The organism is Paenibacillus sp. EB106-06-01-XG199 (assembly GCF_058791575.1).
In genome coordinates this window covers 1,031,379-1,089,049 of sequence record NZ_JBYTDQ010000001.1, presented here as the reverse complement: position 1 = coordinate 1,089,049, position 57,671 = coordinate 1,031,379, and the positions used below count along the sequence as shown (strand labels likewise).

Here is a 57,671-nt window from a genome sequence, read left to right as displayed (position 1 = left end):
TATTTGGCGAATGTGCGCAAAGGAATAAAGGGTGATGCCGCTTTTAACTCATGGCGTACGAAAGCCACCAGTGCAAAAAGGCCAATCAGTCCGATAATGACAGGACCCAACGAGACATGGCCAGAAGATTTTGCTGACAGTAATCCCACCAGCAAGGCGACCAGACCTACGATAAAGAGCAGAATCCCTGTCGCGTCAATCAAATCACACCATTTACGGAACGACATCTGGGATGAAACGGATGTTGGCGGTTCGTCCTTAGGAATCATCCTCCAAGCTAACACAAAGCTCGTAACCACGAACGGAATATTAACGAGAAAAATCGCAGACCAATCCCACCATTGAATCAAAACTCCACCGATAAAGGGACCGATAGCTGCCGCACCGGATAGGAAAATGGACATCACGGACAGCGCAGTCGCCTGTTTCTCCGTAATATGAATTCGCACAATGGCCATTCCAACTGCAACCATCATGCTTGTTCCGATGGATTGCACAATGCGGAACACAATGAGCCACCCAAAGGTGGGGGATAGCGGAGCTAATAATGATGCAACGAAGGCTACAACAAGACCGGTTAGAAAGATCTTTCTACGCCCGAATAGATCACTGGCCTTCCCCATGACAGGTTGAGCGATAGCACTCGCAATATAGAATGAGAAAATGATCCAGGATACCTCTGTAAAATCAAGCTGATACACCTTTTGCAGCCTTGCTATAGCCACGGAAATCATCGAAGAATTTAATGGGTTCAAAAGGATCCCCAGACCCACGGAGATCATCAGCCACCTGCTGCGAGCATTCATTTTTGGTCCTCCCCAAGTGTATTGATATCATCGTACTTGAGATCGTTTATTTATTCCAACGCCTTTTATGTTATGATTTCATAGACTAGAAGGAATGAGAGGGGTATGAAATGGAACTTCTTCAACTGCAGTATTTTCTCGTAGTAGCCCGGCTGGAGCATGTGACCGAAGCAGCACGGACCCTGCACGTTACCCAATCCTCATTAAGCAAAACGATTCAACGTCTGGAAGAAGATCTGGGAGTCCCGTTATTCGACCGGATAGGAAGGAAGCTACGCTTGAATGAGTTCGGAAACCAATTCCTCCGCAGGGCAGAAAGGGCTTTGTTTGAACTGGAACAGGGAAAGCAGGAGCTGCATGATCTTTCCTCCCCGGAACAAGGCACTCTTGAACTTGCGGTGACTGCCGCGAGCACATTGCCAAATATCCTTCGGGAGTTTCGAAAAAAGCGGCCAAATGTCCAATTTCATGTACAAATGCTGACCACGCATGAAATGGTTAAGCTTCTTCACAGCGGAGAAGTCGATTTCTGCTTGTCCTCACCTGCCATAGAGGAGGAGGAGATTGAATGCCAAATAGTCTTCATTGACCCCATTCTTGTAGCGGTTCCCAAAGGGCATCGGCTGGCAGACCGAAGCAGCATTTCCTTGACAGAACTGAGAGATGAAGAGTTTGTCGGTGTAAAGAGAGGTTATGGTACCCGCGATTTAGTGGACAATGTATGCAAATCTGTTGGCTTTGAACCTAGATATGTGTATGAGGGGGATGAACCAGCAAGGCTAAGTGCCCTTGTGGAGGCAGAAATCGGCATCGCTTTTATACCAAGCACGGCAAGGAATTCTAGGGAACAGATTCACTATCTCCAAGTGAAAAATCATGACTTGGCGCGTGAGATCGCATTATTATGGCACAAAAGCCGTTACATTTCACCGGCTGCTCTGGAATTCCGTGAGGTCGTTGTAAACTATTTTAAGCCATTCACCTGAAAATACAGGCGATGGTATTTTTGTAAAATGTATTTCTCGCTGAAACGGCTACCGTCCTTAGATGACGGTAGCCGTTTCACTTGTTTGACACAGAAGTGTTTCTCTTCTCTATCGACGCCGCTCAGATGATATGTTATCATGATAAACTGATAACGTGTTAATGAGCTAAAGCGAAGCATACAGTGTGTCATTTACTAGGGGGATTAGAGAGATGAAGAGAAAAGGATTATTAATTTTATTCGTAGCTATGGCAATTGCAGTGATCGCAGGCTGCTCCGGTTCAAAAGGTGATGACGGCAAACTGGTGATCGGTATAGATGATAAGTTTGCTCCGATGGGCTTCAGAGATGACAACAATGAAATTGTCGGTTTTGATATTGACTATGCAAAAGCAGCAGCCGAGAAAATGGGCAAAGAGATCACCTTCCAGCCAATTGACTGGTCGGCCAAGGAATCGGAGCTGAACAGCGGACGCATTGATATGATATGGAACGGGTACACCATAACAGACGAGCGCAAAGAGAAGGTATTGTTTACCAAGCCTTATCTGGAGAACAGCCAGGTTGTAGTCGTGCTGGCGGATTCAGCGCTGTCGAAGCTGAATGATCTGGCTGGAAAAGAAGTCGGACTGCAGAGTCTTTCGTCGGCTGCCGATGCCCTGAATGCCAGTCCAATCAAAGCAGAGATTGACAAGGTATCCGAATTCCCGGACAATGTGCTTGCCCTGACGGACCTGAAGTCGAAACGCCTGGATGGAGTGGTTATCGACGAAGTGGTGGCTAGATATTATATGTCTAAGGAGACCGGTACTTACAAGCTTCTGGATGAATCACTGGCTCCTGAGCAATACGGCATCGGGATTAAGAAAGGCAATGAAGCACTGCTTACTGAGCTGCAAAAGGCTCTGGATGAACTAAGCAGTGATGGAACGGCTGCTGAAATTTCAACGAAATGGTTTGGCGAAAACAAAGTACTGAACTAGATTGTTTCCTTTAGGAGTCGGTTGAAGATATGAATATAGATTACATTATTAAAATTGCCGGGCCGATGCTTGAAGGTGCACGGACGACTGCCTTACTGTTTCTGATTGTCATCGTGCTGTCCATTCCGCTAGGGATGCTGGTCACACTGATGGCCAAGAGCTCAATCAAACCGCTAGCCTGGCTTGCGCACACTTATATTTACGTCATGCGCGGAACTCCGCTACTGCTGCAGCTGCTATTCTTCTGCTTCGGCTTGCCGCAGATTCCGGTCATTGGGGAATATCTGGTCATGGACCGCTTCGTTGCGGCCAGTCTTGGCTTCATCCTTAATTATGGTGCTTATTTTGCCGAGATCTTCCGTGGCGGGATGCTCTCGATTGATAAAGGACAACATGAGGCGGCCAAGGTTCTCGGGCTCGGCAAATGGCAGACCCTTCGCAAGGTAATTCTTGCCCAGATGTTCCGGGTTGCATTGCCTGCGGTAGCTAATGAGTCCATTACTCTGGTCAAGGACACTGCGTTGCTCTATGCCGTAGCTGTACCGGAGCTGCTGAATTACGCGAAGACGGCGGTGAACCGCGATTTTACGGTGACCCCATTTGTAGTTGCTGGCGTTATTTATTTGCTGATGACATTAATACTAACGCTGTTCTTCAAGGCACTGGAGAAACGTTTCAAATTTGAGTAGAAGGGCTGTCCAATTATGAGTAGTATGATTGAAGTTAAGCAATTGCAGAAATCTTTCGGCAGCCTCGATGTGCTGAAGAAGATTACCTTTGATGTGAAACCGGGAGAAGTCGTGGCAGTGATCGGTCCTTCCGGTTCCGGAAAAAGTACGATGCTGCGCAGTCTTGTTCATCTGGAGGAGGTTACCGGCGGAAGTATCCTTATCCATGGCAAACCGTTGGTAGAGAACGGAAAATACTCCAGCAATGCAGATATAAGGGAGATTACCGCGACCATGGGCATGGTGTTTCAGCACTTTAATCTGTTCCCTCACCTTAGCGTACGGGGGAATCTGGAGCTTGCTCCACGAACGCTGAAGCGGGAGGGCACTCAGGATATTGCCGCGAAAAGTAAGGAATTGCTCTCCAAAGTAGGCCTTGCCGATAAAGCGGAGGTGTACCCTTCCATGTTGTCAGGTGGACAGAAGCAGCGGGTAGCTATCGCCAGAGCGCTGATGCTGAACCCGGACATCCTGTTGTTTGACGAGCCGACCTCGGCACTTGATCCCGAGCTGACCGGTGAGGTGCTGCGTGTCATCCGCCAGCTTGCGGACGAGAACATGACGATGATTATCGTCACGCATGAGATGAACTTTGCCCGCGATGTGGCGGACCGTGTATTCTTCATGGATAACGGGGAAATTGCCGAATCTGGAACACCGGAGCAGATCTTTGGCAGCCCGCAGCGGGAGCGGACCCGGACGTTTTTGAATCAGGATTAGCAAGAGCATCAAATATGAAAACAAACTAACACGTATGAATAAACGTAATATTCAGCATCCTATTACTGTAGTATACATGATGCAATTCCAGAGGAGGCTACCCGAGATGAGCCAGCAGAAGCAAAGAAAAGAAGCTGGGTGGAAATCCCGAAAGCAGGACCAGCACCCCCATGGTAAAATCAAGTCGCTGAAAGAGCTTTCCAGCGAGTATGATGCGGAACATACTACATCGTAACCTAGCACAAGGCGGTAGGCTGCCGAGTTCCTTCGGCAGCCTATTCGGACCGCCTGCTGATCTGGAGCATTTGCCAGAATACATAGTTCCAGACTGGGCTATTTTCTTCCTTTGCCTGGGATTGGAATATGCCTAATGGACTCAATAGGGTGATACAGCAGCATCCATGGACCAGAATAACGCATTACGTCCTTGATTTTTTGACGGTAATCTTGTTTGTAACAATGGATAGGACATTTTGCGCAAGCCGTCTTCTCCTCACCGAATCGACAGAGCGAAAGTCTGTTCCTCGCATATACATTTAACTCCTGACATTCCTCACAGAAGGCCGTTTGATGATGTTTTTTCCTGCAATAGATACGAATCATTTTTGATACCAATTCTTGTTCTCTTCGAATTCTAGGCCCCTCATTCAATTGCTTTTTCACTTCTCTTGTCATGTGCGAAAGATTCCTTTCATTGTTATAATTATGACCACTCCTTCAGCAGAACTGATTCGGGATATCAGTGAATTAGATGGTGATATCCCCCAAAGAGCCGAACTCCTTTAATGGAATTCAGGCTTTTTGTTGTTTTACGGCCATGTATCCCGCCTGCGGATTCTTGCGGAATTTCAAGGGAGAGAGACCTATGATGCTTTTAAACGTCCGGCCAAAATGAGTTGAATTCCCGAAGCCGACGCTTTCGGCAATAGCTGAAACTTGCCAATTGGATTCTTTCAATAAATGGCAGGCTTGTTTGATTCGAACATGGTTCACATACTCGATGAGGGTAAACCCTGTTGATTCCTTGAAGGTCCGGCTAAGATGGGAGGGACTGACATGGAAACGGACCGCGAGCTCCTCCAAGGTCAGGCGCTGATCATAGTGGTGATTGATGAAATGGGTGATATGGGAGATACGCTGATAAACCTGGTTGGTGGAGCAATTCATATACGGACGTCCGCTGTTTAATAAGCGGTGTATGTATATTAAAAGCTCGGACAAAAGGATTTTGAGATAGAAACCAGACTCCGGAAATTCATTCGCGGACTCGGCGGCCATCTTTGCAAATATCGCTTCGACATAACCTTGCTCCTGACCCTTTAACCGGAGGGAGCCAGAACCGGATTGGAAAGCGGACAACGGATGAAATGACAAGTCCCCGCTCAACAACCCGCCTAGAAACTCTTCTTTAAAAAGCAGTGTTACTCTCTCGAATTTTGCACCATTGGGATTGATCAGCCGGTGTTCGTCATTTTTTCGGATGAGCAGCATGGAGCCGCCCACAAGCTGAAACGGCTGGCTTCCGATATGATAATGAAGTTCGCCCGAGACAATATACAGAATTTCATAAGCATCATGATAGTGGAATGAAGGAATGCTGGAATAGGATTTACTTTCTCGGCTGATATAAAAGGGATCAGAATGAAAAAAGTTCATATCAAACACCTCTCCGGCACTCCGGTAATTTAATGATATTCTCATTGTAGCCGAAGCGGTTTGAATTGTTAAACAAAATGTTAACAGCAAGATATGTTGAAAACGGCGGTTTTTCAATAAGATTCTCTGAGAATCCTGAGGCGGGCATGGGATATATTCAAGAAAGCGGGATTCCTAATGAATCCTCAAGCGAATCCGTTCATTTGAACGGGAAAGGGGCTGCAAAACCATGCAAAGCCAGAAAAAGAGAGGAAGTAATCCGAAACAACTATTCTTTATGTTCTTGGTACTTCTGTTGATCCCCTGGTCATTCCCGGCAGACTCACTGGCCGGCCCCGTGACGGGCAAGCCCAAGCAAGCCTCTGTTGTACAGAAGGAAACTGCTGCTGCAGAAGGCGTAATCGCCGAATGGGTGTTCAAAAACAAAGGAGAAGCAGGAAGCCACCCAGCCACCGGAGGAGAGTACATGTCTTCCTCGAGCCTTCAACAGGCTGGAGGGTATTTCGAAAACTTCGACAGCAAAGCTAAAGATATCAGCTATCAGGGCTGGGACAAAGGTGCGGGCAAAAAGTATTGGCTGGCAACCCTTGCTACATCTGCCTACAAGAATATCAAATTATCCTCAGAACAAAGCTCCTCCGGTTGGTCCTAACGATTTCAAAGTACAGGTAAGTTTGGACCGGACAGTATGGACCGACGTGCCGGGAGGTACTGTTCAGATGAAGACCGTTTCAAGCTACAGTTGTCCGGGTCAATCCTGTAAGCTCAGCAAGCTGTCTCTGCCGAACGCAGACGACAAGGAACTGCTGTATATCCGCTGGCTGGTCAATTCTAATCTGGCCACGAACTCCAAAGATAATCCGGAAGGCATTGGTGAAGGCGGGTCCAGCAAAATCCGGAATATTCGTGTGACGGGTGATCTAATCCCTGGAAAAACACCCATAACGCCGACAATTGATAAGTCTCATTCTCCTGGAGATGGAGCTGAAAAAGTATCCGTGACGGCTCCGATTGAGGTTAAATTCAACAAATCAATACAGCTGATGAATCAAGAGGCCATCACGATTCGAGATGACCAGAATCAGCCTGTTCCAACCCTTACCGCTGAGGTCATAAACCAAACGACCTTGCGCATCGGGCATGGCGGACTAGGTCAAGGGAAAATGTACAGAGTTTCCATTCCAAAAACCGCGGTCCAAGGAATAGACGGCTCTCCCATGATCCGTAAGGTCGAATGGAGCTTTACGACTCAACCATCCGCGTCTCAGCCAACTCTTATCAATATGACTTTCAACGGCGATACCAAAACGAGCATGTCATTCGCATGGTACACGGATTCCTCAGCGGAGACAAAAGTTCAAACTGCTGAAATCGCAGTGGGAACCGGAAACGAATTTCCGAATGATGGCGTTCTCGAATTTACCGGATCTTCTGAGGAAATTTCAACTTATATGACCAAGAGCGACAGAACGACCGGAAAGAAGAAAAAGTTCTTCAGCCATAAAGCAACCGCAAACGGATTAAAGCCGGGAACCAAATATGTTTTCAGAGTGGGTGACGGCTCGGTTTGGAGCTCCATCGGATCATTTGAGACCGATACGGCGACCTCACAGCCTTATCGTTTTATTGTCGGCTCCGATTCGCAGGCTTCAAGCAAATCGGGTTTTGAACCCTGGGCAGATACCTTCAACAAAGCAAATGAACATATCGGTAACCCCAAATTTCTGATTAATGCCGGCGATTTGGTCGACAACGGTGACCTGGAGGAGCAGTGGCAGTGGATGCTCGGGCTCGCACAGCAGTCACTGATGAAAGTACCCTTCGTTCCTGTGCTTGGCGGACATGAGGTGTCCGATTGGGACGGGGATGAAACAACGCCGAATAACAACTTTTACAACCACTTCAATCTGCCCCGGAAAGTGGTGGAAGCAACGCATGACGGCTCGGTGTATTCTTTTGAATATGGGGACGCTCTTTATATGGTATACAACTCTCAGTTTGACGGAAAGCTGAATGAAGATGGCTCTGTGAACTGGGATGATGAGAAGCATGAGCAGTTCTGGAACCAGATTGATTGGATGCGGAATACAGTTGCTAAGTCTGATAAGAAGTGGAAATTCGTTGCATTTCACAAGGCGCCTTACGCATCCGGTGATAATTCTGCACAATGGGAAGGGGATCGCGTTAAATTTTACAGAAAGAATCTGATTCCAGTCTTTGACGAGCTTGGCATTGATATGGTGTTTGAGGCTCACGATCATATGTATATGCGTTCTTTCCAGATGTATGGGGATAAGGTTATTGATCCGAAAAAGCTGGAGAAGGATGAGGCAGGCAACGTTGTTAATCCGCAGGGAACGGTGTATTTGATGCCCAATGCTTTTGGAAACAAGTTTTATTACAAAAATGAACCGTATGACGACTTTTTTGCAGCAGTAAATAAGCAACCCGAGAAAAAAATGTTTACGGATGTGTCGGTTTCAGCTCAAATTCTAAAGTTTGATGCCTATACGGCTGCTGTAGAAGATGAAGGAAAGAGTGGCTATGGAAAAAACGGGTTAAAGGTATACGATCATTACGGCATCAAACGAACGGACACCAAACCGGCTCCCGCGGAGGAACTCAAGGTGAAACTTCAAGGGACCAAGGCTACATTAACCTGGAAAACGCCTTTGACCAGCAAAGAACAGATAAGGGGATTCCGTATTTATGAAAAGGATGATAAAATCAGCAAGTATTGGAGCCTTTATGTGCCGGTAAAGCCGGGAACGACGCAATACAGCACCGTTATCGAGCATTTAAATCCAGAGATACAATATAACCTGGTGATCAAGTCCGTCGGCAGAAGGGACAATTCCAGTCCAGTCATGGTAAGCACAACAGCTAATTAATTTGATTCATTCTCCATGCAACGACTCATGTGCAAGCATCCTTGCATGTTACGTCGTTGCATTTATTTTGTTTGTTCATACTCCGTTCACATTGCCGTTACAAGGAGTACATGTTTGTCATGTAAGCTTTGCAATAACGGCCCGCTTAAGGCAGTCCAATACACAGATAAGGACAGGAGAAGATGAGTGTGAAACGAGAAGAAGAGGGTACAAAAAAAAGGATGCGCAAACCACTTCGCATAATCCTTAAATCTATAGGAGCTTTAGCAGGATTAATGGTACTGTTTCTAGCCGTTGTTTTTATCGTTAATCTGGTTTGTAACAAAACTGAACAAGGGAAAATAGAACCTTATGGCCAGTTAGTATCTGTAGACGGAAAACATATGAATGTGCTGATCCAAGGGGAAGGCGAAGAGACAGTCGTGCTCCTGCCGGGTTTTGGAACAGCAGCTCCAGCACTTGATTTTAAGCTGCTTGTAGATGAACTATCTCCGTTCTACAAAGTTGTCGTGGTTGAGCCGTTCGGCTATGGATTAAGTGATGAAACCGATAAGGAGCGGACCGCAGACAATATGGCAACTGAAGTCCATGAAGCTTTGCAGCAGCTCAATATTGACCGGTTTACGCTAATGGGCCATTCCATTGCAGGTATTTACGGATTGAATTATGTTAACAAATATCCAAACGAAGTAAATGCATTTATCGGAATCGATAACAGTGTGCCAACCCAAGGCGGAATGGATGCTGGATTCCCATTAAAAACGTTTAAATTCCTCAATAAATCCGGTCTCTTAAGATTGATCAAAAAAGTAGGGGAGGACCCCTATGCTTCGTTACCCTTTGATGCTCACACCGTAGAGCAATCGAAAATGATTGCAAATAAAAATAATAATAATGACACTACCTTAAATGAAATGAAAAATATTTCTTCTAATTTTAAAGCAGCTCAACAGTTGAAATTCCCGAAAAATCTTCCCGTTCTATTGTTTATCCAAGCAGATAATAAATCTGTTGAAAACTGGATACCACTACATGAAGCGCAGGCCAAAGACTCTGTACGTGGAAAAGTCATAAAACTCGATGCAGAGCATTATTTACACCACACCAAATCCAAAGAAATCGTTGAAGACTTCAGGGAGTTTATGGGGCAAGCAAGTTGAGACGAGTAGGGGGAACGGACATTTAGCTTAGATGCAAACCGAGATCACAAAATTATAGCGGTCTTAAGTATAGCTTCCCGCCGCAAGACGGGAAGCTTTTTAATCTGCCCATCAGGCAAATGAGCAGATATTTGATACATTAAAAAAAATAAAATATCCTATTGAAACGTTTCCAAAATGGTGATAGAATAAATCCAACAAGTAAATGAAACGTTTCATTTAGTGAATGAAACGTTTCCAAATAGAAAGGCAGGTGCAACATGGCTAGTATTAAGGAGGTTGCTGATATTGCCGGCGTTGCAGTTGGGACCGTTTCCAGAGTCATTAACAATCACCCTTCAGTCAAACAGGAAACCCGCGAGAAGGTACTAGCTGCGATCAAAGAAATAAATTATGTACCAAATGAGGTGGCAAGAAATTTTAAGATGCAGAAGTCTATGATGATTGCACTTTTGCTTCCTACAATAAGGCATCCCTTCTTTTCCGAGCTTGCCTACTATATTGAAGATGAATTGGATCGTCATGACTACAAATTGATTCTCTGCAACAGCAAGGGCAAGCCCGAAAAAGAAATATATTATTTTGATATCCTGAACCAGAATAAGGTCGCAGGGATCATAGCCATTACTTACAACGATATCGAACATAGTGTTGTCAAAGACATCCCGCTGGTTTCAATAGACCGCCATTTCAAAGATGAGATTTCCTGCGTCACCTCGGATAACTATAACGGCGGGCGTATCGCGTTACAAGAGTTGCACAAGGCAGGGGTACGGCATCCGGCTTACCTAGGTTATATTGCGACGTCAATCCGGGGCGAAGTGGATTTGAGAAAAGTCGGTTTTATGGATGCTGCCAAGGAGCTGGGACTGCCCCAAGCCGATTATGAAATTCCTGATCTCGACGAGGATCTATTGAACCCCCATCTTGATCAGATCTTAACGGCTGCACAGTATAAAGAAGTTGACGGGGTGTTTGTGAATGGTGACATGCTGGCGGCTCGATATATTAAGCGGGCACGGGAACACGGAATCCATGTTCCGGAAGACGTGAAGGTAGTAGGTTATGACGGAATTCAGAAAGAAGATTTGTTTTATCCTTTCTTGTCCACCATTGTACAACCTGTTGAAGAAATGGCCCGGACGGCAGTACGTCTACTAATCCAAAAAGTAGAGGGCGTGGAGCTTCATAAGGATCTCTACCGCCTACCGGTAACCTTCAGAAAAGGCGGGACCACTTAAGGTTACAATATTCGCTATAGAACGTTGTTCTTATAGCGAATGTGACAATATATGTAAGTGCTTTATATGTTAAATATGCATAAAGGAGGAAACTTAGTGGTGGGGTCTAAACTGAAAAATATGCCATTAAGGCTAAAGAAAAATTCAGAAATCAAGCATTATTGGTTCATGCTCATTCCGGCTTTGGTTTGGTTGATCATGTTTCAAATCGTTCCTATGTTCGGAGTTGTAATGGCTTTCCAGGATTATAATCCGGGTGCCGGTTTTCTTCATTCAGAATTTGTCGGATTAGAGAATTTTCGGTACATGCTTGAGTTAGACGATGTGCGTCAGGCCTTAATCAATACGCTTATCATAGCATTGGGGAAAATTTCAGGGAATTTGCTCATTCCTCTCATTTTCGCTCTTATGCTTAATGAACTTCGCCAAAAATACATGGTTAAGTTCGTTCAAACTAGTGTCTATTTGCCGCACTTCTTATCATGGGTTATTTTGTCAGGGATCATGATTCAAATCTTTGGCTTCAATGGCCCATTCAACCGGGTGTTGGAAATGTTCGGATTTGAACCGGTTCAATTTTTCCAGCAGGCTGGTTTATTCAGAGGATTTATTATCGGTTCAGATGTGTGGAAAAACTTCGGCTACAACTCTATCATTTATTTGGCTGCCTTAGCAGGCATTGACGGTACTCTCTATGAAGCGGCAGGTATTGATGGGGCAAGCCGCTGGAGAAAATTATGGCATATTACTTTGCCGGGAATCCGCACAACCGTTGTTCTTTTAGCCATTTTGTCACTCGGCAGCGTTCTCGATGCTGGTTTCGACCAAGTGTTCAACTTATATAATCCGCTGGTGTACAGCACGGGTGATATTATCGACACCTATGTTTATCGCGCCGGTTTACAAGATTTGGACTTCAGCTTGGGTACAGCGGTCGGATTATTGAAATCGGTCGTCAGCTTTATTCTTATTGTTAACGGTTATCTGTTAGCCAAGAAGCTTTTAGGGTATCGAATATTCTAATCTAGGAGGGAGAAAGTTGGTAGAAAACAGATCACTGGGGTCGAGGGCTTTCGACATTTTCAATCTAGTATTCCTTTTGTTAATGACACTGCTTTGCTTAGTACCCATATGGTATTGCCTAATGATCGCTCTGAGTGACAAGGCGGCGGTCCAGGCAGGCAATGTGTTTTTTTATCCTATCGGATTCAACTTGTATTCATTTCAAGTGATTCTGTCCGAATCTAAGTTTTTTAGAGCAATATTTGTATCGTTCGAACGCGTTATTTTGGGCTCCGCTTTCACGATGCTGGCATTAGTACTTGCTGCCTATCCTTTATCAAAGTCGAGTAAGCTTTTTCCGGGACGCAACCTTCTGATGTGGCTATTCGTATTCTGCATGCTCTTTAACGGCGGGTTGATTCCTTGGTTCATTACTCTGAAATCATATAATCTGATCGATAACATCTGGGGATTAGTATTATGTGGTGGAGTCCCGATATTCAACTTGATCTTGATTATGAACTTCGTTAAGAATTTGCCGGAGGAGCTGGAGGAAGCAGCCAAGATAGATGGGTCTGGTCCTTGGAGATACCTGTTCAGCATATTATTACCTCTATTAAAACCCGTACTGGCTACCGTTGTTTTGTTTACCATGGTGGGATACTGGAATGACTTCTTCCAAGGCATGGTTCTCTCCACCCGTGAAGAAAGTTATCCGTTACAAACCTATATCCAGCAACTCGTAGTTTCCACTAATCTGCAGCAAATGGCTTCCATGTCCCTTGAGCAAATGAATCGTTTGTCCAAATTGAATAACGATTCGTTGAATGCAGCCAAAATTTTCGTAGCGATGATTCCTGTACTGATAATCTACCCGTTCTTGCAGAGATATTTCGTGAAAGGCATCACGCTTGGTTCCGTAAAAGGTTAACTTGTAGTTTATGGATGTTGTCCGAGGAGAAATCCTTGAACATAAAAAACAAAAGGGGAGTTATATGCAGATGAAAAACAAAAAGGTTTATGCTGCAACTTTGTCGTTCGCTTTGCTACTCATGGGGTCTCTCACGGCGTGTACTGGAAATGCTGACAATGGCAAGTCTTCTTCGGAAAACAGTTCTAATTCTACTTCAAAGAATAGTGCTGCAGAAGTACCGGCAGAACCTCTTGGAAAACAACCTCAGTTAACCACACTTACAAGAGGAGTCCCGCTCGATCCGAACCAGAAGTACCCTGACGGCCAAGACGTAGATGACAATGCGTATACGAGAATGCTGAAGACAAAATTCAATATTGAAATTAAAAATGCTTTTACCGCATCTAATTCAGGCACAGATTATCACCAAAAGGTTGATCTTGGGATCGCAACCGGAGAAATTCCGGATTACTTGACCGAGCTGACTTATACAGAATACAAAGCGATCGTTAAAGCAGGCTTAGCAATGGACATTTCCGAAGTCTGGGAAAAATATGCGAGCACGAAAACAAAAGAAGTGTACAAGTCTAACCAAGAACTCTTTGACAGCTTAGTTAAAGAAGACGGTAAAATGTATGCCATTCCTTCCTCAAACCCAATGCCGGATTTCCTGTCCGTGATGTGGGTTCGCCAAGACTGGCTGGATAAATTGAAATTGAAAGCGCCTACGAATTTGCAAGAGCTGGAAGCCGTTGCAAAAGCTTTCGTTGAGCAAGATCCAGACGGAAACGGAAAGGCAGATTCGGTTGGACTTGCAGGTCCTTCGATTGACGGTAAATTATATCAAGACATGACGAATTCTAACTTCGCTTATCACTTTGATCAAATTTTCGCTGCGTTCAATTCCTTCCCAGGCATCTGGGTCAAAGACAGTGAAGGAAAGGCTGTCTATGGATCCATTGTGCCTGAAACTAAAACAGCACTGCAGAAATTAGCCGATATGTACAAGGCAGGGTTGATTTCACAAGGCATGCTCACTTCGAAGACGGAAGAACTGGTGTCGAACAATAAGGCAGGGTTGTTCTTTGGTCCTTGGTGGTTCCCGTTCGGTGATCTTGGAAACAGCTGGAAGAATGACAAAACCGCGAACTGGCAGCCTTATTCACTGGCCTCCGGCAGTGATGGAATCTACTTGGCGAAGGGAGGCAACGCTGCCCGTACCTTTACAGTCATCAGTAAGGATAACAAAAACCCTGAAGCCGTTATCAAAATGCTTAATATTTATAAAGATGGTCTTTACAAACATGTTGATCCGGCAGAGCAAAAGGTACTGGGAGATGCTTCATTCCCGATGTACCAAACCTTCTCCATGGCTGATGGTCCTGCCATGGTCCTGAAAGAGACAACCAATTATCTCGAAGGCAAAAAGACAGCGGATGAGATTCATACGTATTTCCAAGACTTCGATGCTTACACTGATGATGCATTCAGTAAGATTATCGCTTCCAAAACGGAACCATTTGATAATATGAGCATCTCGGGCTGGGATTTCTCCGGAGCAAAAGCGGACGATTTCGGTACGGTTTGGGCATTTGGCGTAGGCTTGAAGCCGTACGTGGAAGGTAAATTCCAGTTCGTAAACACCTTAACCTATGAGCAAACCAAAACAATGGAAAAACGTTGGTCGAATCTCAGCAAGCTGGAGTATGAAACCTTTTCCAAAATTATCGTAGGCCAAGCTCCAATCAGCGCATTTGATGAGTTCGTAAGCAAGTGGAAATCTCAAGGCGGTGATCAGGTCACGAAAGAGATCCAGCAGTCGTTAGATAAGTAACACGTTAAGAGAATATTGAACAACAATGAGTTCTGTCAAAAACAGAACTCATTGTTTCGATAAGACCAGTACGTTATAGAGATAAAACTAAGTTATGAGGAGAGAAGAGATGTCATCTGAAGTTATACAAGCAGAGAAATACAGACCCAAGTTCCATTTTAGTCCGCCAGCGAATTGGATGAACGATCCGAATGGTCTGGTTTATTTCAAGGGGGAATACCACCTCTTCTATCAGCATCACCCTCATGGAACCAGTTGGGGACCGATGCACTGGGGACATGCAGTGAGTAAAGACCTGATCACTTGGGAGCATCTCCCTGTTGCACTTGCATCCGATGAGCTGGGAATGATTTTTTCGGGTAGTGCAGTGGTGGATTGGAACGATTCAACCGGTTTCTTTGACGGGGAACCCGGTCTTGTCGCTATTTTCACGCATCACGCCCATTCTCCTGGAGGGATTTCAATAGAGAAACAAAGTATTGCCTTCAGTAGAGATGAGGGAAGAACTTGGATTAAGTATGAAGGGAATCCCGTCCTTACTTCGGATAAGCATATTGATTTCCGGGATCCTAAGGTGTTCTGGCACAAAGAAACTGAGCAGTGGGTGATGATTGTTGCCAGTGGTCAAACCGTTTGTTTATACCGTTCTCCCAACCTGAAAGAATGGAGCTTCAGCAGCGAGTTTGGGCAAGGGATGGGTTCGCATGACGGTGTTTGGGAGTGTCCGGATTTATTTGCATTACCCGTTGACGGAGAGGAGACGGCATTGAAATGGGTCATGTTCGTGAGTATTGGAAATGAGCCACATATTCCGGAAGGGTCTAGAACCCAGTATTTCACCGGACACTTTGACGGGTTAGCTTTCATACCGGATCAATCCTCTCAAACGACTCGCTGGATCGATTATGGAAAGGACAATTACGCTGGCGTAAGCTGGTCTGACGTCTCGGCTGAAGATGGACGCCGGATTTATATCGGCTGGATGAACAATTGGAAATATGCAGGCGAAACTCCAACTGAAGGATGGAGGGGAGCCATGACATTTCCAAGGGTACTGACTTTGGAAACGAGGAACGGCGGTATTACATTGATTCAGCATCCCGTCAATGAATTGGAATCTATCCGGGTGCCTCAGATTGAATCGGAAGGGAGTTCCTCTGCTGAGCTCGATTCAATTTGCGAAGGCATGGAATTAGAAACCTATGAGCTTGTTGCCGAATTCAAATGGACTGCGACCGTGGATTCTATAGGCTTCAAGATCAGAGCCTCGGGCCAGGAGGCAACAGTCGTCGGTTACTCCGTTAAAGATGAAAGCTTATTTATCGATCGTACTCGTTCCGGAAATATTGATTTTCATGAGGCTTTTTCGGGTAGACATCAAGCAAAATTACAGTCCAGCCAGCAGTGCGTGAAATTTCAACTTATAGTAGACCGGTCATCCGTCGAAGTCTTTGCCAACGATGGAATCCTCGCGATAACGGATTTGATCTATCCTTCCTCCGACGCATTGGGTTTATCGTTCTTTTGTGAAGGCGGGGAGTTACTGTCCTATAAAATTGCAATCCATAAATTAGGCTGAACATTAGAACAAGGCGAACTCACAGGAGTTCGCCTTGTTCTGTATCCTAGAGGAAAGCCATCGTTACATAACAATTAGCATCGCAGGTCGATTTCAAAGGTTTTAATCTCATAAGGTTCAAGGACGAAGCAGATGCCAGCATCGTTATGCATTTCGCCATCTGGTTGTTCCATCAAGTTCGTTTCTCTCCATCCATGAATTTGCAGGCTGCTCGTCAGCTCCAGCATGTTGGAGCTTCCGGAGTAATCGTGAATACGCACGATGAGGCAGTCTGAATCCTCTGCTTTTTTGACAGCAGAGATCATAGCCGTATCGCCGGACAAGGCGAACATGGAGCGGCTTGGCTGCTCTGCATGTCCCTCCGTATAGCGAATCGGGGCATTCAGGAACCAGGCTTGCTTGACGGTCTGACCGGTCAGCCAATCTCCTTGATGCGGTAGAAGGGCATAGGTGAAGCGATGCAGCCCCTGATCGGCATGCGGATCAGGATGAGTAGCGCTTTTGATCAACGTGAGCCGCAGGACATTGTTTTTAATATCATAACCGTATTTGGAGTCGTTCAACAGGCTGACACCATAACCCTTGTCGGACAAATCTGCCCACTGATGCCCGACAGACTCGAAGCGCGCCCAATCCCAGCTCGTATTCCAATGTGTCGGCCGTTTCACGTTGCCGAACTGAATGTCATAGGTTGCCTCAGTAGAGCGGATGCCGACGGGGAAAGCCACCTTCAGCAATTGCTGCTTCTCGTGCCAATCTACTTCGGTCACATAGTCGATGCGCCGGTTCCCGGCATAGACAATCAGGTTCTGCGTAATTGTAGAATTACGGTACTGCCAATTGAAGCGGATGACGGCCCGAAGCGGCCCGGTCTCAATCACTTGGATTGCTGAGCAATCTCGAATCTCAGTCATTTTTTCCTGATAGAAGATATCAATATCCCAAGCTTCATGTGCCAGAGGTTTATCCTCAAACACCTGTAATAGGTTGCCGTTAGCACCCTTGGCCAGTACTTCCCGTCGTGCTGCTTTATCGTAAATGCGGGTCAACTGCCCGGCTTCGTTCCATGCCAATTGATAAAAAGGGGTTTGTATTCCAAGTTCTGTATGGCTGAATGGAGACAACTCCGAATTGATAGATTCAGCTTCGCCATGGAAATGTATGGTTGTATACCCGAGCGAAGGAATATCTTGCACTTCAATATACCAAATGCCTGTATCCAGCTGTGCATTCAAGCATAGCCCGGCATCGCTTAACCAATATCCCTGCTCCATTCCGGCCGAAGCGGGAATAGCTACAAGCTCCGTAATACTCCATGGTGAGGAATTCCACACCGAGAAACTGCCTGCCGTTTTCCCTGCTGCGATTGCAGCCCGGGCTTGTGTGTCGATCTGACTGCCGATCTGCCACGCTTCCTCGTATTCGACTGTACTGTCTTCGTACACCTCACGGATGGATGAGCCCGGAATGATGTCATGGAACTGGTTGCGCAGAATGATTTTCCATCCGGAGGTCAGCGGTTTGGCTTGATACAGATTCCAGTCTTTCTGCAAAATGCTTTGCAGGGCATTCAGCCACTCGGCTTCACGATAGGCCAGTTCGAGCTTACGGTTCATCTGTTTGTTATAAGCTTGGCTGGTATACGTCCCGCGGTGATACTCCAGATACAATTCGCCGTCCCAGGTATGGATGTATGAATCGGTATCCGCTACCGTCTGCTGCAGCTTTTCGAAATAGGCATCTGCACGTCCGGTCGTTACCTTTGGGAGTCCGGGCAACAGATCCAGCCGCCGCCGCATCTCGAGCATTTCGCGGTTCACGCCGCCACCGCCGTCACCATAGCCATAGGACAGCAGCAGCTCCTGATTCATCTCCTTGTCGCGGTAGGCATCCCATATTCCTTTAACCGTCTTGGGGATGATCTTCCCGTTATAGGTGTAGAACCATGAACCCGGCTCAGACCACGGTTCAGGTGTGGTGATGAAATGGGTCAATACCTCGGAGCCGTCTATGCCGCGCCAATGGAAAGTATCGAATGGCATCCGGTTATACTGGTTCCAGCTGATTTTCGTGGTCATGAACGTATGAATGCCCGATTTTTTCAGAATTTGCGGCAGGGACCAGCTGTAGCCGAATACATCCGGCAACCATAAGTACCTGCACTCCGATCCGAACTCCTCCTTTAGGAAGCGTGTACCGATCAGCAATTGCCGAACCAGAGATTCGCCTGAGGTTAGATTGCAGTCCGCTTCAAGCCACATGCCACCGCCAGCTTCCCAACGGCCTTCCGCAATGCGCTCCTTGATGGATTCATACAGCTCCGGGTAGTCTTCTTTCACATATTCATATAGCTGGGGCTGTGTCTGGAGGAAGACATATTCCGGAAACATCTCCATCAGCCGCATCACCGTAGAGAAGGACCGTGCACATTTCTCGCGTGTATGCTTAAGCCGCCACAGCCAGGCAACGTCAATATGGGTATGGCCAATACAAGTGATGGTAACATCGGATAGTTTGTCCATGGCTTCCAGACAGGCGCTAAGATTATCTCTGGCTTCGTAGACAGAGATGAAAAACGCCTCTGATTCGGAATCTGCCCAGTCGATCATGCGTAGGGATTGCTGGAGCGCCTGCAGCAGCTTCGTCCGCTCCGGCACATTTGGATCCAGGATTTTTACGGTTTCAAGAATGGCCGTTCCGGTGAACACAAGATCGTCTATTTTCTCATCCAGCCAGCACAGCTCCGCCTGTTTGAAGGTATGGGTCTGATTGCGCGGTTGTCCGCCTCCTTCAAGACCGGACCATAACCGGAAGAGCAGCTCAGCTGAGTGGCCTGCCGCCGAAGCAGGAAGGAATACTTCCTTATGATTGGAATCGACGCCTTGAAAAGGCTTGCCTTCCCAATAGAATAGGGATTCAAATCCGGAGTTGTTGCCGCCTCCCGTATCGCCGAAATCGAACAAGCCGACGATTCGCTTATTTTTCCAGGATACAGGAATTTCAGCATCTGTACGCAGCCACAAATAGAGATCCCGGCCAGTCCAGGTCTCGTTAATGTGCATAGCGTGCCAATTAGCTTCGGCACCTGGCACAGTAGGATTTATATCTTCCCGGTGGTCTTCACAAGCAAGAAATATGCTCAGGGTCTTCCGGTCCCGGTAACGGAGTACGGATAATTCATGAATACGTGCCTGTAATTTGTTTTCGGTAAGAAACATCGTGTGGACCCCCAGTTCATATTATCGGAGGGTGAAATGATTTATAGGGAAAGATCCAAATTGGGATAAAAAGTGAATAGTATAGGGGAATGCGCTCATTATAGCGGTTTCTTTTCCTTTTGACAATTGAAAGTTGAGGGGAAGGCACCGCATGTTCTATTTATTGCGCAAATTTAACGAACGGTGATACACTGAGTTGAAAATTGGCTCCGAAGGAGGCGGTCAGGCGCGAATGTCCAAGATCCGGACCTTTTATCAAAATCATCTGAAGAAAAAAATGTTTAACAAGATCCTCCTGTTCTACTCCATGGTCATGGTTCTCTTGTTTATTAGTGTCTCTATTTTGGCTTACCGCTATTATGAGCAGCGGCTCGTACGGGAGCAAATGGATGCGAGTCTTCAGGAACTAGACATTATCAGCATCAGTCTGAATCAGCAGAACGAACGGATGTATGGAGCGGTGCAGCAGATTTACACGGATGCGATGATTGGAGATGATCTGAAGTATTTCTTGGCTCATGATTATGAGAACTTCATCAAGTGGCGTCTGAATCAATATGCAAACAGCTACCGGACGGAGCGCAACAGCTTTGATTATCATTTACGCCTGCTGCTGAAGGAGGAAGCATCTATCTCGAACATCGTGCTGTACAGCTCGGACCAGGACTTTTATTACGTTCTGAACCGGGAAACGCAGCATTTTTACGATCAACCGGCGTTATCAGCCTCACATCAGAACTGGTATGAACGGTTCCGGAATCAGCCCTGGCAGTATATGGGCAACGAGCCGTTGTTCGAGGGAAAAGCCGCCGGGGAATCAACACCTTACAGCTACGTGAATGTGCTCAAGGACCCTGTGACGCTGAAGGAATACGGTGCCATCCTGTTCGAACTCAATACAAGCCGGATTAAAGGGCTGCTGCGGGAAAAATTGAACAATACGGGCAGTCGGATAATGCTGATCACGTCGCAGGGACAAGTGATTTTTGATTCGCAGGGGCGATACGATAATACCGTCTATCCGTATTGGAAGCAGATGACTAAGCCGGGCGATTGGGTGAATCTGGAAGAACGCTCCAAAGTACAATTGCTGAATATCGGGAATACAGGGATGGTCGCTGCTGCCATCATTCCAGAGTCTCAAATCGTACAGAGCCTTCAAACCTTACGTTTTAGTCTCACAGGGATCGTGGTCTTATGCATCATTATCAGTATCTCAGTGACGTTCACCGTTATCCGCCGCTACTCCAAAAAAATCCACAGAATTATCGTCTACATGCGGCGCTGGCAGGATGGCGATTTGAGCAAGCGGATCAAAATGGAGGGGGAGGATGAACTGCAGCAGATCTCGCAAAGCTTTAACTATATGTGTGACCGGCTGGAGTCCTATATCCAGACCGTCTACATCTCGGAGATCAAGCAGAAGAACGCACAGCTTGTGGCTCTGCAGGCGCAGATCAATCCGCATTTCCTGTACAATACGCTCGAGAGTATACGCATGAAGGCCATCAGTTCAGGGGCCAGGGATGTCGGTCAAATGATCTATATTCTCGCAACAATGTTCAGGCATTTGATCAAAAAACAAACACATGTCACTTTGGCCGAAGAAATCGAGCTATGCGGGATGTATTTGGCCTTGATCCAATACCGGTATGAGAACAAGCTGCAGGTGGAAACGAACATCGAGATGCCGGTCGCCGGAAGTATCGTGGTTAAACTGCTGATTCAGCCGATTATCGAAAATTATATCGTTCACGGCTTTCGGGCGGATGACGACGATAACCGGATTTCCATCACAGCTGCAGAACAGAAGAGACACATCATTATTCGTGTGAAGGATAACGGGAAAGGTATTGCGCAAGAGAAATTGATAGAACTGCGCAAAGCGCTGCAAAGTGAGGGGGGAGCACCTTCGCGATCAAGTGACTCCCTGGGTCTAAAAAATGTACATGAACGCATTCGTTTGAATTATGGCAGCGAGTTTGGATTACGTGTGATCAGTGAGCAGGACAAAGGCTGTGAGGTTATCATCGAAATTCCATTCACAAGGGAGGACTAACCGAATGAGGAACGTATTGCTGGTGGATGACGAGCCACTCATTGTCGAAGGAATGCAGTCCATCATCGATTGGAATGCGAATCATATGCAAATTGCAGATACAGCGCGCAATGGTGTGGAAGCGCTAGCAAAGCTGGACGGCTTATCCGTAGATCTAGTTATCACGGACATCATGATGCCCCAGATGACAGGACTTGAGCTGATCCGTGAGGTCAAAGTACGTAGTCCCCTCACTAAGTTCATCATTCTGAGCGGTTATGAGGAATTTAATTACGTGCGGGAAGGCATTACGCTGGGTGTCGAGAACTATTTGCTCAAGCCGGTCAATATCGACGAATTGGAAGCGACGATTAAGCATATGCAGAATGATTGGGAGCGCGAGGAAATCAGACAAATTCAAATGGATCAGAGCTGGAGGATTCTGAGGAATAATATATTGCAGCGGTGGGCTAACGAAACCATTGATGCCAAAGAGTTCCGGGAGCGCGCGCAACTGCTGGAAATCCCCTTGACCAAGTCAAATTACTGCGCTGCTGCGCTGCGAATCGTAACCGATCACGAATTGGATGATCCGCAGGTTTACAGACCCATAATTGCCGAGCAGTGTGAAATCATAGGCAGAAACCAATTACCACACGGCTGTGAGATCATCTGCTTCCCTGATCAGGAAGGAGATATCATCGTGCTGTTCGCTTCAACCGGCATGGAAGAAGAAGAATGGCAATATCATGCGCTTCGCGGGATGCAGCAGTGGATCACCGCAGATACAGGCGCCTGTGTATGGGGCGTGAAAGGGCCGTCCAAGCAATCCTACCTGGGGTTTCCGCAAAGCTGCAAACAAGTGAAGCTGTGGCTTCAGAATCATTTGTTTGGCGAGTCAGAAACTTTCATAGTGATATCGGACAACGGAAGAGAAGCCGATCCTGCATATGAGCAAAGGGAGCCCGTTATGGATCAATTCCATAAGTTGCTCCGGGACGGGAAAAGTCTTGAGGTTGACCGGTTCATCGACGACTTCTTTGAAGTTCAGGCAGAGGAAGGGCACACGGCAAGAACGCCGTTCTTCAACTCCGCAATTCAGCTTATGCTGGCGGCCAAAACTTTGGAAAAGACTCCGGATTACGGAGGCGTATTCGGTCCCTTATCCAGAATTCATACTCGCAGCGGGCTGAAGCAGCTGGTGAAAAAGGTGATCCATCAAACATTTGATACCTACCATGCGACAGAAAGGGATTATAGCCCGCATGTGATGGCTGTACTCGATTTCGTAAAAAACACCTACAAAGAGGAGCTTTCGCTGAAGACGCTCAGCCAGAAACTGGACCTTCATCCGAACTATCTGGGGCAGCTGTTTCAACAGGAGGCGGGCACCAGCTTTTCCGAATATGTAAATCAGTACCGGATTGAACGTGCCACTCATCTGCTGCTGTACTCGGACAAAAAGACAGCAGAGGTAGCTACGGAGGTAGGCTATTGGGATACATCTTACTTTTACAGGCAGTTCAAAAAATATGCCGGCGTTTCCCCCACGGAGCTGCGTTCGATGTATATGAAAAGATAGGCCGTAACCTGTAGGTTTTAAAAAACACACCTTGCGAAGGTGTGTTTTTTAGTGAAATGAATGCGCTATCTTTAATTAATCCATCATTTTATTGTATTTTTCAACTATCTCGGCGGCTGCCCGGCTTTCATAATAAAGACAGGGGTGAACGGGAAGATCCAAAACACCAAATGAGCTGAAGTTAACCATTGTTGATTATAGGGGATAAACAGTGGATGAACTCAGCTACAAGTGAAACAAAGGAGGGACAGCCGTGCTAGGCATCTTGAAGAAACTGATGAAGAATAGGGCGTTTCTTCTGCTGGTATTGCCGGGAGCAGCGTGGTTTATTATTTTTGCATATTTGCCGATGTTTGGGACGATTATTGCCTTTAAGGATTTCCGGATTCATCCGGGGGGGTTTCTTGAAAGCGTTTTTAAAAGCGAGTGGGTCGGTTTCAAAAACTTCGAGTTTCTGTTCTCGACCGACGATGCTTATATCATAACGCGCAATACGATTCTTTATAACGTCGGTTTGATCATGCTTGGACTGGTTCTCGCGGTTACGCTTGCCATCATTATGAATGAGCTGTTAAATAAACGGCTGGCGAAATTATACCAAACCGCGATGTTTATGCCGTATTTCCTCTCATGGGTTATTATTAGCTATTTTGTATTCTCTTTCCTGAATGTAGAAAAGGGCGTGTTCAATCAGCTCCTTGTCTTCTTTGGCGAAGACCCGGTCAGTTGGTACAGCGAGACGAAATTTTGGCCGTATTTTCTTATCTTTCTGGGTCTCTGGAAAAATGCCGGATACGGGAGTGTCGTCTATCTTGCAGCAATCGCCGGGATCGACCGCTCTTATTATGAGGCAGCTATGATCGACGGTGCTACCAAATGGAATCAGATCAAGTTTATTACACTGCCGATGTTGAGGCCGCTTATGATCATTTTGACAGTTCTGGCACTGGGCGGCATCTTCCGCTCGGATTTCGGCCTATTCTACCAGGTTCCGCGGGATTCCGGCGCACTTTATCCGGTCACCAACGTTATCGACACATTCGTGTATCGGGGACTGACGATCATGGGCGATACAGGTATGAGTACAGCTACGGGCCTTTATCAATCCGTTGTCGGTTTGATTCTCGTTCTGCTCGCGAATTACGCTGTACGCAAAATTGAAAAAGATTATGCCGTATTCTAAAAAAAATCGGCAAGGGGGGTGCCTGCAATGAATGACTTAAGCGAATCTATGGAGAGATCGTTGCTCTATGCTCCCAGGAAGAAGACCAGGGACATTAATGCGATTAGTCCATTATGGAATTTTATATTTAATGTAGGGGTGTGCTTATTCGCCCTATCCTGTATCTTCCCGTTTATATTTATCATTATCATTTCCTTTACGGACGAGAAGACGTTGGCCATCAACGGCTTCAGCATCCTGCCTGAGGTGCTCAGTCTGGACGCCTACCGGTTTCTAATGCGGTCCGGTGAACAAATGGTCCAATCCTTGGGCGTGACCCTGGCCGTAACGGTCATTGGAACTGTTCTGACGCTGTATCTCGTTTCTACATATGCGTACGCAATTTCACGCAAGAACTTTGACCAGCGCCGGTTCTTCAGCTTTCTTGCTTTCTTCACCATGTTGTTCTCAGGGGGACTGGTCCCGGGATATATCGTCGTTACGCAAGTACTTCACTTGCGGGATTCCATCTGGGCGCTGATATTCCCATCCATTCTGAACGCATTCTATATTATCGTTATGCGCACCTTCTTTACGACAACTGTACCGGATGCGATCATCGAATCGGCCAAGATTGACGGAGCAACCGAATTTGGCATCTACACACGTATTGTGCTGCCAATCTCACTGCCGGGTATTGCGACTATCGGGCTGTTCAGTACACTTGGCTTCTGGAATGACTGGTTCAATGCGCTTCTGTATATTGATAATCCAAATTTAATTCCACTGCAAACACTTTTAATCCGGATTCAGAACAATATGGACTTCATCGTACAGAACAGCAGCCAGGTAGTATCTTACGACATTGCTGCGACCTTGCCGACAGAAACGGTCCGTATGGCGATGGTTGTGCTGGCTACGCTGCCAATCGCGCTGGCGTATCCGTTTTTCCAGAAGTATTTTATCCAAGGACTTACGATTGGTTCGGTTAAAGAATAAGTTGGATAAGTTGAATCTGTCCGATCCAGGGCAGTGACAATAGATATTTATATTGATTAGGGGGAGACATATGAAGTCCAAGAAAATGGTATTGCTGATGGTTGTGTTTCTGTTTGCACTTGCTTCCACGTTGGCTGGCTGTGGCAGCAACAACACGAAGGAAAATAGTAATGGGAATACGCCGTCAGAGACCCAATCGGCTAGTCCAACGGAATCCGGCGACCAGACCGGGGATAAGCTGGACCCGGTGAAGCTCAAGGTATACCTGATCGGTGGTCCACAGCGTGACCTGCCAACGGTTCAAGAGGAAATGAATAAATATTTGACAGACAAAATCAACGCAACCGTTGACATCACAATGATTGACTGGGGCGACTACTCGAAACGTTTACCAGTTATCACTGCTTCCGGGGAGAATTACGATATCGCGTTTACCTCATCCTGGGCTTTTGACTACCTGCCGAACGCGACTCGGGGTGCATTTTTGCCAATCAATGATTTACTGGAAAAATACGGTCAGGATATTATAAAAGAACTCGACCCGCGTTTCCTGACCGGATCGCAGGTGAATGGCAAAAATTATGCCGTGCCGGTGAACAAGGAATTGGCTTCACAATGGGTATGGCGTTTCAACAAACAGTATGTCGACAAGTATAAGATGGATATTACAAAAATCCGCACCCTAGAGGATCTCGAACCTTATTTGAAACAAATCAAGGAAGGCGAGCCGGCTGACATTACACCACTTGCCGTACCGAAAGGCTTCAAGCCATATATGCCGTTCGACTTCCTCCTGGGCGATGAATTCCCGGTTGGTATGAATATGAATTCAACGGATGGTAAATACGTCAATATCCTTGAATCCGGTGAACTGAAAAGCTCGCTCAAAACCATTCGCAAATACTATCAAGCCGGATATCTGCGCAAAGATGTTGCAACTCTGGAAGGCATTGATAACATCAAGACAGGCAAATGGTTTGCTGACCGCGAGCAAACGCAGCCTTATGCAGAATTGGGCTGGTCGAGAAGTGCGGGTTATGACATCGTGACCTCTCCGATGCAGGATCCGGTAATCTTTACAGGCTCCGCTACCGGCTCTATGCACGCAATCTCGGCGAATTCCAAAAATCCGGAACGTGCGATGATGTTCTTGAACCTGCTCAATACGGACAAATATTTGCGCAATCTGATCAACTACGGTATCGAAGGTACGCATTACAAGAAGATCTCTGAAGACGTCATTGAAGATCTGCCGGCTATGAAAGACGGATACCAGATGCCGGGATTCGCATTAGGCAATCTTTTCCTGACCTATAGCCACAAGGAAGACCCTGCGGATAAATGGGAAGCGTTCAAAGAATTCAACAATTCCGCCAAGGTTGCTCCAAGCTTCGGCTTCAATTTTAACCCTGATCCAGTGAAGACCGAAGTGGCGTCTATCTCGGCGATCGTAAAAGAATTCTACCCACCTATCATGACAGGTGCAGTCGACCCGGATGAACATCTGCCGAAGGCAATCTCCAAGATGAAGGCTGCCGGTCTGGATAAAGTTATAGCAGAAGCACAGAAGCAATACGACGAGTGGAAAGCAGCCAATAAATAAGAGGAGGATGGCATGAAAAAGATAAGTGCAGGTTTTATCTTCTTAGTTGTGATGTGCGCTGCATTATCCACTTCTGCGTTTGCAAAACAGCCTTATTCATCCTATTGGTTTCCAGAGCAATTGCTTCAGTGGAGTCCGGTATCCGACCCGGATGCAGCATTCAACCGCAGTACAGTCCCGCTGCAGGACCGTTTTGTGGGAGCAGGGGTCAACCCGCATGCGACTAAAGCGCCTAAGGTCATGGCTTTATCGGCACTCAATTCGGGAACAAGCGGAGTACCCTCACAGGGCTCGGACAAATTCGGGGCGAACACGTTTAGCTATTGGCAATATGTTGACAAACTGGTCTATTGGGCGGGCTCGGCCGGCGAAGGGATCATCGTGCCTCCAAGCGCCGATACGATCGACGCAGCTCATAAGAATGGCGTGCCGATCCTCGGAACGGTATTTTTCCCGCCAACGGTGTATGGCGGGAAATATGAATGGGTGAAGCAGATGCTTCAGCAGAACAGCGACGGCTCCTTTCCTGCCGCTGACAAGCTGATCCAGGTGGCGAAGCATTACGGATTTGACGGCTGGTTCATTAACCAGGAGACTGAGGGTGGAACGCCGGCTGACGCACAGCAAATGAAAGCTTTCCTGAGTTATCTTGAATCGCACAAGTCTGCATCTATGCACATCGTATGGTACGATTCTATGACTAAAGAAGGCAGTATCAGTTGGCAGAATGCATTAAATGACAAAAATGCGATGTTCCTGCAGGACAATGGGAAGCAAATAACAGACAGCATGTTCCTGAACTTCTGGTGGAAGGATCTAAAAAGCTCGGCGGAGAAGTCCAAAAGCCTGGGCAGAAGTCCGTTTGACCTATATGCAGGCATTGATGTTGAAGCCAAGGGTTACGATACGAAGGTGAACTGGAATCTGCTGTTCCCGGAAGGAGAGCCTGCAGTTACTTCACTGGGGATTTACCGCCCGGACTGGGCTTTTAACAGCGCTGAGAGTATGGAGGATTTCTTCATCCGCGAGAACAAATTCTGGGTGGGTCCAAACGGAAATCCGGGCAATACTGTGAGCAGCCAAGCCTGGAAAGGAATCGCGAACGATGTGATCGAAGCATCCCCGGTAAACGAGCTGCCCTTCATCACCAGCTTCAACACTGGAAGCGGCCAGAAATATTATGTTCGAGGGAAGCAGGTGCGGGATAAGGGATGGAACAACCGGAGCCTGCAGGATGTCCTGCCGACATGGCGCTGGATCGCAGACAGCAAAGGAACACCGCTTACACCGGTGCTCGATTGGTCTGATGCATATTACGGCGGCAGCTCGCTGAAGGTATCAGGTGTGCTGAGCCATGACAATGCGACACATCTGAAGCTCTACAAGACTGATTTGAAGGTTGAAGCAAGTACGAAGCTGTCGGTTACGTACAAAACGCAAAGCAAGCCGAGCCTGAAGGTTGGCCTTGCTTTCGCAGACCATCCCGGCCAATTTGTCTTCCTTAACCTGAAGGATAAGACATCGCCAGGCTGGATTACAGAAACATTAAATTTGACCCCTTATAAAGGGAAACGGATCGTGGCGTTGTCACTGTATTTTGACACCAAGGATACGATAAGTGATTATGCCATACAAATTGGCCAGCTCTCCATCCAAAATGCCAACGAACCGATTCAACCGCTCACGGCTGTTCGCGAGCTTAAAGCCACTCAATCCGATTTCCGCAATGGGATGTATGGAGATGCCAGATTGCAGTGGAAACCGCTTAACCAGCAGGTGAAGCAGTACGAAATCTATCGTGTACTGCCGGATGGCAATGAGGTGCTAATGGGTGCAACGCCAAATCATGTGTTTTACGTCCCTGAGATGAGAAGAATTGACAAGGAAGCGGTCACGGTATTGAAGGTGGTTGCGGTCAATGGAAGATACGAGCAAGGTCAGGCCTCCAGCGTGCAGATCAGCTGGCCGGCTTATCCGAAGCCGGCTGCGGAATTCAAGGCCGATCGGACACTGGTGGCTCCAGGGGAGACGGTAAACTTCACCGACCTGTCGACCGAAGTGACAGAAGGCTGGTCATGGACCTTCGAAAGCGGAAGCCCGGCTGTCAGCACCTCGAAGAACCCAGTGGTAACGTTCAATCAGGAAGGCGTGTATAGCGTGACGCTGACTGCCACCAACAGCTCGGGTCAAGACACAATGACGAAAAAGGCGCTTATCACCGTAAGCAAGGAAGCCGGTGCGGTGAAGAATCTGGCACTTGGCAAAACTGCAACGGCCGATCATACCTGCGGGGAAAAGGAAGGAGCGCCTAATGCCGTAGACGGTAAAGTGGCGGACAACAGCAAATGGTGCGCACTTGGCAATCTGCCTCACTGGCTTCAAGTCGATCTGGGCGCCGAGCATCAAATCAGTACCTTTGTCATCAAGCATGCTCAGAGCGGAGGAGAGTGGTCCGGGTTTAATACCAGCGATTACACCATTCAGGTGAGCAGTGATGGTACGAACTGGGCAGATGCCGTCAAGGTCCATGGAAACACGGCAGCCGAGACGACTGACGCGATTGCGCTAGTTAAAGCCCGCTATGTAAAATTAATCATTACTAAGCCCTCACAAGGTGCCGATACAGCCGCGCGAATCTATGAGTTTGAGGTAAAGGGACTGTAATATAACACTTAAAATATCATCCTTATAATGAAGCAAATAAACCGCACGCCCTTCAATAAGGCGTACGGTTTATTTGCATTGTCTATTGATTCACTTCATGCCAAAGAGAAGCGGCGTCAAAAAGCAGCGGTGATTTTTGATTAACATCTTGCTGATTGGGATTCGCACCTAATTTTTGCAAGAGTGAAGCGATCTTCGGATTGTTTTCGCCAATAGCATAATGAAGCGGGGTTCTTCCCATCAGTATTGCATGACCAAATCGATGTATTATTGCCAGACGCTTGAGCTTCCTCTGATTTTATATATCGTGAATTGAAGGCCCTACCCACACCGCTGCATGTAACAGTAGAGGAAAATAATCCCTTTTGTCGAATGTATGTATGATGAGAGAGCTTGAATTATTTTCTGGGGAGGAGTGGACAGACATGATTAAACGTAAGAGGATTGTTCTTATTGTGGCCGTATTGACATCCATAATGCTAACCGGGGCAACTAGAATCGCTCCAAATCTTGAACAAGCACCCGAATTAAATATCAGAGTCCAAAAAATCGATTACCCTAAACCCTTGGAACCGTTGACAATCTTTTGGGCAAAAGATAATGAGGGGCTGTATAAGACGATTTTCGGTCCGGACAAGACGAAGACCACTATGGTCATGACCGGTATTTACAGCAATATCTTGTATGAAGATTACGAGACATTATATTTTCTGAAGCATGGGGTTAACCAGACAAGCGATATCTACAAGCTAGAAGTGTCCTCCAAAAGATTGACGCGCCTGACCAGCTTAGGGGGAATCGATCAATTTTTCCTCAAGAACAAGAGCATCTATTATATCACCAATAGCATGACTATCGAATCTGGCGTGTACCGGATGGCGCTGGATGGAAAGTCGAAGATTAGAGTTAGTTCAACCCTATTGGATGCGCAGGATAAAAGGTATCGGTATTACATTGGCTCAGGAATACAAACTGATGGGTTGGACGTCTATTTTCCGCTTATGCGACAGCCCTTGCCGTCCACTGGCGAGAAGTATATCGTGCAGAAAGACGATGAAATCGAATTTAACTGGAAAACCCCGAAGAACAATGAGGAGCAACTCTCTACTTATTTTTTCTATATGACAGATTACATGGGTGATGCAGATTCCGATTCGTTCGTTTTTGTAGAGCATGATGAGGAGGCAGACACGATTTACCTTCATCTGTTTAAAAAAGGTAATGAAATTGTTCGTAAAATAATCGGTTGGGAACTTGAGCCTTTGGACATCTTGCACGGATGGGCGTATTTCACCGCAAAGGCTGAAAACATGGAAGCGGGAGGGACTTTCGCCATTCGGCTGGACGGTTCAGGACTGCGTCAGGTCGGTAACAATGAATTTTTACTATCCGACTACTTAGGTAGCATTAAGCGGAATCTTGTGTTCCAGAACCGTAACGACGGCACATTTACGATTATGAAGGAATTATGATTTCATTAGAAGTCGCCATATTGGCGGCTTTTTTTGTAGTAACGATATAAGCCGAAAGTGGCAAAATGCTAATATCCCAACCTTTCTTCCTGTGATATGATTATTTAATATATTTGTTAGTAGGGGATGGTGCAAATGTTAGATCAGCGAGTATACGTCCGGTTCCCGGAGGAAGCGGATGCCGAACAATTGACAGCAATGTTCAAGCGCAATCGGGAGTTTTTTGAGAAGTTTTCCCCAACCAACCCCGATGAGTTCTATACGGAGGAGCAGCAGCTCCAAATGATTAAGAAGAGTAAGGCCGATAGAGCAGAGGACCGGAAATATGACTTCATAGTATGCCACATGGCGGACGACCGGATTATTGGTAACATAGGGCTGTCCTTTGTTGTGCGGGGTCCGCTTCAGTGCTCCATGATCGGATACTGCCTGGACCAGGATTATAACGGCAAGGGCTATATGACGGAGGCTGTGAAGCAGGTGGTGCGCTATGCCTTCGAGGAGCTGAAGTTTCACCGGATCACAGGGGAGGCCTCTCCCCGGAATCCCGGATCCATGAGCGTGCTTGAGAATGCCGGCTTCCACAAAGAAGGTATCGCTCAAAGCAACGTAAAGATCAATGGGGTCTGGGAGGATCATCAGGTTCTGGCCATTATCAATCCCTCCGAGCGCATCTAGATATGGGGCCAATGGATGATCCATGTATGGAAAACATTCAACGCGGTGCTGAATAATATTACATATTGAAAATTACGTGGGTTCTAGCAGCGAGAAAAATCTTTAGGGAGGACATCTTTGTGACTTACTTTATATTGTCTATCATCTCTGCTCTCATTTGTTGGCCTGTGCACTATTCCTTGGTTAAAAGATACGGGACCTCTAGTTGGGTTCGTTTAATTCGCAAGGCACCGAAGGAGGCGTCCAAGCGTAAAAGGTTTATTGCAGAGGTTACCATCGTAAATATTATAGCTTTCGCAGGCATCATATTTTTAGGTTTATCCCTTGTAAGCTTTTGGGAAGCTCTCAAGACTATAGGCCCCTAACTTGAACAATTATATAATCGACCTTGATTGGCTCTGTGCCTATCGAGGTTTTTTTCAACAATCCATTATAAAATAAAAAAATTATCGTATCATATCTTCGTCACTTCCTTCCGAAAGTAAATAGAAAGACCTTATCAAAGTGTGATAAATTTGTTTGACTATAATAAACAACAAAGAGCTTATTTGACATCAGAAGGGGCTGGCTAATTTATGGACCAAATCATTGTATTCAAACTCGGAAATGAAGACTTTGGACTCGATATCAATACTATCGGGGAAATCCAAGATTCTAAAAAATCCACACCGCTTCTATTCGCCGAACCTTGGCACGAAGGGTTTGCAACTATTTACGGAGAACTCTACACAGTCATTAACCTGAGAATAAAACTGAATATTTCTCGTCAGGAACGCCGTGAACAAGACAAGTTCATCATCTTGCATACACATAAATTAGCTTTTGTTGTTGATTCTGTTGAAGACATTGCCTCCGCTGCTGATTCTGTCGTTCATGAACCTCCTGATAATCCCAATAAGCAAGTGATCGAGTGCAGGTATGAATCCAAGAATCGTATGATTTCTGTCTTGAATGTCCAAGCACTTATTGATTCAACACTTCTTAAGGCAAGTGAGTAACGATATCCATACAATTTTCTGGAACCCGCCATATAACTGGGTCCCGCGCCTAATTGTTCTGCCTTGGAGGACAGGCTATGATAGAAAGTAACTCATAACAGCACTATAAGGAGCACTTTATGGATATGGATCACACTTTAGAAACAATTCTGGACGAAATGAAACAGGAGATTGACAAATGGATAGCCTATATTAGCAATAAGGACGCAGAAAAAATCGTGAAACGTACCAAGCTGCAGGTGGGAATTCACGATCATGCTCTGCTCGAATATGCCAAGGGCAGGGTTGACGTGACGGATGATGAGCTCAATTTCACTTTACCTGGAGGTAAGGCCATCCCTGGCGAGTTGCTGAGCGAGGAAGAAGTGCGAGAGCAGATTGTCCCTGAGCTTGCTTCTTATATGCAGCATAAATTGAATGCGCTGCCTTCGGCGCTAATTGATTATCAATTTACTTTTGACGGCAAGTTTCGAACGCGGGAGGGCAGAGTCAACGTTCGTATTCTCGAATACGTCGACGAGACGAAGAAACAACAATTGCTGGAACAAATCTCCACCTATATTTCGGATAAGCTCGAAGCCGGAAAATATCCGACTAAACCCTTAGAGACATTCTTCCTCACCAGGCACCTGTTGGACGAGGGGCTGTTCCCTGACACAGATCCCGGTGTAATCATTTCTATTTTCGAGAACATTCAACATGTGAATAAAGGGAACAAGCATCTTGCCGAGCATCGCAATAATGTTACCGGGGCTTTGAGGAATTGGGTAGAGAAGCATTGGTTACCCTGTTATTTCGATAATATAGGGACACAGTGGCAGAAAGAATATAAGAAAAGAAGCGATGCCCGGCTGGAAAATACGGAGAAAGGTCCGATTGAACTGGCTCTCTATGCTGCAATCCTGATTCTTAAATACGAACCTTCCTATAGTAGAAGTGTGGGGCTGGACATTTTGAATTGCGCTATCGAATTGGGAAGCTCCCAAGCAAAACGTCTGACAAAGGAAGGCAGTGGAACGTTCTCCAAGGAGGACGTCAGCTTTCGCGATGAACTGGCGGAATGCACAGCCAACGACGTGTTTGCCGAGGTGACCATAGCCATTAAGCAAGAAACGGAGGAGAGCTACGCGCGGGCACTCCGGTTTCTGACTCACTTACTAAGCCTGGGCTTCCCGAAAAGCTATCAAATCAAGCTGAAATCAAGCGTCAAGCAATGGCTGCCGATGAAAGGATTGGCCAAGTCGAGCACGCACCGCTTCTTTGCTAACGCTATGGAATATCCAAATTTGCACCCCTTACTGGAGGAGTACGCCCGGGTGGCGATGGAAACATTCGAATGGTATACGGATACGGAAGGCGAAAAAAATTGTATGCCGGGCAGTTATGCGGTCTTCGGCCTTGGACTCACAGATAGGATTTATTTTCCATTAGTAGAACAATACATGGGGATGGTTGACGAAGAACACCAGTCCGTTCAGAATCACTTCACAGTCGCGTTGGCCGAACGGCAGGGCATTCACTTGGAGACAATTCCTACGCTAGTGAAATGCATGCTGCATAGCACGGATTCGATGAAGCTGAAGATCCAAACCGATATGGAAGCTGAGGCTCATCTCCGGCTGCTGCTTGATCAAGTACGCGGTCTTCAGAACTATGAGGTGGAGCATATCGTTTATTTGATCTGGGGCGGAACGGACAAACTGAAGAAGATAGCCGCCAAAGCCGAAGGGGATCGGGAAAAGTGGCTTTCCGAGCTGGCGCAAGCCACCCGCCATGGTTAGCCCTGGGGCTTATTGGGATGGCAAAAGTTTAATTGGGGGAGCGTCCTCTTCCTTATAATTCGGAATGAGTTGGACGAGACCTTTGTCTTCGTCAACAACCGGAACTTCAATCAGATTCCGATCTGAAATTGGAAGTTGAGAATCAGAAATTAATTCCGAGCTAACGTTGTCTATCATTGGTGATTCTACATATTGTTCATTGAGCGTATCCGACTTTCCAAAGACGAAGACAGTAGTAAATAGTAGGGCACTCAAACTTATATATTTGATACGTAATTTCATTATTCTTACCTCCATAGACGATTAAATTGAAGATTTAACTATATTCTACATTAAAGTGGGGGAGGATCGTAGCAATATCATGGAGATCGAGTCCTCTCGACCGCATCATTTACAATCAAAGATCCGTTAACTGCTCTTGAAGCAGTTAACGGATCTTTTTATTTTATAAGTGCAAGCACAGGAATAAGTGAAAATCAGATTGACAAAATAATCAATCAGATATATTGTAGATATTCGAAGTCTATTATTTATCTTGATTATAGATATATTGTATCTATAATGTAGTTTATTAATCTTGAAAGGATGATTCATAACTCATTCAATCGAAAGGGATAACTGTATCCATACACGCCTTGCAGCAGCTCGCTGCATCCGAATAGTACTTCTGAAAGCGGTGAAGATAGCTTGACTAATAAACCCAGCATTATTGTTGCCTCCCTGGTGGTTGCCAATTTTTTAGCCCAATTGATGCAAACGATGTTAAACACGGCGTTGCCGCGTGTCATGCAGGATCTTGCAATTCATGAGAATCAAGCACAGTGGCTGATTACAGTGTATTACCTGATGATAGGTATAACTGTTCCAGTTGCCGGATTTTTGATCGGAAAGTTTACCACGAGGGCCTTGTTCATGGCTTCTGTCGGAGCGTTCACAGCAGGAACACTGATTGCCGGGATCGCCTGGGGTTTCCCGCTAGTCCTGACGGGGCGTTTGGTTCAAGGCATCGGTGCGGGTCTGCTGTTTCCGCTGTTTCAGACGACAATACTAAGAGTCTTTCCGAAGGAGAAAATCGGTGCAGCGATGGGAGTAGTCGGTTTGGTCTTGGGGCTGGCTCCGGCGCTTGGGCCCACTCTGTCTGGGTTCGTGGTTCAGAACCATTCATGGAGACTGTTGTTTTACGCTGTGGCGCCGCTTGCAGCCGCCAATTTATTCTTAGCGCATTTCACGCTGCGGAATGAAGGAGAGACTCATCAGACTAAGCTCGACACCAGGTCCATTATCTATTCTTCACTCGGATTCGCCGGTATTTTGTATGGATTTAGCATTGTCGGGGAAGAAAAGGGAAATCCCGCTGTCGCTGGGGTCATCCTTCTGGCTGGATTCCTGATCGTGGCGGTGTTTATTAAAAGACAGCTCAAGCTCACGGCACCTTTGCTTGATTTCAAGCTGTTTCGGCACCGATCCTTTACCCGATCTTCCATTGTGGGGGTGATCTTGTTTGCGGTGATGGTGGGGGTTGAACTCCTTCTTCCTCTGTATGCACAGACGATAAGAGGCTTAACACCTCGGGAGTCCGGGCTTATGCTGTTGCCGGGTGCATTGCTGATTGGTGTCTCCGGTCTGATCTCAGGCAGACTATATGACCGGTTTGGGGTTAGCCGCGTAACTCAGGGAGGATTTATGCTCATTCTGATCATGGCATTAGCTCTTGCCCTCACGTTATCAATAGAGACGTCCTTTATTCTACTGGTTATAATGTATGCCCTGCTTATGTTTGGAGTAGGGACAGTGATGGCTCCAATTACGGCCTATGCCATGGCAAGTATCCCAAACACCATGGTTGCTCATGCTTCTCCAATGACGATCACGCTACGCTCGCTCAGCAGTTCAATAGGAGGTGCCTTACTTGTAACGATAATGACTTCAACTGCGAGCGCCAGTTCCTTATCCTTTCCGCTGGATATGCTCCAAGGCATCCACATTGCATTCTGGACATTGACGGCTTTTGCCGGATTAGGATTATACTTGTCATTTCATCTGCAAGAAGCGAGAAGGCTCAAACCTGCTAATATTTGATTTCTTAAATCAATCCTGCATTACCTGGCAGAATCCTCTGCCGGGTTTTTTGATAATTCCAGATTGAACGTCTCGTGGATATGCATTCTGAAATTTCAGACTTTAGAAGGATGTGCACGATGATGAGGTCAGTATAATTAGGAATTGAAAGGAGAGTCATTCGATTCATTAAGAAAAGTATTTTAGACAAATTGGGGGTTGAAAAGATTGAATAGGCATGAAAATAGCTCCAATGCACCAAGTCTGTTTCGCAATCGGTTCCTGCAGACGATTTTATTATCAAGTGTGCTCCTGCAGATCGGCATCTGGGTACGTAATTTCGCTATTCTCCTATACGTTGCGGATAGAACAAACAATGATCCCTATGCCATTTCGCTAATCAGCGTAGCTGAATTCGCGCCTATTTTTGTTTTTTCTTTCATCGGTGGCACATTTGCCGACCGCTGGAGGCCGAAGCGAACGATGATCTGGTGCGATCTACTATCCGCGGTGTCGGTATTCGTAGTACTTCTAACTATCCATTACGGTTCCTGGCATTCCGTTTACCTTGTCGCCTTCATCTCAGCTATTCTTTCGCAGTTCTCGCAGCCTTCAAGTATGCGATTGTTTAAGTATCATGTGCGGGAAGAACAGCTGCAGCAAGGGATGGCTTTATTCCAATCGCTGATGGCTATCTTCATGGTGCTTGGTCCTATGCTTGGCACCTTCGTTTACAGCAAGTTTGGCCTTGAAACTTCGATCGCTGTAATGGGCGTGGTATTTCTGCTTTCTGCACTCGTCCTTATCCGGCTGCCTGAGGATAATATGGAACCTCAGACAGCTGCTGTAAAAGGGCAGTTCCGTAAAGATTTTATTGAAGGCTTCCGTTATGTCTGGCAAAGCCAAGTGCTGCGTATGCTTGGACTTGCGTTTATTCTCGCGGGACTCGCTGTTGGCATAGCCCAAGCGCTCAACCTGTTTATTGTAACGGAGCGGCTAGGCAAAAGTGAGGAGTTCCTGCAATATCTGCTGATGGTGAATGGTGCAGCCATGCTGATCGGGGGCGGGATCGTAGCCGTATTCGCGAAGCGGGTTCCACCGCAGCTACTTCTTGCGATAGGGATGCTGGCAGGCGCGGTCTGTACGGTCATTGTCGGGTATTCGACGAGCGTTCCGGTTACGCTGACTGTTCAATTTCTCAATGGGCTTGTTTTCCCTTGCATTCATATTGGGATTAGCACAATGATTCTGAAATGGTCACATGCTTCCATTGTCGGCCGGGTGAATGGGGTTCTGAATCCGATGTTCGTTGGGATGATGGTCGTTTCCATGTCTTTCGCTGGTGTGTTAAAAGATGCCTTCTCGCTGGGTACGATCTATAGCGGAGCAGGATTATTATTTCTTCTTGGCGCACTGGTCATGTTGCCGATCATGAACCAAAAAGCACCAGATCACGCACATATGACACAAGAGACATAATATCGAGATCTCTATAAGGTTTAAATGAAGAAGAACCGGCCATCAATAAGTGGCCGGTTCTTCTTCATTCCATGGTGGTTAACCTTCAGGGAGTACCGGCAAGAATCGGGATGGTTGTTTTAAGCTCGGCCATCTGACTGGCCAGGCGGTGCCCAGTGTGACTTACCCTTTGGATTCTGTTCTTTTCTTTGACCATAGTTTTCGTATCACATGAATACTGAGCAGCAGTAAAGGCAAAAGAAGCCCTATAGATAACGTATAAGATAACCATACTGTCCCATCCCACGTTTGTTGGTAAGGGACATTCGGATATATGACTACCGACATGACAACCAAGATCATTCCGAGTGGTGAAACTAGAGGCCGATAATCTTCTAATTTAAAAATTTGAGCAATGGCCAACACAATTACGTATATGTATATAGTGACCCTAAAATAGAGCGAAATAAACCACATGATGGCCATGATGGCTTCAATGCGCTGCAGAAAATTGCCGATGTTGATTTTCTGGGCTAACGAATAGCTTGGAAATATACTTTTTGCCGTTAAATCAGCTCCTAAAACCAAAATCGACAATGCAACAATCAGGACCATCATCAGCCCGCCAAGCATGCTTCCGTTGAAAAAAGCTTTACGGGCATTATCAATACGATTCACAGCCGGAAAAATCATTAACAAAGCGATATGGGGTAGAAACAAAACACTGATAAAGGATAGTGCAGCAGGCCAGATCGGCCCTATTCCTGCTTCCAGCACGGGCTCGACATTTTCCAGTTTGATCTCAGGCCCAATTAAAATAACTAAAGAAATATAAAGAAGGATAAATAAGGGGAACAATAGTTCAGCAGAACGGGCAAATGTTTCAATTCCAAGCCGTGCCCCCATGACTACAATGACGGCAAAAAGAATATTTACGGATTGAGCCGGCGTTTCCGGCATGATTTGGGTAGTTAGAAAATTTCCTACATCATACAACGCTGAGGCAGGACCACTCAAGAAAAGAGTAACGATCAATAGAAGAGAAATGGTTTTGCCCAACCATTTTCCGAGAAGGGCTTCAATGATCTCAACCAATGTCATCCGTGGATAAAGGGTCGCTATTGTGTTGTAAATCCATACGAGGAAAAAACCGGATCCCACGCCAACAAACGCAGCGATCCACGCATCCTGTTTGGCCAGGAAGGCCATACCTGAGGGAATGACAAGGATTGCGCTGCCGATCGTAAATAAAGTCGTTAAGACCATAAATTGACGTCCGGAGATTTTGACTTGCTTAGACACCACTTTCACCTCGTTTTTATTTTATTAGACCGATATGGGTTAGAAAATCAGTGAATGGTTTATACACAATTGTAATCCAATCCAAAGGGGTGGGAATATCCCATTGCAATGCCTTGGCGCTGCTGATCCCCACCCCAAGGAGGAGCAGGATGGAAAACACCCATAGCTCCTTTTTTAACCTTTTTCTCAACATGTAGGGAACTTCGAGAAATATGATCGCAGCAGCGGACAGCATTATTCCCAGTATGACCGCCATCTGGGTTAGCATCGTTAATCACCTTCTTTCGCATGGTAAAATGATACCGATTGGCAGCCTACTTCTTAATTTCATTCAGGAATGAGCTTCCAGTCGTACCCAAGCGTCGAATCCTGAAATCAACTTTGATGTTCACCGGCAGTTCTGCAAAGTACTCATTATCCCAATTTTGTTTCAGTGACTTCCAAGCCTTCGGGTTACTGCGGTGAATGGCTTCACCGAATCCGAAAATGTCAGCTTTGTACGATTTTTGAGCCTTCTTGATGGCAGACTCTATCACTCCTGCTATCTTTTCTTCGCTTCTCTTCTGAAGGTCATAAATCGTGCTCACCTTAGTCAGATCCAGTTCGCTACACTCAACTTCCCCCACGTTGGCTTCAATCTTAAGGTGAATATTGATCTGGGGCTCCCCTCTATAAATGTACCCTTTCATGGAGGCATGGGTCCGGATGATTTCCATTACGACTTTGCCACCTTTAGGACAGGCTACAAAGCCAACAGAGCTTTTCACTTTGCCGAGGATGAAGTTGTAACCCTTACTTTCTGTTTCATTTAACCAGCCGATCAATCTGTCTTTTTTGAATACAGCAAGCCCAGAAAATTGTAGGCTAGTAGGGGGGGAGATCTTTTCGACATTCTTTTTTGTTTCTCCAGAGTCTTGATCTCCAGCGATTTGAAGTCCAGTCAAGATAGGCTGCTTTCCTTCACTTATGAGATCGGCCATTAATTGGTCTAAGGTTACCGTTGTACTGGGGGACCAGTTTTTTTCCGAAGATTCCAGGGATGAGAATAGCTTGTCTGCTGGAATAGGATCAAAGGGCGTCATGATTTTGAGCGTATCCTCCGCACTTGCGCCTTTCGATATTACAAGGTAAAAATCGGAGCGGAATTCATGGTCCCTGGACAGGAAGTCCATGGCTTTTGCTATTCCTTCCATGGCCATCGACTCGCTGATCACGCATATGCGAAGGTGGGGAAAATAGATTTTTCTAGGGCTTAGCGTTGTTATTTTTCGGACCGCTTCAAATACGGTATCGGCTTCCGATGTATACAATATGGCGGGGGCCCGCCCGCTTGCCCCTTTTTGGGTAGATACTTCTCCAGGATCTACGACTTGGACAGAAACCCGGAATTGATCTCCCTGTTTATCAATTCCCAAACCAACGGCGATTGCAAGCTCATTCAATTCTTTGCGGTTCCAACAGCCAGTCAGAAGCGTGCCCAGTGTAAGAATTAGAAAAAGAAAGGCCTTCCGTTTCAAGCTTGTCCACTCCTTTCCATCCGCACTTGTCTCCTCTGGTTTATTCCCGTGATTTTCGGGATGAAGCGTTGTTTTGGCGATTCACGTTCTTCTGATTAAGTAACCGGGGACGGGAGACCATCATCCAGTGCGGGAGCCGTATTAACGTATCCTTGTTGTCTGCCGGGATCAGGGGCGCAAGCGGACTCATATACGGAACGCCGAAAGAACGAAGGCTGCACAGATGCAGGATGAGGGCAATGCCTCCGATGATGATCCCGTACAGCCCAAATGAAGCGGCTAGTCCCATCAAGGGGAACCGCAGCATACGAAAAGCGATGGACATATTATAGGCAGGGAGAAGAAAGCTGGAAATCGCGGTAATAGACACGACAATCACCATTGCTGCAGATATGATGCCCGCCTCGACGGCTGCTTGCCCGATGACGAGTGTGCCTACGATAGAGACGGCTGCCCCGATGTACTTCGGCATGCGAACGCCAGCTTCCCGCAATATTTCAAAGGTCAATTCCATCATGAGTGCTTCGATAAAAGCGGGGAAGGGAACAGCCTCCCGCTGTGCTGCCAGACCGATCAGCAGTGAGGTCGGCAGCATTTCCTGATGGAACGTAGTGATGGCAATATATAAGGATGGACCGAACAGGGAGATAAAAACCCCGGTGTAACGAATAATCCGGATGAAGCTGCTGATGTCTGCACGCTGATAATAATCCTCTGCCGAATGCAGGAAGGATACAAACAGCGCAGGTACGACAAGCACAAACGGGGTTCCATCAATTAGGATAGCGACCTTTCCTTCCAACAGTTCGGCGGCGATGACGTCTGGGCGTTCGGAGTTGTACACTGTTGGAAAAGGGGTGAAAGTTTCGTCCTGGATTAACTCCTCGATATACCCGCTTTCGAGAATACCGTCTATATCAATATGATTCAATCGCTCATGCACTTCCTCGACCAATTTATGGTTCGCGATCCCCTTGATATACATGACAGCGACATCGGTCTTGGTCACGCGACCGATTTGTTTTGTTTCCAGCCACAGATTCGGATCTTTAATCTTGCGCCGGATCAAGGCCGTATTCGTGCCCAGTGTTTCCGAAAATCCTTCCCGCGGTCCACGAATGACATTTTCTGAGGCAGGTTCGGTGACACCGCGATCCTTCCATCCACGTGCGCTGACCACTATTCCCTTTGTCTCACCGTCAATCAGGATGATTGCATCCCCGGACAACAGAGCGTTATATAAGGTATCAAAGTCGGTAATATCCCGGATGTCACCGATGGTCAGAGCGTAATCTTTCAAAATCTGCAAGACATTGGAGGAGATTTGAATCCTGCGGTTCACGTCCTCAGACAGGCTGCTATCGAGCATCATCGACTTCATGATGAAGTCGGAGACTATATTTTTATCCACCAAGCCGTCGGTATAGAGGATCGCGATGATTTGGCTCCCGTCCTTGCCAATGCGAACTTCTCTGATGATAATGTCGGTGCTGTTACCGACGGTTTGTCTGATCTGCTGAAGGTTTTGTCCAAGACATGCACTGATCGGTTCCTCTGAATGTGCAGGTTGACTCTCGCTGTGCTGGACCTGGGGCTTTTTAACTTTGTTAAGGGGGTTGCTTTTACGAAAACGCATGAACGTTCTCCCTCTCCTTAAGGATTCTTTTAATCCAGTATGGGCGCAGAGGTCTCCTGATAAACTTATTGTTGGAATTTCATTGTAGAAGGCGGGTACAAATCAGAAGTGACGGCACCTTTATTGAATATGTAGAACCTGAAGGACAATTAAGGATTCGATAAAAAAACAGCCTGATTTCAGTGAGTCTCCACCGAAATCAGGCTGTTTTTTTAATGTAACTCCAGGGATCATCCTGTTGTTCCAAACCTCTATTTCTTCATACTAATCTGAAAAACATCTCCTGCCTCGCCGCCGAAAACAATCATCCCGCCTTTTGGGAGAGCGACTGGCTTATCTTTATTAAAGATAGAGGAGAACACAAGCATTCCTTTCTCATCGTAAACGACGAATCCTCCGGTTGCAGGAGCATCAACGCTCATCATTTTAGCAGCTGATTTGTCACCGATTTTGAACCATACGGCATGACCGCTATCCTCAATCGTGCAGATCGAAGTTTTTCCGCCGTAGATCGGATTAACAGCATCCTCACTTAGATAAGACTGCCCATCTATTGTCAAATACTCTTTGTTGTTCACGGTATGGAAGCTCAAATTGAAGGCATCCCTTCCGCTCATAACCGGAATTTCAACGGCATTTACAGCTGTATGCTCATCAACAATTTTAGTGCCTGATGCATAGCCGTTTTCACTATCCACAGCTATATTTTTGACTAAGATGGCAGGGGAGAGATAGAATAGCGAATTGATCTTTTCTCCCAACTCATAGTAATTTTTACCGTTTCTTTTTTCCCATGCGGCTTTGGTTGCCGGTTGCAGAGGATTGGCTTCAAGCTTCTGATATTCATAGGTGACCATAATCGTTTGCCCGATTCCAGGGATATCCACATATGAATCAAGCTTAATATAGGTATTTCCATTTGATTGTTTGTCAAAGCTTATCGTCACATTGCCATCGTTGTTTTTGAATTGTCCTTTGCCTGTATACACATAGGTTTGTGGCGGGATAATCCCCCCGACCAGAGCGGGAAGCTTCATCTCTCCGTTCTTCATCTCCACATCTATCGTTGTGCCAACTGCGCCGTATAATCCAGAATAAGCGAGCTGCTCCTCCGGCATGTTGACCTTCACAGATGGTTCAAAGGTTCGATCCGGCAAAATCTCTTTAATCTTGCCTTTGTCCTGCAAATATTCAAGTAGAACGTTAGATGCAAAAATACTATTGTAGATCGAACTCCCTCCCGATGACAGGACAGCGATTGAAATATTATGCTCAGGCAATGAAGTTAAGGCAGCATGATACATAATGGTATCCCCGCCTTTGGATAAGGCCTTGATGCCGTAATCATCAAACGGAGCCAAGCTAACGGCATCCCAGCCTAAACCATAGTTATAGATGTTTGTCTCCTCAGGTACCCATAAGCCATTTCTATATTCAGGATTTTGCATCGCGGTGGATGACTTCTCTGATAAAATATTCGTCCGATTACCGATCAAAACATCCCCGAAAATTGTAAGCTCTTCAGCAGTGGAGTAGAGCCCGCCTGCACCAATGACGTTGGCATTCTCAACGGGTAAAGCCTGTTCCATTGTAGGGTAATAGGTTTTCGCCAGTTTTTCTCTGTCAAAAGCACTAAGCGGCGTTTGGGTGGAGATTAATTTCAGCGGCTGGATAACCTTCTGATCCAGAAATTCGGTATAGCTTAAGCCGCTTACTCGTTCCACGAGGATTTCCAGCAGCTGAAATCCATCGTTACAATACACCGAATATTCGCCCGGGTTGGACTTTAAGCGCTCGGATTGAAGCCTCAGCAATAACTCATCATGACTGCGGGTATCATTGTCATCGAACAGCATGCTATTTGCATAATGAGTTCCGTAAAGCCCTGACGAATGATTCATAAGCATGCGTGGTGTAATTTTCTTATATCTTTCGTCGGCCATGGTAAAATCCCTGATATACGTGACAAGCGGTTGATCAATATCTATTTTGCCTTCATCAGCCAGCATCATCGCTGCTGCCGTTACATGCATTTTGCTGACGGAGCCGATACCAAACATCGTGTCCTTCGTAATTGGAGCGTTGGTGGCTTTATCCTGGACACCCGCGCTGTCCGATAATACAATCGATCCCGAATCCATAATGGCGTACTGCAAGCCGGTTACCCCATAGTCGGACACGATTTTTGCAGCCAGTTTTTGAGCCTTCTCCTGTACGGTTTCCTTGCTGATTTGTGCTGAAGCCGAACTCATGGGTATGACCACGAGCATAGCTGCCATTACTACAGTAATGATTTTCTTCATGATAACTTCCTCCTTAGGTTCCTTTACCGGAATTCACCGGGGTTTAATGGTCTGTATTCAGCATACAAGAGAGGAGGCTGGTATATGCAAAAACACCCCGAAACGCTAAAAAACAATCCCTAAACAACAGCTTGTTTAGGGATTGTTCGTTCAAAAGGGCAGCATGACCATATTGTGAAAGGTTTTTTGCTTGGTTTCAATAGTCATGTGGCCGCCATATTTATCACAGAGTCTGGCGATATTCATGAGCCCGATGCCATGATTCTCCGGGTTAGGCTTTTGGCTGCGCAAAGGAACGACTTCATTATCCATATGGTTAAGAATGTGTATGAACAGAGCGGATTCATGGGAAAATATCTTGATCACGACGTACCGGTCCTCTGCGATTTTCACATGCTTGGAAGCTTCAATCGCATTATCCAGCATATTTCCGAGTACGACACATAAGTCATAGCGATCTATCAATATCTCAGGAGAATACAAGTTCAGCTTCGTATCTATCCGAATGCCATTCGCTTGGCCGATGTTAAGCGTATTAGTAACGAGGGCGTCTATTACCAAGTGGCCTGTATTTACCCGCTGATAAGCGTCTTCGACTTTATTTAACGTCGTTCGGATATGCTCTAATGCTGCCGCTGGCTCATTTCGCTTAATACACTCCTCGATATAGAGAAACTGCTGGTTCGTGTCGTGAATTATTCTTTTGATCGATTTAAAGCTGTGTACAGTCTTTTCATAATTTGCATCCTGGTAGTCCATCTGCTGCTGCAGCTGGGCATTCTCATGCTTGAACTGGAATTTATCAATAATCGTATCAAAAATGTAGATGATCATCACGTTTATAAAAAGAAATCCAATAGCAGAAAGGAAATAATGGACGTTCATCTCATTGTAATTCGTGAGCACATTCAACTGGTAGATGCTGATGATAGGGACAAGTATAAAAAATATATAATAACGATAATGCAAAGAGAAGCTTCTGCGTTTCGCAATCAGCCGGATAATCTGAATGACGGCAAACATAATCGTGAAGCTGAGCAGGGTGGCCTTGAATAACAAGCTCTGATTCTGTTCATTTACTGGATCAAGACTGGTTAGGTCAACCGAATCCAACAGATAAAAAAAATAGATCGAAATAAAATTAACAATAGACATTAACACACCATACAGCACAGTAAAAATGATCTTTGTTTTCAGTTCCACAGTATAGGCTAACGCCAAACTAAAGATGACCACTAAAGCCAGGATCGAAGAAATCACAAAGGAAACCGGAACGGAAATATAAACGTAACCAAGCACCCCGAAAATAATAAAGTATATCCACCGCTTTTGCTTTTGGGCAGATTTGTCGAACACTGAGTTAAAGAAATAAAGGATCTGAAGGCACATCACAACCTCAACACACAACCCAAACATCCAGTTGTTCGTAATCATCTCAATAGACCTTCATTATCATAAATTTGGTGTAACAATCCTTAACCTCTTTCAGTTTAGAGCGGCCGATCGGCAGCTCAATCCCACCCGACATAAGCACAACTCCGCTGGAGAACTTCCGCACATGAAGCAGATTGATAATAACGGAACGGTGGATTTGCAGGAAGTTGTTGTGTTTGAGTGCCAGAGCATAATCGGCAAGTATGCCTTTACTTTCATAGATTTGATTGAGGGTAATAAAATTCAGCTTACTCTTTATGGTTAGGCTTTTAGCTGCTTCGATCGCAATGATATCATCATGCTTCAGCACAACTTCTTCAAAGGCCGACTTGATGATCATAAACTTTTTATCAAGGGCTTGGAAGTACTGGCATAGCTTGATCATTTTCTCCTCCAACACCTGGGGAGTAATAGGTTTGATTAAATACTGGAAGGTCATTACGTCAAAGCTTTCCACCATATATTCCGGGTAGCTTGTCAGAAACATGATTTGTTCATCCAGGTGTTTTAAACTCCTTATTTGGCGGGCAGTCTGAATCCCGTTTATACCACCCATTTCAACATCCAATATTAATATGTGAAAAGGGGGTTCATTACGCTCATAATGAGAGACAAGCTGCTCCCCCGAGCTGAATTCCTCAATTTCAAAATCAATATTCACCTTGATCGACAATGCAGTCAACAAGCCTCTGACAATCTCCCTTTGCTTGTCCTCATCATCACAAATAGCCACTCGATACATAGTGGATACACCTCTCATTTCTAATGCCGTTTGTTCTAGGAACTTGTTCTAACTATAATACAAGCTTTCGGGTTTAAATGAATCATTTTTGGATGAACTGCAGATTTAAATCCCTCAAGTGCATGTGGAAACGAATCCTCTCAAATTCCTATGTATCAAAACTGCAGTATGAAAAGCGCACTGCCAGCAATTGCAGAACGCTTTTATTATTTCACCAGAATTTAATGAAAAGTGATTTGAGTCTTTGCATAATTTACAATTCAGCTATTTTGAATATGACAAAGCTGCTCATATTTACCTGCTGATTTCCGGCAAATGGTAGTAATACAGCATTAGTAGTACCTGTATTTGTGAGACGTATTGCATCACCGGCATTAATTGGAATGATCCCTTGCCCAACCAGATGTACATCATTTGCCGTGCTTGTGTTATTTCCGGAAATGGTTATGGATTGTTCAAAATTATTCACTGTGACTACAAAAGCAGCACCTGGTAGTAGAGGATCCCCTTGAATGTACAAAATGTAGTTAACATAATAAAATCCTGATTGCTCTGCTATTGCCGCTCTTGCACCAGCATCAAAAGTAAATCCTCTTTTCGGATCTGATATTAGTGAAGATAATGGTATAGAAACATTTGGAGGTATAACTGTTGGAGCTGCAGATCCTAACACCAAATCTGCAAAAGCGCTGGATAAGGTTCCCTGAGGGCCAGTAGATCCTGTTGGTCCTGCTGGACCAGGTAATCCTTGGGGGCCTGTTGATCCTGCCGGGCCAGGTAATCCTTGAGGTCCTACTGGTCCAGCTGGTCCTAGTAATCCTTTTGGTCCAGCTGAGCCTGATAATCCTTGAGCTCCTGTTAGTCCTTGAGGTCCTGCTGGTCCTTGAGGTCCCGTTGATCCTTGAGGTCCAGCTGGTCCTTGGGGTCCAGCTGGACCATGAGCTCCTGATAATCCTTGAAGTCCCTCGGGACCTTGAGGCCCTGGTACTCCTTGGGGTCCCGGTAATCCTTGTGGTCCCTGAGGTCCCTGAGGTCCTTGTGGACCTTGAGGCCCTGCTATTCGGTTTTTCACGCCCATAATATCATCCCCTCTAATCGATATGCCGTTAGTATATATACCCAGGAGTTTATTTGTCTGGGCATATTTCAAATTGGGCAAATACCTGATTTTTGAAATGTGATGTTTATTTAGCGTAATTAATCATATTGTGGGTTATCACCTTAAATGGGGGCATCCTAATGTGGATAGAATGGTCTAATGATTCAGAACATATTGTTTTACCTAATAAATATAGTTTGCAACTGGGTGCGCAGATTCCTCCAATAATAAAATTTCACTTTGGTTCGTTTGAAACAGAAAGAGAATTGACATTAAGTACCCTAATAACTAAGAATACAATCGTTTTACCTATATCAATCAAACTCAATTTTATGATTCCTGATACACTTCCTTATGATTTAAGAATAGATGAGAATGGTCTGCATCTTGGCCCGGTAATTGCTATTTTAACTTCGAGAGTACATGTTTCCCCAGGCATTAGAACAAAGTACCTTGAATACCTGTGGGATTATAAGAATTTACAAGGATTAATTTACCTTTGTCCCTTAGAGGGGATTAATCCTGCGAAAACAGGAATAGAAGGTTACTACTATCAACCAGATGGATTAGGGAACACAGGAATTTGGAAGAAAGGGGTATTTCCATACCCTAATGTTGTCTATCGCAGGATTGGAGTAAACAGAAACGATAAATACGACCACTTGCTGGTTACTGTTGGCCAGAAGATCTTTAATCCAAGCTTTTTAGATAAATGGGCCGTTTGGAAGGCTCTTCAGGATAATCCTAAGATAAATCCCCATCTACCTAGAACAGCAGTATTGAGAAATGCAAAAGAGGTTATTTGCATGTTAAAAGACTATGGTTCAGTTTATCTTAAACCGGTGAGCGGCTCCTTCGGAAGAGGTATAGTAAAGATCGAATTAACCAACAAGGGTTACCTTTGGAAGCATAAAAATACAAAAAAAAAATTGAGTCAAAAAAAATTAATAAAGATATTGTGTTACCAAAAGAGGCGGCGGGCTTACTTGTTTCAGCAATCAGTAAGTTTGAAGGTCCATAATAAACACGTCGACTTTCGAGTTATAATGCAGAAAAACAATACACAAACCTGGAACTGTACTGGCATTATTGCTAGATATGGTATGAAAGGAAAGCATTACACCAATGATGTAAGTGCGCTGGAATTGGGAGTGGATGGGTTGAAAAATGCATTAAATTTAAATGATCAACAGATTAAACTCAAGACTCAGGAGATTCTGTCTTTATGTACTTTGGTTTGCGAAAACCTGGATGAGTTACATGGACCCTATGCAGATTTAGGGTTAGATGTGGCAATTGATACTAATTATAAGGTGTGGTTACTGGAGATCAATTTTAGGCATATGCATAACATCGCTGCACTAGTTGGCCAACAGAGTAGTATGTATAGTAAAGTAATAACACGCCCGTTAGAATTTGCAAAAGCATTTGCCGGATACAGCACTCCATAAATATAGTTTATTATGGACAACGTTTTTTAGCTTTATCAACTTAATCTATCTTTAGATTACCGGTTTATTCTAACCGGTTTTTTTAACGTGCAGTAAGAACTAACGATGATACCCAAGTTAGCGTTTCATTCTTTAAAGATAGGGGTATATAAGCTATATTTTCGAAATATAACCGCAAGCAAGTCACAAGTTGGGAAGTGAGGGGCGTCATGGATTCTGCAGTCAACATCCTGCTCGTAGACGATCACCCGGAAAACTTGGTTGCCATTGAGGCCGTTCTCAGCGGAGAACCTTATCGTCTGGTTCGGGCATATTCCGGTATTGAGGCTTTGCGCTGTTTATTGGAAGAGGAGTTTGCCGTCATTGTCATGGATGTGCAAATGCCGGAAATGGACGGGTTAGAGACAGCCAGCATCATCCGGACCCGGGAGAAAACCAAATTCGTCCCCATCATCTTTATGACAGCCACCAGCAATAAAATGGAACATATCTTCGCAGGCTATTCCGTTGGTGCTATGGATTATATGACGAAACCCTTCGTTCCGCAAATTTTTAAATCCAAAATCGAGGGTTACGTCAGTATGTATGAAGCTAACAAAACCCTTCAGATCCAAAGTGAAATGTTGAAGAAACAAACGAGGCAGTTAGAGAAAACCAATCAGGAGCTGATCCAAGCCAAGGAAACTGCGGAGATCGCTTCCCGTGTGAAATCAGAGTTTCTGGCCATGATGAGCCATGAAATCCGGACTCCGCTTAATGGGATCATAGGCATGTCTGATCTGCTTCTTGCCTCCGATTTACCGGAAGAATATTCAGAGATGGCAGGGATCATCCATACAAGCAGCAATGCACTGCTTTCTGTCATCAACCATGTCCTCGACTTTTCAAAAATTGAATCCGGAAAAATGGAATTGGAGGAGGAACCATTCTCTCTTCAGCACTGCCTGATTGAAACGATTGATTTGTTTACAGCTAAAATCAGGGAACGAAATCTGGAAGTGGTGGTGCTGGTTGATCCTTCGCTGCCGCCATGTATAAAAGGGGACATGAATCGCCTCCGTCAGGTGTTGAATAATCTGGTGGGTAATGCCGTAAAGTTTACGCATGAAGGCAGTGTATACATAATGGTAAACAAGCTCGCGGAGACGGAGAATTCGCTGACGCTTGAGTTTATGATTAAAGATTCCGGGATCGGAATCCCTCCGGATAAGATAAACGAACTGTTTCAGCCGTTCTCCCAGCTGGATGCCTCAACTACACGTAAGTTCGGAGGCACGGGGCTCGGATTATCGATCAGCAAATCCTTGGTGGAACTAATGGGCGGCACGATCCGGGTAGAACCGTCGAATGAACCCGGCGCAACATTCATTTTTACAATTGCAGTCAAGACGCTCATGAGCCCAGTTCAACCTCCAGACGAGTCAGATCGGAAGCCGCTGCAAACGGATGCTACGACCGACAACCATACGCCGGCTCCGATTCGTGTCCTGGTTGGAGAAGATGACAACGTAAGCCGGAGGCTAATGAAACAAATGCTGGAAGCACTCGGCTTCTTTGCCGATTTGGCGGAGAACGGTACAGAGGTACTGGCAGCTTTGGAACAAACGCCTTACGATCTGCTTTTCCTCGATCTCCGTATTCCCTTTAAAGAGGGCTGGGAGACTGTACAAGATATCAAAACGAAAGTTATAGACAAACAAACTGTGATCATTGCCATGACGGCTAACGTTTCTAAGGAAACGATGCAGCGGTGTTTGTCCTCGGGCATGGACGATTTTATCGCCAAGCCTGTTCGATCAGAAGATATAAAACAGGTCATTCAAAAATATGTGATGAAAAAGGGGCAGTGTTGAGTTTATGAGCAATCAAGACCAAATCAACGAAACGAGCGACGATCAAATTGTCGTCGGCGAACTGCTCAACGCCTTAATGGCGATGAAGAAAGGCAACTTCTCCTACAGAATGCCCTATGACCGTACGGGTATGGCTGGAAAGGTAGCGGATACGTTTAATGAGATCATGGATATTCAGGAAGCTCTGGTGTCTGAAGTCCAGACAGTAGCCAAGGTTGTCGGAAAAGAAGGGAATCTTTCGAGAAGGTTTGTGCAGAAGAATCTGGGTGGATCATGGGAAACAATTACAGATTCGTTAAATGGTCTGGTCATCGACTTGATTCAACCGACGAGTGAGATGGTCCGGGTTATTAACGCCGTAGCCAAAGGCGATCTGTCTCAGAAGGTGGAGCTTGAAATCGAGGGACGAGCTCTTACGGGTGAATTCCAGAGAACGGCAAGCAACATTAACATGATGGTGAATCAGCTCAGTACCTTTGCCTCCGAGGTTACTCGTGTGGCGCGCGAGGTCGGTACGGAAGGTATCTTAGGCGGCCAGGCAGACGTCAAAGGGGTGTCAGGCACCTGGAAAGATCTTACGGACAGCGTGAATTATATGGCGACAAACCTCACGGATCAAGTGCGTAATATCGCGGCGGTAACCACTGCCGTCGCCAACGGTGATCTGTCAAAGCAAATCACGGTTAATGCGCGCGGAGAAATTCTCGAACTCAAGAATACGATTAACACGATGGTGGACCAGTTGTCCATGTTCTCCTCCGAGGTTACTCGTGTGGCGCGTGAGGTTGGCACAGAGGGCAAACTCGGCGGGCAGGCGGACGTTAAAGGCGTATCCGGCACTTGGAGAGATTTAACCGAAAGTGTTAACTACATGGCGTCCAATCTGACTAACCAAGTGCGCAACATCGCAGTTGTTACGACTGCGGTCGCAAATGGCGACCTGTCGAAGAAGATTACTGCTGATGTGCAAGGCGAAATCCTGGAGCTTAAGAACACCATCAACACAATGGTGGATCAATTGTCGACCTTTGCTTCCGAGGTTACCCGGATGGCGCGTGAGGTCGGTACGGAGGGGATACTCGGCGGGCAGGCGGATGTTAAAGGCGTATCCGGCACATGGCGGGATTTAACGGAAAGCGTTAACTACATGGCGTCTAACTTAACCAACCAGGTGCGTAACATTGCGGAAGTGACCACCGCCGTTGCCAAGGGCGATTTGTCGAAGACAATTACCGTTGATGCGAAAGGCGAGATCCTCGAATTGAAAAGCACAATCAACATCATGGTGGACCAGCTCAGCAACTTTGCCTCCGAGGTTACCCGGGTGGCTCGGGAGGTTTCAACGGAAGGAATCCTGGGCGGGCAAGCGGACGTTAAAGGGGTATCCGGCACTTGGAAGGATTTAACTGACAGCGTTAACTTTATGGCTGGTACGCTGACCGATCAGGTGCGCAATATCGCTGAAGTGACGACTGCGGTTGCGAAAGGGGATCTTTCCAAGCAGATCACGGTTAATGCGAAAGGCGAAATCCTTGAGCTTAAGAACACAATTAACACGATGGTGGAGCAGCTTTCCACCTTCGCTTCCGAGGTTACCCGGGTGGCGCGCGAGGTTGGTACCGAGGGCATGCTGGGTGGACAAGCCCAAGTTAAAGGCGTTGCAGGGACATGGCGGGATTTGACCGAGAGTGTAAACTATATGGCTTCGAACTTGACCAACCAAGTGCGCAACATCGCCGTCGTCACTACGGCCGTCGCAAACGGGGACCTGTCCAAGAAGATTACGGCGGATGTCCAAGGCGAAATCCTCGAGCTCAAAAATACCATCAATACGATGGTGGACCAACTTTCTATGTTCTCTTCCGAGGTTACGCGTGTGGCGCGGGAGGTAGGTACGGACGGGAAACTGGGCGGACAAGCGCAGGTTAAAGGGGTTGGAGGGACCTGGAAGGATTTAACCGAAAGCGTTAATAATATGGCCCGGAATCTGACGGACCAGGTGCGGAACATCGCGGACGTTACGACGGCGGTAGCAAAGGGTGACCTGTCCAAAAAAATCACCGTAGACGTCAAAGGCGAAATCCTTGAACTCAAAAATACGATTAACACAATGGTGGACCAGCTCTCGACCTTCGCCTCCGAGGTTACGCGCGTAGCGCGCGAGGTTGGCACAGATGGAAAACTCGGCGCGCAAGCGGAAGTTAAGGATGTTTCGGGTACGTGGAAAGATTTGACCGATACGGTTAACTATATGGCCAGTAACTTGACTATTCAGATGCGCAACATTGCCGGCGTTACAACGGCAGTTGCGAACGGGGACCTGTCCAAGAAAATCACCGTCGATGTAAAAGGTGAACTATTGGAACTGAAGAACACGATAAACACGATGGTAGATCAACTAAATTCGTTCGCATCCGAGGTTACGCGGGTGGCGCGGGAGGTCGGTACGGACGGCAAGCTGGGCGGACAAGCTCAAGTACGCGGCGTCGGCGGAATCTGGAAAGATCTCACCGATAACGTTAACATCATGGCGACCAATCTGACAGATCAGGTACGCGGGATCGCCAAGGTCGTGACCGCAGTTGCAAACGGCAACCTGAAGCAGAAACTGACTGTAGAAGCCAAAGGCGAAATCGCCGAACTCACGGACACCATCAACAATATGATCGAGACGCTGGCCACCTTCGCCGACCAGGTGACTACCGTAGCGCGGGAAGTAGGTGCCGAAGGGAAGCTGGGTGGACAAGCGAACGTGCCTGGTGCAGCCGGTACTTGGCGCGATCTCACCGACAATGTTAACTACATGGCGAGTACGCTGACCACTCAGGTACGTGCGATCACCAATGTCGCCACAGCGGTGACGAACGGTGATCTGTCACGTGCCATCGACGTATCCGCATCCGGAGAAGTCGCAACGCTGAAAGACAACATTAACGAAATGATTCGGAATCTGAAGGAAACGACCCGGATCAATACCGAGCAGGACTGGCTCAAAACCAACCTCGCCAAGTTCTCACGGCTGCTTCAAGGGCAAAGAGACTTGTATGCGGTCAGCCGTATGATCCTGTCCGAGCTGGCTCCGCTCGTGTCCATGCAGCATGGTGTCTTCTACATCAATGAACCGTTTAACGGCGAACCGGTGCTGAAGCTGTTTGCCAGCTATGCTTACCAAAGCCGCAAACATTTGGCGAACGAATTCCGTGCCGGGCAAGGCTTGGTCGGCCAGTGCCTGATTGAGAAACAGCGGATCCTGCTCACTAACGTGCCAGGTGACTATGTCGTGATATCGTCCGCTTTGGGAGAAGCAGCACCTCTCAACATCATTTTGCTGCCGATCATATTCGAAGATCAGGTGTTGGCGATTCTGGAACTCGCTTCCTTCCGGCCATATAGTGATATCGACATCGCCTTCTTGGATCAGCTTACGGAATCCATCGGAATCGTGATTAACACGATGCAGGCGAACCAACGTACGGAGGAGCTGCTGATCCAATCCCAATCACTCACCGAAGAGCTCCAAAAACAGCAGATGGAGCTGCGGAATACGAACGACGAACTCGAAGATAAAGCAAAGTTGCTCGTGCTGCAGAAGGCGGAAGTGGAAAGCAAAAATCATGAGGTAGAGGTGGCCAAACGATATCTGGAAGAGAAAGCGGAACAGCTTGCCCTCACGTCCAAGTACAAATCTGAATTTTTAGCCAACATGTCGCACGAACTTCGTACCCCGCTGAATTCCTTGCTGCTCTTGGCAGAACAGCTTGCCGAGAACCCGGAGGACAATCTTCACGAGATTCAGGTGAAGTTCGCGAAAACCATTCAGGACTCTGGACTCGAATTACTTAATCTTATTAACGATATTCTCGATCTGTCCAAAATCGAATCAGGCACAATCACGCCAGATTACAGCGATGTATCTTTGGCCGAACTGACAGACGGGCTCGACCGTACCTTCCGCCACATGGTGGACGCTAAGAAGCTTGACTACCGTATCAAAATTGATCCCGGCGTGCCGGCAAGCTTAGTGACGGACTTCAAGCGGCTTCAGCAAATTTTGAAAAACTTGCTTTCGAACGCCTTTAAGTTCACGGAGCAAGGGCAGATTATGCTTCAGATCCGGAAAGCGGGCGAGGGCTGGCACCAAGAAAATGAATCGCTGAATCGTGCTAAAACGGTCATTTGCTTCTCTGTCAGCGACACGGGGATCGGCATCCCGCATGAGAAACAGCAGATCATTTTCGAAGCCTTCCAGCAGGCAGACGGCAGCACGAACCGGGAATATGGCGGAACAGGCTTGGGACTTGCAATATCCCGGGAAATTGCCGAGATGCTGGGTGGAGAAATCACCCTGTACAGTGAAGTGACCAAGGGAAGCGTATTTAATTTGTACCTGCCAACTGAAGCAGAATTCACGGAACCGGAGACCAAGAGGATACATGTTCCAGAGGTGATTGATATCACCCCGCCCAAACGCAGAAGCAACCTGGGCAGAGCGGCGGAAGACACTTTGATTGACGACCGGGATAACATTGAGCCGGGTGACCGTGTATTCCTGATTGTGGAGGATGATCAGAAGTTCAATGAAATTATTCTCGATCTTCTCCACAAAAAAGGAATCAAAGCTGTCATTACGGCCAGCGGCTGGGATGTCCTGGAACTCGTTCAAAAGTACAATCCGATCGCCATAACGCTGGATCTGCATCTTGGTGGGGATACGAACGGTTGGCTGGTACTTGATCAGCTGAAGAATGATATCCATGTGCGGCATATTCCGATTTGCGTCATGACCGTTGACGAGGACGAAGTGCTTCTGCTGCAGAAGGGGGCTCATGATTACTTCCGGAAACCAGTGACGAACGAAGAGCTGGAGAATGCTTTGGATCGTCTGAACCAATTCGCGGACAAGAAGGTTCAAAACCTGTTGGTGATCGTCAATGATGAACAGGAGCGCAAGCAAATTGTCGACCTGCTAAGCAATCAGGATCTCAAGATTACGGCAGTGGACACAGGGCGCAAAGCGTTGAACCAGATCAACACAAAAGATTTTGACTGTGTCGTGCTGGACAACAGTTTGCCGGATATGAATCTTATCCGGTTCGCCCGGGATATGTACAAGAATGCCAAAAACAAAAGAGTTCCCGTCGTAGCCCGCTTGAGCAAGAAGTTGACACCTGCGGAGGAGAATGAGTGGGATGAGTTAGTCAAAATGGTGGTTCTCAAAGAGGTGAAGTCGAATCTCCAATTGATTGATGAAACGACTCTCTTCCTGCACAGTAAGGCGGAGAACCTTCCGTCCGGCTCAAGGGAAAAGCTGGTCAAACTGCATAATTCGGATGAAATGATCGAGTATAAGAAAGTGCTTGTTGTGGATGATGATATCCGTAACATTTTTGCACTCACGTCAATTTTAGAACGCCATCAAATGAAAGTCATTCCTGCTGAGAACGGCCAGGATGCCATTAACCTTCTGGAACAGAGTCCGGACATCGAAATCGTGCTGATGGATATCATGATGCCGGGAATGGACGGTTACGAAACAACCCGCGCTATCCGGCAGAAAGAGCAATTCAAGAACCTGCCCATTCTTGCACTCACGGCGAAAGCCATGAAGGGAGACCGGGAGCTGTGCCTCGAAGCCGGCTGCTCGGATTACATCACCAAACCGGTCAACAGCGCGCAGTTGTTATCTATGATGCGCACATGGCTAGACCAATAACCCATACGTTCGACAAGAAAGCCCTCGTCTTAAAGTTAAAGACGGGGGCTTTTAGACTGCCAACTAAACGATTCCCAAGAACACAATATAACTAATTTCCAGACCGATTGGCCCATGGAAGAACTGCCATCGGAATAAACAGGTGATTATCGGAGGCTATCTACTTCTCCAAATTTATATTACCTGAAGCTGAGTGTACACTCAGTGTAGAAGCTTCCGTATTAGCTATGCCTACCGTGCCCTTCAGGCTTTGGCCGCCGCCATCCGTGTGAATCTCTGTGGATGCTTCGATGCCTAAATTGATCTTGCCAGTTTGGGTAGATGCATCAATCTCCCCCGTGAAACCGTTGACGGTGATATTGCCTGAATCAGCGTCCAGCATGATTGTCTGTCCCTCGCCTTCAAAGGTAAT

General features: G+C 46.3%; 43 protein-coding genes (2 of these 43 cut by a window edge). 29 read left to right on the top strand and 14 right to left on the bottom strand.

Translation table 11 applies throughout. The features are described from left to right. Nucleotides 1–806: the 5' portion of an MFS transporter gene (locus tag AC3WT9_RS05280; RefSeq protein WP_341093244.1), read on the bottom strand. 580 nt of this gene lie to the left of the window's left edge; 806 of the gene's 1,386 nt are visible here — the first part of the coding sequence; it begins with the start codon at nt 804–806; its stop codon lies beyond the left edge, outside the window. 110 nt (nt 807–916) lie between these two features. Here AC3WT9_RS05280 and AC3WT9_RS05275 point away from each other — a divergent pair, with 110 nt between their 5' ends. From AC3WT9_RS05275 to AC3WT9_RS05255, 5 genes are all read left to right on the top strand, one after another. Beyond that, nucleotides 917–1,792 carry a LysR family transcriptional regulator gene (locus AC3WT9_RS05275; protein ID WP_341093245.1) on the top strand — a complete coding sequence of 292 codons (876 nt, stop codon included), beginning with the start codon at nt 917–919 and terminating at the stop codon, nt 1,790–1,792. 211 nt (nt 1,793–2,003) lie between these two features. Beyond that, nucleotides 2,004–2,774, top strand: coding sequence for an amino acid ABC transporter substrate-binding protein (locus AC3WT9_RS05270; RefSeq protein ID WP_340898263.1), 771 nt, complete (start codon nt 2,004–2,006; stop codon nt 2,772–2,774). Nucleotides 2,775–2,803: 29 nt separating this feature from the next. Further along, entirely contained in the window at nt 2,804–3,463 is a 660-nt protein-coding gene (locus tag AC3WT9_RS05265; protein WP_341093247.1) for an amino acid ABC transporter permease, read from the top strand. Between the two features lie 15 nt (nt 3,464–3,478). Continuing rightward, complete coding sequence (locus tag AC3WT9_RS05260; protein ID WP_445935335.1) at nt 3,479–4,222, top strand: amino acid ABC transporter ATP-binding protein; 744 nt, start codon at nt 3,479–3,481, stop codon at nt 4,220–4,222. A gap of 106 nt (nt 4,223–4,328) precedes the next feature. Beyond that, nucleotides 4,329–4,457: a DUF6254 family protein gene (locus AC3WT9_RS05255; protein ID WP_231578275.1), complete on the top strand. Its 129-nt coding sequence runs from the start codon at nt 4,329–4,331 to the stop codon at nt 4,455–4,457. 98 nt (nt 4,458–4,555) lie between these two features. On the opposite strand, the gene AC3WT9_RS05250 is transcribed toward AC3WT9_RS05255, so the two are convergent. Then, a complete protein-coding gene (locus AC3WT9_RS05250; protein WP_341093248.1) occupies nt 4,556–4,897 on the bottom strand; it encodes a nitrous oxide-stimulated promoter family protein in 342 nt (113 codons plus the stop codon). Between the two features lie 117 nt (nt 4,898–5,014). Beyond that, complete coding sequence (locus tag AC3WT9_RS05245) at nt 5,015–5,878, bottom strand: helix-turn-helix domain-containing protein (RefSeq protein WP_492407464.1); 864 nt, start codon at nt 5,876–5,878, stop codon at nt 5,015–5,017. 229 nt (nt 5,879–6,107) lie between these two features. On the opposite strand from AC3WT9_RS05245, the gene AC3WT9_RS05240 reads away from it, so the two are divergent. The 8 genes from AC3WT9_RS05240 (at nt 6,108) to AC3WT9_RS05205 (ending at nt 16,498) form a co-directional block, all read left to right on the top strand. Continuing rightward, on the top strand, nt 6,108–6,530 hold the full coding sequence (locus AC3WT9_RS05240) for a hypothetical protein (protein ID WP_492407463.1): 423 nt from the start codon (nt 6,108–6,110) through the stop codon (nt 6,528–6,530). A gap of 67 nt (nt 6,531–6,597) precedes the next feature. Beyond that, nucleotides 6,598–8,769 (top strand): fibronectin type III domain-containing protein, encoded by a 2,172-nt coding sequence (locus AC3WT9_RS05235; RefSeq protein WP_492407462.1) that lies wholly within the window; start codon nt 6,598–6,600, stop codon nt 8,767–8,769. Nucleotides 8,770–8,951: 182 nt separating this feature from the next. Further along, nucleotides 8,952–9,929 (top strand): alpha/beta hydrolase, encoded by a 978-nt coding sequence (locus AC3WT9_RS05230; RefSeq protein ID WP_341378655.1) that lies wholly within the window; start codon nt 8,952–8,954, stop codon nt 9,927–9,929. Nucleotides 9,930–10,189: 260 nt separating this feature from the next. Beyond that, a complete protein-coding gene (locus AC3WT9_RS05225) occupies nt 10,190–11,170 on the top strand; it encodes a LacI family DNA-binding transcriptional regulator (RefSeq protein ID WP_341093254.1) in 981 nt (326 codons plus the stop codon). Nucleotides 11,171–11,290: 120 nt separating this feature from the next. After that, a complete protein-coding gene (locus AC3WT9_RS05220) occupies nt 11,291–12,193 on the top strand; it encodes an ABC transporter permease (RefSeq protein WP_340899813.1) in 903 nt (300 codons plus the stop codon). Between the two features lie 16 nt (nt 12,194–12,209). Continuing rightward, the gene (locus tag AC3WT9_RS05215) at nt 12,210–13,103 is read left to right on the top strand and encodes a carbohydrate ABC transporter permease (protein WP_445744971.1); all 894 of its coding nucleotides are present in this window, start codon (nt 12,210–12,212) and stop codon (nt 13,101–13,103) included. 70 nt (nt 13,104–13,173) lie between these two features. Next, the gene (locus AC3WT9_RS05210; protein WP_341378656.1) at nt 13,174–14,919 is read left to right on the top strand and encodes a type 2 periplasmic-binding domain-containing protein; all 1,746 of its coding nucleotides are present in this window, start codon (nt 13,174–13,176) and stop codon (nt 14,917–14,919) included. Nucleotides 14,920–15,028: 109 nt separating this feature from the next. Next, nucleotides 15,029–16,498 (top strand): glycoside hydrolase family 32 protein, encoded by a 1,470-nt coding sequence (locus AC3WT9_RS05205; protein ID WP_341378658.1) that lies wholly within the window; start codon nt 15,029–15,031, stop codon nt 16,496–16,498. A gap of 74 nt (nt 16,499–16,572) precedes the next feature. Here the strand turns inward: AC3WT9_RS05205 and AC3WT9_RS05200 are convergent, their stop codons facing one another. After that, a complete protein-coding gene (locus tag AC3WT9_RS05200) occupies nt 16,573–19,716 on the bottom strand; it encodes an alpha-mannosidase (protein WP_341378659.1) in 3,144 nt (1,047 codons plus the stop codon). Nucleotides 19,717–19,948: 232 nt separating this feature from the next. Between AC3WT9_RS05200 and AC3WT9_RS05195 the strand changes: the two genes are divergently transcribed. From AC3WT9_RS05195 to AC3WT9_RS05170, 6 genes are all read left to right on the top strand, one after another. Continuing rightward, nucleotides 19,949–21,775, top strand: a complete 1,827-nt coding sequence (locus AC3WT9_RS05195) for a sensor histidine kinase (protein ID WP_341378661.1) — start codon at nt 19,949–19,951, stop codon at nt 21,773–21,775. A gap of 4 nt (nt 21,776–21,779) precedes the next feature. Further along, on the top strand, nt 21,780–23,336 hold the full coding sequence (locus tag AC3WT9_RS05190; RefSeq protein ID WP_341378662.1) for a response regulator transcription factor: 1,557 nt from the start codon (nt 21,780–21,782) through the stop codon (nt 23,334–23,336). Between the two features lie 253 nt (nt 23,337–23,589). Continuing rightward, nucleotides 23,590–24,519 carry an ABC transporter permease gene (locus AC3WT9_RS05185; protein ID WP_341093267.1) on the top strand — a complete coding sequence of 310 codons (930 nt, stop codon included), beginning with the start codon at nt 23,590–23,592 and terminating at the stop codon, nt 24,517–24,519. Between the two features lie 27 nt (nt 24,520–24,546). Beyond that, on the top strand, nt 24,547–25,497 hold the full coding sequence (locus tag AC3WT9_RS05180) for a carbohydrate ABC transporter permease (RefSeq protein WP_341378664.1): 951 nt from the start codon (nt 24,547–24,549) through the stop codon (nt 25,495–25,497). Between the two features lie 70 nt (nt 25,498–25,567). Then, nucleotides 25,568–27,100, top strand: a complete 1,533-nt coding sequence (locus AC3WT9_RS05175) for an ABC transporter substrate-binding protein (RefSeq protein ID WP_341093270.1) — start codon at nt 25,568–25,570, stop codon at nt 27,098–27,100. A 12-nt stretch (nt 27,101–27,112) separates the two neighbouring features. After that, on the top strand, nt 27,113–29,764 hold the full coding sequence (locus AC3WT9_RS05170) for an endo-beta-N-acetylglucosaminidase (RefSeq protein ID WP_341378666.1): 2,652 nt from the start codon (nt 27,113–27,115) through the stop codon (nt 29,762–29,764). An 82-nt stretch (nt 29,765–29,846) separates the two neighbouring features. On the opposite strand, the gene AC3WT9_RS05165 is transcribed toward AC3WT9_RS05170, so the two are convergent. Continuing rightward, entirely contained in the window at nt 29,847–30,005 is a 159-nt protein-coding gene (locus AC3WT9_RS05165) for a hypothetical protein (protein WP_341378667.1), read from the bottom strand. Between the two features lie 184 nt (nt 30,006–30,189). On the opposite strand from AC3WT9_RS05165, the gene AC3WT9_RS05160 reads away from it, so the two are divergent. The 4 genes from AC3WT9_RS05160 to AC3WT9_RS05145 all read left to right on the top strand — a co-directional run bounded on the left by AC3WT9_RS05160 (nt 30,190) and on the right by AC3WT9_RS05145 (nt 34,693). Further along, nucleotides 30,190–31,236 carry a hypothetical protein gene (locus tag AC3WT9_RS05160; protein WP_341378668.1) on the top strand — a complete coding sequence of 349 codons (1,047 nt, stop codon included), beginning with the start codon at nt 30,190–30,192 and terminating at the stop codon, nt 31,234–31,236. Nucleotides 31,237–31,371: 135 nt separating this feature from the next. Beyond that, a complete protein-coding gene (locus AC3WT9_RS05155) occupies nt 31,372–31,914 on the top strand; it encodes a GNAT family N-acetyltransferase (RefSeq protein WP_341093274.1) in 543 nt (180 codons plus the stop codon). A 575-nt stretch (nt 31,915–32,489) separates the two neighbouring features. Then, entirely contained in the window at nt 32,490–32,912 is a 423-nt protein-coding gene (locus tag AC3WT9_RS05150; RefSeq protein WP_076112872.1) for a chemotaxis protein CheW, read from the top strand. 125 nt (nt 32,913–33,037) lie between these two features. Continuing rightward, on the top strand, nt 33,038–34,693 hold the full coding sequence (locus AC3WT9_RS05145; RefSeq protein ID WP_341378670.1) for a DUF6138 family protein: 1,656 nt from the start codon (nt 33,038–33,040) through the stop codon (nt 34,691–34,693). 9 nt (nt 34,694–34,702) lie between these two features. Here the strand turns inward: AC3WT9_RS05145 and AC3WT9_RS05140 are convergent, their stop codons facing one another. Next, a complete protein-coding gene (locus AC3WT9_RS05140; RefSeq protein WP_341093276.1) occupies nt 34,703–34,975 on the bottom strand; it encodes a hypothetical protein in 273 nt (90 codons plus the stop codon). A gap of 405 nt (nt 34,976–35,380) precedes the next feature. Between AC3WT9_RS05140 and AC3WT9_RS05135 the strand changes: the two genes are divergently transcribed. Further along, the gene (locus AC3WT9_RS05135) at nt 35,381–36,772 is read left to right on the top strand and encodes a DHA2 family efflux MFS transporter permease subunit (protein ID WP_492407461.1); all 1,392 of its coding nucleotides are present in this window, start codon (nt 35,381–35,383) and stop codon (nt 36,770–36,772) included. Nucleotides 36,773–36,979: 207 nt separating this feature from the next. Continuing rightward, a complete protein-coding gene (locus AC3WT9_RS05130; protein WP_341093277.1) occupies nt 36,980–38,230 on the top strand; it encodes an MFS transporter in 1,251 nt (416 codons plus the stop codon). A 162-nt stretch (nt 38,231–38,392) separates the two neighbouring features. On the opposite strand, the gene AC3WT9_RS05125 is transcribed toward AC3WT9_RS05130, so the two are convergent. From AC3WT9_RS05125 to AC3WT9_RS05095, 7 genes are all read right to left on the bottom strand, one after another. Continuing rightward, nucleotides 38,393–39,511: a GerAB/ArcD/ProY family transporter gene (locus AC3WT9_RS05125; RefSeq protein WP_341378671.1), complete on the bottom strand. Its 1,119-nt coding sequence runs from the start codon at nt 39,509–39,511 to the stop codon at nt 38,393–38,395. A gap of 314 nt (nt 39,512–39,825) precedes the next feature. Then, complete coding sequence (locus AC3WT9_RS05120; RefSeq protein ID WP_341093281.1) at nt 39,826–41,028, bottom strand: Ger(x)C family spore germination protein; 1,203 nt, start codon at nt 41,026–41,028, stop codon at nt 39,826–39,828. Between the two features lie 40 nt (nt 41,029–41,068). Continuing rightward, entirely contained in the window at nt 41,069–42,664 is a 1,596-nt protein-coding gene (locus tag AC3WT9_RS05115; protein ID WP_341378673.1) for a spore germination protein, read from the bottom strand. Nucleotides 42,665–42,915: 251 nt separating this feature from the next. Next, on the bottom strand, nt 42,916–44,967 hold the full coding sequence (locus AC3WT9_RS05110; RefSeq protein WP_341093283.1) for a serine hydrolase domain-containing protein: 2,052 nt from the start codon (nt 44,965–44,967) through the stop codon (nt 42,916–42,918). Nucleotides 44,968–45,117: 150 nt separating this feature from the next. Continuing rightward, nucleotides 45,118–46,401: a GHKL domain-containing protein gene (locus AC3WT9_RS05105; RefSeq protein ID WP_341378674.1), complete on the bottom strand. Its 1,284-nt coding sequence runs from the start codon at nt 46,399–46,401 to the stop codon at nt 45,118–45,120. A gap of 1 nt (nt 46,402) precedes the next feature. Then, nucleotides 46,403–47,143: a LytR/AlgR family response regulator transcription factor gene (locus AC3WT9_RS05100; protein ID WP_341093285.1), complete on the bottom strand. Its 741-nt coding sequence runs from the start codon at nt 47,141–47,143 to the stop codon at nt 46,403–46,405. Nucleotides 47,144–47,396: 253 nt separating this feature from the next. Further along, nucleotides 47,397–47,816, bottom strand: a complete 420-nt coding sequence (locus AC3WT9_RS05095) for a hypothetical protein (protein ID WP_341378676.1) — start codon at nt 47,814–47,816, stop codon at nt 47,397–47,399. Nucleotides 47,817–47,902: 86 nt separating this feature from the next. Between AC3WT9_RS05095 and AC3WT9_RS05090 the strand changes: the two genes are divergently transcribed. The 4 genes from AC3WT9_RS05090 (at nt 47,903) to AC3WT9_RS05075 (ending at nt 57,259) form a co-directional block, all read left to right on the top strand. After that, complete coding sequence (locus AC3WT9_RS05090) at nt 47,903–48,223, top strand: hypothetical protein (RefSeq protein WP_341378678.1); 321 nt, start codon at nt 47,903–47,905, stop codon at nt 48,221–48,223. A 159-nt stretch (nt 48,224–48,382) separates the two neighbouring features. After that, a complete protein-coding gene (locus tag AC3WT9_RS05085; protein ID WP_492407460.1) occupies nt 48,383–49,693 on the top strand; it encodes a YheC/YheD family endospore coat-associated protein in 1,311 nt (436 codons plus the stop codon). A 209-nt stretch (nt 49,694–49,902) separates the two neighbouring features. Further along, a complete protein-coding gene (locus AC3WT9_RS05080; protein ID WP_341093288.1) occupies nt 49,903–51,546 on the top strand; it encodes a response regulator in 1,644 nt (547 codons plus the stop codon). A 4-nt stretch (nt 51,547–51,550) separates the two neighbouring features. Further along, nucleotides 51,551–57,259 carry a HAMP domain-containing protein gene (locus AC3WT9_RS05075; protein WP_341378681.1) on the top strand — a complete coding sequence of 1,903 codons (5,709 nt, stop codon included), beginning with the start codon at nt 51,551–51,553 and terminating at the stop codon, nt 57,257–57,259. A gap of 160 nt (nt 57,260–57,419) precedes the next feature. Here AC3WT9_RS05075 and AC3WT9_RS05070 read toward each other — a convergent pair whose 3' ends face one another. Beyond that, nucleotides 57,420–57,671 carry the 3' portion of a DUF4097 family beta strand repeat-containing protein gene (locus AC3WT9_RS05070; RefSeq protein WP_341378682.1) on the bottom strand. The gene runs 360 nt beyond the window's last position, so 252 of the gene's 612 nt are visible here — the last part of the coding sequence; its start codon lies off the right edge, out of view; its stop codon occupies nt 57,420–57,422.

Excerpts from the sequence above, each read along its gene's own strand:
- AC3WT9_RS05275 (WP_341093245.1), top strand. The coding sequence starts at position 917 with ATGGAACTTCTTCAACTGCAGTATTTTCTCGTAGTAGCCCGGCTGGAG.
- AC3WT9_RS05270 (WP_340898263.1), top strand. The coding sequence starts at position 2,004 with ATGAAGAGAAAAGGATTATTAATTTTATTCGTAGCTATGGCAATTGCA.
- AC3WT9_RS05265 (WP_341093247.1), top strand. The coding sequence starts at position 2,804 with ATGAATATAGATTACATTATTAAAATTGCCGGGCCGATGCTTGAAGGT.
- AC3WT9_RS05260 (WP_445935335.1), top strand. The coding sequence starts at position 3,479 with ATGAGTAGTATGATTGAAGTTAAGCAATTGCAGAAATCTTTCGGCAGC.
- AC3WT9_RS05255 (WP_231578275.1), top strand. The coding sequence starts at position 4,329 with ATGAGCCAGCAGAAGCAAAGAAAAGAAGCTGGGTGGAAATCCCGAAAG.
- AC3WT9_RS05250 (WP_341093248.1), bottom strand. The coding sequence starts at position 4,897 with ATGACAAGAGAAGTGAAAAAGCAATTGAATGAGGGGCCTAGAATTCGA.
- AC3WT9_RS05245 (WP_492407464.1), bottom strand. The coding sequence starts at position 5,878 with ATGAACTTTTTTCATTCTGATCCCTTTTATATCAGCCGAGAAAGTAAA.
- AC3WT9_RS05240 (WP_492407463.1), top strand. The coding sequence starts at position 6,108 with ATGCAAAGCCAGAAAAAGAGAGGAAGTAATCCGAAACAACTATTCTTT.
- AC3WT9_RS05235 (WP_492407462.1), top strand. The coding sequence starts at position 6,598 with ATGAAGACCGTTTCAAGCTACAGTTGTCCGGGTCAATCCTGTAAGCTC.
- AC3WT9_RS05230 (WP_341378655.1), top strand. The coding sequence starts at position 8,952 with ATGAGTGTGAAACGAGAAGAAGAGGGTACAAAAAAAAGGATGCGCAAA.
- AC3WT9_RS05225 (WP_341093254.1), top strand. The coding sequence starts at position 10,190 with ATGGCTAGTATTAAGGAGGTTGCTGATATTGCCGGCGTTGCAGTTGGG.
- AC3WT9_RS05220 (WP_340899813.1), top strand. The coding sequence starts at position 11,291 with ATGCCATTAAGGCTAAAGAAAAATTCAGAAATCAAGCATTATTGGTTC.
- AC3WT9_RS05210 (WP_341378656.1), top strand. The coding sequence starts at position 13,174 with ATGAAAAACAAAAAGGTTTATGCTGCAACTTTGTCGTTCGCTTTGCTA.
- AC3WT9_RS05205 (WP_341378658.1), top strand. The coding sequence starts at position 15,029 with ATGTCATCTGAAGTTATACAAGCAGAGAAATACAGACCCAAGTTCCAT.
- AC3WT9_RS05200 (WP_341378659.1), bottom strand. The coding sequence starts at position 19,716 with ATGTTTCTTACCGAAAACAAATTACAGGCACGTATTCATGAATTATCC.
- AC3WT9_RS05195 (WP_341378661.1), top strand. The coding sequence starts at position 19,949 with ATGTCCAAGATCCGGACCTTTTATCAAAATCATCTGAAGAAAAAAATG.
- AC3WT9_RS05190 (WP_341378662.1), top strand. The coding sequence starts at position 21,780 with ATGAGGAACGTATTGCTGGTGGATGACGAGCCACTCATTGTCGAAGGA.
- AC3WT9_RS05180 (WP_341378664.1), top strand. The coding sequence starts at position 24,547 with ATGAATGACTTAAGCGAATCTATGGAGAGATCGTTGCTCTATGCTCCC.
- AC3WT9_RS05175 (WP_341093270.1), top strand. The coding sequence starts at position 25,568 with ATGAAGTCCAAGAAAATGGTATTGCTGATGGTTGTGTTTCTGTTTGCA.
- AC3WT9_RS05170 (WP_341378666.1), top strand. The coding sequence starts at position 27,113 with ATGAAAAAGATAAGTGCAGGTTTTATCTTCTTAGTTGTGATGTGCGCT.
- AC3WT9_RS05165 (WP_341378667.1), bottom strand. The coding sequence starts at position 30,005 with ATGGGAAGAACCCCGCTTCATTATGCTATTGGCGAAAACAATCCGAAG.
- AC3WT9_RS05160 (WP_341378668.1), top strand. The coding sequence starts at position 30,190 with ATGATTAAACGTAAGAGGATTGTTCTTATTGTGGCCGTATTGACATCC.
- AC3WT9_RS05155 (WP_341093274.1), top strand. The coding sequence starts at position 31,372 with ATGTTAGATCAGCGAGTATACGTCCGGTTCCCGGAGGAAGCGGATGCC.
- AC3WT9_RS05150 (WP_076112872.1), top strand. The coding sequence starts at position 32,490 with ATGGACCAAATCATTGTATTCAAACTCGGAAATGAAGACTTTGGACTC.
- AC3WT9_RS05145 (WP_341378670.1), top strand. The coding sequence starts at position 33,038 with ATGGATCACACTTTAGAAACAATTCTGGACGAAATGAAACAGGAGATT.
- AC3WT9_RS05140 (WP_341093276.1), bottom strand. The coding sequence starts at position 34,975 with ATGAAATTACGTATCAAATATATAAGTTTGAGTGCCCTACTATTTACT.
- AC3WT9_RS05115 (WP_341378673.1), bottom strand. The coding sequence starts at position 42,664 with ATGCGTTTTCGTAAAAGCAACCCCCTTAACAAAGTTAAAAAGCCCCAG.
- AC3WT9_RS05110 (WP_341093283.1), bottom strand. The coding sequence starts at position 44,967 with ATGAAGAAAATCATTACTGTAGTAATGGCAGCTATGCTCGTGGTCATA.
- AC3WT9_RS05105 (WP_341378674.1), bottom strand. The coding sequence starts at position 46,401 with ATGATTACGAACAACTGGATGTTTGGGTTGTGTGTTGAGGTTGTGATG.
- AC3WT9_RS05100 (WP_341093285.1), bottom strand. The coding sequence starts at position 47,143 with ATGTATCGAGTGGCTATTTGTGATGATGAGGACAAGCAAAGGGAGATT.
- AC3WT9_RS05085 (WP_492407460.1), top strand. The coding sequence starts at position 48,383 with ATGTGGATAGAATGGTCTAATGATTCAGAACATATTGTTTTACCTAAT.
- AC3WT9_RS05080 (WP_341093288.1), top strand. The coding sequence starts at position 49,903 with ATGGATTCTGCAGTCAACATCCTGCTCGTAGACGATCACCCGGAAAAC.
- AC3WT9_RS05075 (WP_341378681.1), top strand. The coding sequence starts at position 51,551 with ATGAGCAATCAAGACCAAATCAACGAAACGAGCGACGATCAAATTGTC.